The sequence below is a fragment of the Sphingomonas sp. PAMC26645 genome (assembly GCF_004795835.1).
Taxonomy (GTDB): Bacteria; Pseudomonadota; Alphaproteobacteria; order Sphingomonadales; family Sphingomonadaceae; genus Sphingomonas.
This window is the reverse complement of sequence record NZ_CP039249.1, coordinates 3585882-3642713: the sequence shown is the minus strand read 5'-3', so window position 1 is coordinate 3642713 and position 56832 is coordinate 3585882. Positions and strand designations below refer to the sequence as shown.

Genomic DNA, 56832 nt, shown 5'->3' with positions numbered 1-56832 from the left:
ATGCGGTTGTTGCTCATCGGGTAGAAGTATCGTGCGTCGACGGCGACCCCCTGCCGAGCTTCCTCGGCGACGAAGCGCGACACCACGGTTGCTGGGGCGAGCGTCGGCACGGTGTCCTGTGCGCTGCCCGCCGTCGCCAGCAGCGCGGTCGAGATGAGGGCGAACGCAGTGCGCATCAGAACTTCACCGATACGCCACCGTAGAACGTCCGGCCATAGCGTTCGTTCTGGATGATCCAGTCCTTGCGGTTACCCTGATATTGGCGGGTCGGCGCGTCGGTCAGGTTCTGCGCCTCGGCGAACAGCGTGACGTTTTGAAGCAGCGCGAAGCTCGCCTTGGCATCGAGCCGCTTGAGGTCGTCGTTCGACTGGTCCTGATAATCGAGCGCGCCGACCGCGAGCAGGGCGTGACCGGTATTGTGATAGGCGACCGATGCCTCGACCGGCCCGCGTTGGTAGAACAGTTCGGCACCGTAGAGATACTCCGACTGGCTCGGGAAGGTCGAGGTGCGTCCCGTCGGCAGCCGCAGCGTCGAATCCGTCAGCGTGCCAGTCAGTTGGATGCCGAGCCCCGACAACACACCCGGCAGGAAGGTGAACTGCTGCTGGAACTGCGCTTCGATGCCGACGATGTCGCCCTTGTCGGCGTTGAATGGCTGCGCGATCGTCAGCGTCGCGTAGTTCACGCCGTTGTAGACGGTGTTGGTCAGCGTGGTCGTCTGCGTAAAGATCGGGTTCTTGATCAGCTTGGCGAACGCACCGACGCTCAACAGCCCGCCGCGCGCGAAATACCATTCGCCCGAGACGTCGAAATTATCCGCGCGATACGGTTTCAGGTCGGGATTGCCGAGCGAGACGATGCCGTTGCCGGTGTCGATCGAGCCGCCCGGTGACAGGCTGTTGTATTCGGGGCGGCCGAGGCTGCGTGAGTAGGAGGCGCGCAGGACGGTCTCTTCGTTCGGCCTGATCCGCACGATCAGCGACGGTAGCCAGTCGTTGTAATCGGTCTTGCGGGTCAGCGGCACGACGGTCGCGGTGTTCTGCAACTGATAGCCGGTGACGGTCAGTCGGGTATGTTCGAAACGCAGCCCGGGCGTGACGGTGATCGCGCCGAACGCCAGATTGGCCATCGCATAGCCCGAGCCGACGTCTTCCTTCGGCTGGAAGTCGGCGATCGTGTCGTTGGTCAGCGAGGTCGCGCGGTTGAGCACGAACAGATTGCCGGCGAGTTGCGCGGCGGTGAACGCCTTGATCGCCGCCGGATCGATCAGCGGGCTGTTTACATAGCCCTTGTCGGTATCGGTGTTGTCGGGATGCACGGTGACCGACCCACCCTGGAGGTTGTACTGGCCGAGCGTGAAGCGGGTGGCGGCATTGGCGCCGCGATCGTAGACCGGGTTGCTCTGGTCGAAGTCGCGGTCGGAGGTTCGGTATTTCGCGCCGATCTTGAAGAAGCTCTCGCCGCCGAGGTCGTAGGTCGCGTCGAGCTTGCCCTGCCATATTTTCTCGACACCCCGCTGGGTCTGTAGGTTGTACTGACGGAACTGCAATTGGTTGGCATTGCATTCGGTGACCGGCGCGGCGGTGTAGATCGTGTCGGTGAAGTCGAACCTGACCGGGCCGGGGTTGCAGCGGAACTGCCAGGTGCTGAAGCGGTCAAGAACGGTGTTGCGACTGCGCGAGCCTGCGTATTCGAGCTTGAGCTTGTCCACCTCTGTCGAGCCGCCGACCATCGCGGTCGCGATCGTCTTCACCTTGTAATCGAGCCGCAGGTCCTGCCGCCGTTCGGTGCCGGTGCCCGCCACGCCGGTCTGCGAGCTTGGCGTGCCCGGTGCGGAGCCGGTCAGTCCGTTGGGATCGAACGTGAACGGCGTGCTGGTGAAATCGAGGCGGTAGCGGCCGCGGACCTCGTCCTCGATGAACTTCGAATATACGCCGCGGACGTAGAAGATCTGGTGGTCGCTTGGGTGCCAGTCGAGCGAGCCAGCGCCACCGATGCGGGTGCGGGTGAGGTTGTATTCGGTGTATTTGATGTTGGTTGGGACGCCGCCACGCGCCGCGCCCACCACCGGGCGCCAGTCGTCTGGGTAGAAGCCATCGCTGGTGAAATTGCGCTTCGAATAGCTGCCGCCGAGCACGATGCCGAACTGTTCGTTGGCGCCGAAGCGTTTCGCGATGCTGGCGTCGGCCTGGTACGGGACCTTGCCGTTGAGCTCCTGATACCCCGCCTTGGCGGTCGCGGCGAGCGCGAAGGGTTCCTTGAAGTCGAATGCCGTCTCGGTGACGAGGTTGATCGTGCCGCCGATGCCCTGGCCGTCCATGTCCGCGGTCTTTACCTTCGCGACCTCGACCCGGTTGACCAGCTGGCCCGAGACGATGTCGAGCGGCAAGGCGCGCGTGGTGCCGTCAGGGTTGCCGATCTCTAGCCCGTTCAGCGTGTAGCCGTTTAGCGTCGAGGGCACTCCGCGGACCGAGGCGTAGCGCCCTTCGCCCTGGTCGTAGGTGACGCCGACGCCCGGAAGATGCTCGATCACCTCGGCGACGTTGCGGTCAGGCAGGCGGCCGATATCGTCCGCTGCGGCGACGTCGATCACGCCGATCGCGTCGCGCTTGGCGGCAAGCGCACGGGCTTGGCTGGCGCGCTGGCCGGTGACGACGATCTCGGCTTCGGGGGCGTCTTCGGTCGACGGCATGGTCTGCGCCTGCAGGGTCGTGGCGATTGTGAGCGCGAGCAGCGACGTGGTCAGCGATATGGCGGTACGGAGGCGGTTCATGATGGTCCCCTTTGGAACGGCGCACACTTTCGGCTGCCGGTCAGATGTCGGTGATGCGTGAGGCGTCGCCGCCGTCGCGCGCCGGGTTCAGGCCGCCTGCATTCTCGGCCTGCGGTCTTCGACGACGTATTTGGTCAGGTCGTACGCCTCGGTCCGCGCATCGAGCGGGTTGCGGAGTGCGCGGAAGGCGACGTCACACTGCGTCGGCGTGACGTCGATGCGGCCATAACCGCGGACGTCGTTGCGCGCGAAACGGTAGGCCGGGAGGTCAGCGGTGTTCTGCACCAGCAGTTTATCGCCCGCCTGGGTGGTGATCGATCCGCCGACGAAGCAGGGCGCCAGTGCCTTTCCGCGATAGCTGATGTCGCTGGCGACGAAGGCGTGGATGTCGCCGCCGATCACCAGCGGGTTCGACACATTGGCGTCCTGCCAGCGCGCGAAAATGCGATTGCGCGAGGCTTGATAGCCTTGCCAGGTATCGACCGTCTGCATGTCCGCGGGGCCATCCGGATGCGCGGGGTCGCGACGCGGATAGGGCGTGATCTGCGTCTGCTGCGTCAGAATGTTCCAGCGTGCCTTGGTCCCTGACAGGGTATCCAGCAGCCATTTCTCCTGCGGCATGCCGAGGATCGAGGCCTTCGGATCGTGAAGATCGGGGCAATCCTTGACGACCGACACCGACATCTCGCCGCGGACGTGCGACTGGCAGCCGCGCGGCGAGCGATATTGCCTGTCGTCGAGCACCTGGAACTGCGCCAGCCGGCCCCAGTCGAGCGTCCGATACAATCGCATATCGGGCCCGTGTGGACGCGAATAGGCGCGTAGCGGCATGAACTCGTAATAGGCCTGGTAAGCCGCCGCCCGCCGCCGCGCCATCACCGCGGGATCGCTGTTGTGCTGGTCGGCCAAGTCAGCATAGTCGTTGATGACCTCGTGATCGTCCCACGTCACGATCCACGGTGCGACCGCGTGCGCCGCCTGCAACAGCGGATCGAGCCGATAGGTCGCATAGCGCACGCGGTAGCCGTCGAGATCAACCGGCGCGGGATTGAGGTGGACCCTCGGCGTGCCGACCGAGGGATCCTCCTCGTAGATGTAATCGCCAAGGAAGACGATCAGGTCGGGATCCTCGGCGACGGTGTTGGCCCAGGCGCCGAACTGCCCGTCCTCGTATTTCTGGCACGACCCGAAACAGAAGCGCAGCCGCTCGGGCAGTGCGTGGCGGGCAGGGGCGGTGCGCGTCCGCCCGATCGCGCTCGCCTCACCGCCGGCGATGAACCGGTACCAATAGGGACGTCCCGACTGCAGCCCGCTCACCTCCACGTGAACCGAATGGCCCCATGCGGGTTCGGCGACTGCATCGCCGGCACGTACGAGGTGGCGTCCGCTGTCGTCGTCATAGATTTCCCACCGCACCGGCACGCGGGCGGCTCCCATGCCGCCGTCCCCGGCGAGCGGCCGCGCGGCGAGACGGGTCCATAGCACGACGCCGTTGGGCGTCGGATCGCCCGACGCGACGCCGAAGCTGAACAGACGCTCGGATGTCAGCGCACCCGCGCGTCCGAAGCCGAGAAGGGCAGGGGCGGCGGCGGCCGCGCCGATGATCGTACGCCGGGTGAGCATCAGACTTCACTCCCTTTTGACAGGGACCGGCGCGTGTCGCTGCCGGTCTGTTGTTGCATGTCGTGGATGGGCGACACCGTGATGACGGTCGCGGTCGGCTACAGGCTGTATTGCAGACTCAGCTTGACCAGCCGCCCGAACAGCGGCCGGCCATAGATTGCCTCCGGGGTGCCCTGGCCGGTCAGCGTGTCCTGCCGCGGGTTACCCTCAGACAGGCCGAACGCGTTGGTCAGGTTGGAGACGTTGAGTTGCGCGCGGACCGGGCCACGATCGACGATCAGCCCCGCCTGCAACTCGGTATAGGCCGGCAGCAAGGTGGTGTTGGCGGCATCGACGAACCGGCGGCCGACATGCGCGGCGTTGAGGTAAAGCCGGGTCGCGCTGCCCGCGATGTCGAAATTGACCGCCGGGGTCACGTTGAAGATCAGCTCGGGGATCCGCGCCACGTTGCGCCCGACCTTGAAGGCAAAGGGCTGCGTGCTGCCCTGTTCGCGCAGGTTCACCTGCTTGGGTTCCTGGTAGGTCAGGTTGCCGGTGATGGAGAAGAATGAGGTCGGGTTCAGCGTCAGTTCGCCCTCGAACCCCGGCGTGTCGCTCTTGCCGACCAGGACGAAGTTGCGGACCAGATTGGTTTTCGGATCGACGACCGCCGTCGTGACCGAGAGATTGTCGAAGCTGTTGGTGAACGCGGTCACGCTCGCCGACATGAATTTGTTACGGTAGCGCGCGCCGATCTCCTTCTGGTCGACATAGCTGTTGGTGACGACCGTACCGCGGGTGATGTTCGACAAGGCGGGGGTCAGAAGGCCGCGGGTGTAGCGGGCGAACATCACGAAATTGTCGGCGAAATCGTACAGGCCGCCGACGGTATAGGAGTTACCGCCGAACCGTTCCCGGCGGTTGGTGCGTGTTCCCGCCGAGCCGATCACCGCATCGTCCGCCAGCGTCTCGCGCGTGCCGAGATTCTGCGTGATGGTGTTGATGCCATAGCCGGACTGCCGGGTGGACTGGTGGCGGAAGCCGCCGTCGATCTGCAGCTTGCCGAGACGCCAGGTGTCGGCGACGTAGAAGGCGAGTGCGGTACTGTCGACGCCGCCACCGACGAACGTCGATGCGCCGTAGCGGACGACCCCGTGGTCGGTGACCATGCCCACCGTATTGCCGGCGGCGTCGACCGCGACCAGGTCGAGCAGGCGCGGACGGTTGCGCACCTCGAACAGCATGTCCGCGGCGTACTGCGTCTGGTCGAAATGGTAGCGCGAGAAATACCCGCCGACCGAGACCTCGTGCGACCCGAACCCTGTCTCGAACGAACGCCTGGCGGACAAGCTGTCGAACACGTTGTTGAACTTGGTATCCGCGGTTTGATATTGCGCCTGGACGACCAAGTTGCGGGTCGTCGCCGGGTCGAAGCTCTGCTGTCCAGGCGTAATGCTGTCGGCATAGGCGTAGCGGATGCCGACGACGCTAGTGCCGAACGCGGCGCGCGCGCGGGTCAGCGCGGCGTTGCGATAGGTCGTCGCGTCCTGCACCGCGGTGGTCGAGAACAGCGAGTCCCCACTCAGCGTGCCGTCCGTGACGCGGAACAGGTTGCGGAAGGTAAAGCCGCCGAGCGTAACCGTGGCGTCGGCCCCCGCGGTGAAGACGTCGGGGTGGCGGCCGTCGGACAGGTCGCGTGTCATCGTCGTGCCGGTTGGCGTACCGTCGACCATCCGCAGCCTCGGAAACCGGACGTTGGTCGACGCCAGCGTGCCGCGCAACGGGTCGATCAGGTCCTTCAGGCTGCTGCTGGGATCCCGCGGATCGTCGAGCGGGATCGGCAGGTAGAAGATGTTCCGGTCGTTCTGGTATTTCGCATAGACCGTCAGCTCGCCACGATCGTCGCGATAGGTGACGTTGGCTCGCAGCTGACCACCCTTGTCGGCGGTGAAGCCGGTTTTGCGCAGGCCATCGCCGATCCGGTAAAACCCCCCGGTCGCAAACGTCAGTTTATCAGCGATCGGACCGCTGACATAACTGTCGATCCTCTGCGCGTCGTTATCCTGCACGGTCAGCCGGATCGCGCCCTTGAAGTGGTCGGTGCCCTTGCGGGTGATGAAGTTGATCACGCCGCCCGGCGCATTGTTGTAAAGGATCGGCGAGGTACCGAGCCGCACCGCCTCGACTCGTTCGGTCATCAGGTCGTCGCGGACGAACACGTCGGGCAGGATCGTGCCTTCCTGGTTCTCGTTGAAGATCGGCAGGCCGTCCTCGAGCAACTGGACGAAGCGGTAGCCTCCGAGCGGCAGGCCGCGGGTGTACACCGTCGCGGAAACTTCGCCCGAAGTCGCCTCGGCATAGAAGCCGGGCAGCGAACCGATCAGGTCGGCGGTGCTGAGCGGGCTCTGTTGATCGATGTCCTCGCGACGCATCGTGCTGATCGAGTAAGGCGCGCGAAATTGCTTCAACCGGGTATTCGTCCCAGTGACGACAATCTCCTCCAGCGGCTGCTTGGTGGCCGCCTCAGGGCTTCGTGTGATCGTCTTGCTGGTGGCGGCGGGCGTCCGCAGTGCGATCGTCGAGGGGCTCTCAGTCGCGATCTGCAACGGCAGGCCGTCCAGCAGCCGCAGTAGGGCGGCGCGCGGCGTGTAGCGCCCGCGTAGTGCGATGGTACGGCGACCTTGCAGTCCGGCATACGGAAACAACAGCTGGATCCCCGCCTGTTTGCTCCAGCTGTTCAGGGCTTGCGTTGCATCCTGTGCAGGAATGTCGAAACTCTTCGGCCCTGCGTCCTGCGCCGACGCAGACTGCGCGACGCACGCCACCAGGCTTACGCCCGCCATCATCAAGTTCCGCATGTCGATCCCCCGTGGCCTGTACCCTGCTGACGGGGGAGGTTCGAGAAACCGCCAGTCAGGCAGGAACTATTTTGTGCGGTTGCGAATAGAGGACCGTCAGGCCCCCTTGCTGACGCACCGTGATCCCGAACGACGCGTGCAGCGCTGTCAGGAAGTCATCAGGATTGTTCGAGGTGAAGCGGCCGCCGATCCGGATCGCCTTAAGGTGGGGGTCGCCGATCGCGAGCTTGCGGGTCAGGTAGCGATTATAGTCGGTGAGAATTGCGTCCAGTGGCTCGCCCGACAGCACGATCTCGCCACGTCGCCAGCCGGCGGTACGATCGCGCTCATTGCTTCCGACCTCGGCCGTAACCATCGCCGCGTCAGCGCCGACGATCAGTTGCTGCCCCGCACCGACCCGGCTGGATCCGGGCGTGTTCAGGGCGCCTGCCAGGACCAGCAAAATGCTATTCGTCCCCTGGACGCGCGCGTTGTATCGCCCGGGTGCCAGGTTCGCCTTCACGCTGTCTGTTGCCAGTGCCACGGCGCCGTGCGCGATATCGAGTGCGATCTCGCCGCGGTTCAGCCAGACCCGAGCATTGTCGGCATCGTCGATCCATTCCACCGTGGTGTCGGTGTTCAGATCCAGCCGCGTTCCTCCGCGCAACAGGATCGTCCGCCGTTCGCCGACCGCCGTCGTTGCTGACGATCGCGCCCAGAGTCGCGTTCCGGTCAGGCCAACGCTAACCATGCCCATCACCGACGCGGCCTGCAGGACTTGGCGACGCGACATGCGCCGTGCCGGCTGCGTCGCGGGGACTGGTTGGCTGGTCGACGCCAGCGACCGCGCATCCGACAGATTGGTCCAAACCGCCGCTACCTGCGCAAAGGTCGCGGCGTTGCGCGGGTCGCCGTCACGCCAGGCCTCGAACGCCGGTAGGTCCGCCTTGCCGCCATCCAGCGCCACGAGCCAGGCCGCGGCCTGCTCGGTCAGACTTGGCGTTTGCGTCCCTTCCATGGACTGACCTTATCTTCCTGGTACGGAGCCGCCAAGTCGGCGGTTCGCCCGGCCACGAGCATGGCAAGGCCCTTGGCGAGATGCTTCTCTACCGTAGAGACGGACAGGCCGAGCACGTCCGCTATCGTTTGCGGGGCAAGACCGTCGAATTTTCGCATTCTCACGACCTTGCGACATTGTGAGGGCAGGCGATCCACCGCCGCAACCAGAGCTTCGAGTTCCGTCTTCCCGGACAGCACGGCCAGCGGGTCCGGCCCGTCATAGCGGATTTCCATCAGGTCTGCAGCGGCGATCTGTTCGATTCGGACGATGCGCGCGCGGCGTAGCCGATCGAGCGCCAGATTGTGCACGACACGCATCGTGAACCCGATCGGGTTCACGATAGAACGCCAATCAGAAGCGCATAGCAGCTTTGCGTAAGCTTCCTGAACCAGATCCTCGGCGTCGGCGGCACCCACAAGTCGAGCTGCCAAGGCGTGGTAGCGCAGGGCACCGGGGAGCACCGCGTCAACCAACCATCGGTCTATGTCACGAAGCCAGGCCAAGTCGCCCCCCTTACGGCCTGCTTACCGACCGCGCGTGACAGTTTGAGGGCGTGACGAACGAATGCCGGTACGGGGGGGCTTAGGTGCGCGCAGACGGGCCAATCTGTCGTGCCGCTTCAGCGGGGTACAGCCTGACATGGAATGCGAACGAACGGCAGAAGTTGGTGAACAGGAAAGGAAGCGTGAACGTCCGTTTGTGGGTCTCTGACGGAGGATAGATATGCGCGGAAACATCGTCATGCGAATGCTCGCCGCACATAGATATCAGTACCAGTGAGGTATGGCCGTCAACGACGAGCCTCGACGGCAGATTTGACGGTGGCGCGTTCCGCTTGTGAGACGGACCCGTTCTTGTCTTCGTCCGCGAGGTCGAAGGCCCTTGCTGGCGCCGCGTGGAGCTCCTCGCGAGTGATCCGACCGTCGCCGTTCGCATCGGCGCCCTTCAGTGAATCCTGCAGTGACTTCGCGACGTCGGGCTTGAACCGCGCGATCCGGGTAAAGTCTGCATCGCTGATGCTGCCGTCGCCGTTCCGGTCGATACGGTTGAAGCTCGCGTCGCGCGCGGCGATGAACTCGGCGCGCGTGACGACGGCGTCGCCGTTTGTATCGGCGGTATCGAACAAGCCACCGCCGGCCTGCGCATAAGCGAGTATGGGAGTCGTCAGCCACAGCGTAACGACTGTGAACATAGCAGCTGAACCGATTTTCATGATATATCTCCAGTGTCTATCCGGCGCAAATGATCGCCGACGTCATCCTTCTACTGCATTGGGTATGGTGCATGACGACGGGCTGGAAACAGATAGTTGCAAGATGTTGCAGGTGTACAAATGCGTCGGTTACTTGCTGTTACAATTCCTAACCGGCCGAATATAATCGGCGACGGTATGAATGATAAAACGCTTTATGGCTGACCTACCGGCCGAGCGAGGTCATCAACGCAGCGACGCTAGCTCCAGTCACGTCGGAATCGCTGACGACCGCTCGCAGCATCGCGCTTATTGTCGCCTGCGATGCGTGGCGGGCGGGGGGCATCCGGCCACGGGCGGTACACAGGTGGGCTGCCGCCTTGCCGGAACGGGCTTGACCAAAGAGTGGGCCGACGGCGTGCGCGGGGCGACGTTTGGCGGAGGCTTGGCGATGTTTTCAGACGGACTATCCAGTACCGTTACCCATTCGCGCGAGCGTGGTCGGGATCTTTGTCCTTCGGTATTTGCCGGTGCAGGCGTAAGCGAAAGGCAGGCCGCAACCCATGACGTGGCGCACGGCCACATCGCGAAACCCCGCGCACTTCGACGCGACGTCGCGCGCCTCAGTATCGCACATATATATTCTCGGATCGTCATGGTCCTGCTCCAACGCGGGTCTCTGCCCACAGAGCACCCTGGCGTCCGCCGGTAAGCGGATGGTGAGGGCTTGGTGACGGACCGTAACACGCTTCGGAGACGCTTCAGATGATCGACGTTCCGGGACACAACGGTACCATCGCGCTGGTCGAGGACGACCCGGGTATCCGCGACCTCATGGCGGAACTGTTCACGCGCGAGGGGCTGCGGGTGCTTGCCTTCGGCGATGCGGAGGCGCTGTACCGCGCGGACCTCGCGACGATCGACTGCCTGATCCTCGACCTTATGCTGCCCGGCGAGGACGGACTGACCATATGCCAGAAGATGCGCGTGCAGGCGCCGCGCCTGCCGATCCTGATGGTAACCGCCAAGGGCGATGCGATCGACCGGATTATCGGGCTGGAGCTGGGCGCGGACGATTATCTGGCCAAGCCGTTCAATTCGCGCGAGCTGATGGCGCGGGTCCGGTCGATCCTGCGCCGCACTCGCGAAGTGGTCGAGGCCGTCGACGATGCCGGCAACGATATATTCCGCTTCTCCGGATGGACGCTGGCGATCGGCTCACGCGATCTCGTCGATCCGAGCGGCGCTGCGGTGGCATTGACCAGCGGCGAGTTCGACCTGCTGCACGCGTTTGTCGCGCATCCCCGCCGCGTGGTGACGCGAGACCAGTTGCTCGACTGGACCCGCGGCCGGAGGGCGACACCGTTCGACCGGGCGATCGACGTGCAACTCAGCCGCCTCCGCCGAAAACTGGGGGACGACCCGCGCGACCCCGCGATGATCCGCACCGTTCGCGGCGATGGCTATCTGTTCTCGCCGGCCGTGACGCGGTGAAGGTACGCGGGGGCGGCATGTTCGGCATGCTCGGGACGCGGATCGCGGCGATCATCCTGGTGCATGCGGCGATCCTCACCGCGCTCGTCTATTTCGTGTTCTTCGGTGTCGGCGAGGATCGTCGTCCGATGTTCCGGCTGCCGCACCCCGACGACGTTGCGGCGATGGTGGAAGCGATCGAGCGGTCCACGCCCGCCGCGCGTCCGTATCTGCTCCGGGCGTTCGCGCGCGACGGCCAGCACGTCACGCTGCTCGCGGCCTTCCCCATGACCCAGTCGAACCGGCCGGATGCCATCGGGCAGGCGGTGACGGGGCGACTGGCCGCAAAGCTGGCGGTCGTCGAGCCGGCGGTTGACGACGTCGCGCAGACGCTGACGACGGTGACTGCCTCCTATCGCGCGGTCATGGGAGCGCGGCGGTTCGCGATCCAGACGGACCAGGGGCGTGCGTTGACCGATTTCGGCGGCGGACGGATCATGTCGGATACGTCGATCCGCGTGCTCGTCGCGTTGCGAGGCGGCATGGTCCTCGCGGTCGATCATGCGGGGTTCCCGGTGGTAGGCCGCGTGGTGTCGTATATCGTGCCGCTGACGCTGTTCATCCTGCTGCTCGACATCGTCGCGATCGTCCTGCTCGCGCGGCAGACGACGCGACCGGTCGCGATGCTGCTGCGCGTCGTGCAGACCGACCGGCACGACGGCGCGCAGCCGATCTGGCCGACCAGCGGGCCGCGGGAGATTCGCGAACTCGCCTTCGCGTTTGCTGCCATGCGTGTTCGGCTGCACGGGCTGGTCGCCGAACGCACGCGGATCCTGGCAGCGGTCGCGCACGACTTTCGCACCTATTTGACGCGGCTCGAGCTGCGGTCGGACCATATCGGCGATCCGCGCCAGCGCGCGCTCGCGCTCAACGACCTCGACGAGATGGGCGCGCTGCTCGACGACACGCTGACGTTTGCGACCGATACGATGACCGGCAGCGCCTTGCCCAACGAGACCACCGACCTGACCGAGGAAATCCGGCAGACGGTGATCGATCGCGCAGACCTTGGCGAGCGGATCGGCCTGTCGTCGCTGCCCGCGGTCCTGCCCGCACGCATCTCGCATATCGCCTTCCAGCGCGTGCTGGCGAACCTGCTGGACAATGCGGTGCGCTATGGCGCCACCCCGAGCATCAGCGCGGAGCGTCGCGGCGAGCTCGTGCTGGTCTTCGTAGAGGACGATGGTCCGGGCGTGCCCGAGGCCAGCCTCGCCGGCCTGACCGAGCCTTTCCGGAGGCTTGAGACGTCGCGCGCTCGGCATACCGGCGGAGCGGGGCTGGGGCTGGCGATCGTCCTGGCGCTGGTCCAGCGTCACGGCGGATCGCTGACTTTAGAAAACCGGTCGGAGGGCGGGTTTCGCGCGGGGGTGTCGCTCCGCGCAGCCTGACGACGCGGACATCCTCATAAAATTAGGCATGACACAAACTCTTACAGACCGCTCATGCCGGCGTTGCGCAGCGGGGCGATACCCAGGTCATCGAAACCGGAGTATCCCCGATGCCTACCCACCAACCAATGCCGTCTGACACGACGCGCCGCAGTTTGACCTTGGCCTTGCTGCTGGCTCCGCTGCTGATTGCCACGCCCGCCGTCGCCCAGAATGGTCATGCCCATACCCACGACGGATCACGCTCTCATGGCGGGTCATGGCAGGGCCATTCCCAAGCCGGCGTCAACGGTCACCCGCCTGGTGGTCCGAACGCACCGCCGCCGGGTGGGCCCAACGGCCATCCCCCGAGCGGCCCGAACGGGCATCCGCCGGGCGGGCCGCATGCTCCCCCGCCTAGTCCGCCGCCGGGCGGCCCACATGGACATCCTCCGGGCGGACCGCCGCCGCCGCACCATTCGGGTGGGACGGTCTATTACCCCGGCGGTAACCCGAACTGGTGGCACGGCAACGTCGCGTTCGTCGGCTATGTCGGTCCGCGCCCGGGTTATTATTACGCGCCAAGCTACGGCTATTACGCGGTTTCCCCTGCCTACAGCACCAAGCTCTGGATCGTCGGATCGACCGTACCGGCCTCGTTCCAGAGCTATGTGGTCGTCAATCCCGCAATGTACGGATTGCCGATAGCGACGACCGGCTATCGCTGGATCTACGTCAACACCAACATGGTGCTGATCCGGCGATCGTCCGGCGTGGTCATCCGCAGCGTCCCCCGTGTGTGGTGATGCGCGCCTGAGTTGAGGCCCCCGAACTGAAGCTGGAGCTCATGCTCTGGCTTCAGACCCGCTCTTTCCCGTCTCATCGGTGCTGCCTCGTTTCCTGGGCGGCGGTGTCGACGAGCATCGGCTGTTCCCCCGAGCCGGTGTGCGGCGCGGCGCGGTCCATCCGCGCGGTTCGCCCGCCGGACCGCGTCGCTGCTTTGGCTTCTCTTTTTCAACGGTTTTCACCGTCGCACGCCGCCGTCTCGTGGTGTGCCAAAAGGATTTTTCATCATGGCCTTCAGCCGAACCGTCCCGGTCAGCGATCCCGGCCCCCTGCGGCGAACCAAGCGTCTCTCGCTGTTCGTCACCACGCTCCTGATTGCCGGAATCGCATCGCCCGTAACCGCCGCGCCGACCAAGACGCTGGCGCCGGTCCGGATCGGCATGGAGACCGCCCGGTTCGAACGCGGCGTGCCGACCGTCAACCTGGAGCGCCCGCTCGGCGCGGTCGAGATCCGTCCGATCGCCGTCGACGGCAAGACCATCAGCTTCGTGGTGGCGGTCTATAATACGGGCAGCGGCCCGGCCAATTTCGGCACCGAGAACGTCATGGTGACGATCGACGGTGTCCCCGCGACGATCCTGACCAAGGACCAGATGGTCGACGCCGCGCAGCGCAAGGCGAAGCGCAGGACGATCGGCGTGGTGATGCTGACCGGGATCGTTGCCGGTATCGCCTCGACCGCGTCGCCTGAATACGGGGTCGTCCACGGCTATGCCCACACGCCCTATGGTAGCTATTCCCGGACGATCGCCTGGGAGGACGACAGTGCCGCGGTGATGGGCACGGCGGCGGCGATCGGCGTCGGTGGTGCGGTCGTGTACGGCATCCACCACCGGCTCGACTACACGATCGACCAGCTCAACGGCGAGGCGCTGCAAACCACCACGATCGCGCCGCAGGGGAGCCTGGGCGGCATGGTCGTCGCGCTTCGCGGCAAGACCCCGTCCGCACCAAGTCCGGACGTCGGCATCACGATCCGCTGGAACGGCGAAGACTATCCGTTCGCGTTCCGCGTGGCACCGGTCGGCCAGAATCTTGCCGTCGATTTTCCTGCAACCCCGATGCCCGCCCTCCAGGTTCCCCCCGATCCGGCGGCCAAGTCCGTGCCTGTGAAGGCCCAGGGATGCGGCGCTCGATCGCCTATCTCGCCTCCGGCAGTGCGGTGCTGCTGATCGTCGGCGCCGGGATCTACCGCGTCGGTCACCGGTCGCCCGCGTTCGACATGGCCAGTGCCGCCACGCGCAAACACAATGACGCGGTTCGCGCGAGCGCCCCGTTCGCCGACCGCCGTGACTTCGATTTCGCCGCGCGCGGCTATCTTGGGACGCTCCGCGACCCGCTGATCAAGGCGGCGGACGGAAGGCTGGTTTGGGATCTGAACGCCTTCCGCTTCCTCAACGGGCAGGCGCCACCGACCGCCAATCCCAGCCTGTGGCGCCAGGCGCAACTGCTGTCCAAGACCGGTCTGTTCCGCGTTACCGACGACATTTATCAGGTGCGCGGGTTCGATCTCGCCAACATCACGTTCGTCCGCGGCAAGACCGGCTGGCTCGTGATCGATACGCTCACCTCGACCGAAACCGCGCGCGCGGCCTATGCGCTAGTGACGGAGAAGCTCGGCAAACGCCCGATCGTCGCGATCCTCTATACGCATCCGCACGTCGATCATTTCGGCGGCACGGGCGGGCTGATCACTGCGGAGGATCGCGACAGCGGCCGGGCGCCGATCATCGCGCCCGCCGGTTTCGTCGACGCCGCGGTCGGCGAGAATGTCATCGCCGGTCCGGCCATGGCGCGGCGTTCGCGGTATCAGTTCGGCACGCATCTTCGCAAGGATGCGCTGGGAACGATCGCTTCCGGCATCGGCCCGGCGCTGTCGATCGGCACGCAGACGATGATGGCGCCGACGCGCGACGTTACGCGGACCGGGCAGGGGATGACGCTCGATGGCGTCCGCCTCCGCTTCCAGATGACGCCGGGCACCGAAGCGCCCGCGGAGATGAACATCGCCTTCCCCGACTGGAAGGTGATCGACCTGGCCGAGAACGCCAATCCGACTCAGCACAACATTCTCACGCCGCGCGGTGCCGTCGTGCGCAACGCCAGCGCCTGGGCGGGCTATCTCACGCAATCCATGACAATGTTCGCGGGCGCCGAAACGCTGATCACGAGTCATGGCTGGCCGCGTTTCGGCGCGGCGCAGATCACGGACTATCTCGGCAAGCACCGCGATGCCTATGCCTATCTGCACGACCAGACCGTGCGGCTGATGAATGACGGGCTGACCGGGGAAGAGATCGCCGCGCGCCTGATACTACCCAAGGCGCTTCGGCAGGAATGGTATGATCGGCCCTATTATGGCTCGCTGAGCTTCAACGCCCGTGCAGTCTATCAATATTACATGGGCTGGTACGACGGCAATCCGGTTCATCTGGAACCGTTGCCGCCAACCGAGGCCGGACAGCGTTACGTCGCTGCGCTGGGTGGTGCGGCCAAGGTCCAGGCATTGGCCCAAACGGCCTATGACAACGGCGATTACCGGTGGTCGAGCGAACTGCTCAACAAGCTGGTCTTCGCCGTTCCCGGCAACCACGCCGCCCGCACGCTGCTCGCCCGCTCCTACGAGCAACTCGCCTATCAGAGCGAGAACGCGCTGTGGCGCAACATTTACCTTTCGGGCGCGCAGGAGCTTCGCTTCGGGATCGGCAAGGCGCATGCCGGCATATCGCAGGGCGGCCTGACCGCCGCGCTGCCGACGAGCAGCCTGTTCGACATGCTCGCTGTCCGGCTCGATGCCGACAAGGTGGGTGCTGCAAGTCTGACGCTGGGATTCGTGTTTCCCGATCGCGGCGAGAGCGTGACGGTGACCGTCCATAACGGCGTGCTGCTGCACCATCCCGGGTTGCCGCCGCCGGGTGCCGATGCAGTGCTGACGGTCGCTCGAACCGACCTCGTCGCCAGCATGACCGGCGGCGCGTCGCTGCTCCCGAAGATCGCGTCGGGACAGGCCCGGATTTCAGGTAGCCCGCGCGCGCTGAAGACCTTCACCGGCTGGTTCGACGTCGGCCAGCCTGACTTCGCGATCGTCACACCGTGAGCGCCGCACTCAACCGTCGCGTCGTGACTGACGCACTCCATCATCGCGCCCTGCTCGGCGCACTTCATAAGGATCCCAACGGCATGAAACCCCGGTTACGCATTCTATTCTGCATCACCCTCGGGGCGCTGATTGGCACGGGGATCGCGATCAGGACCATCCGCGCCGGCGCGCTGAGTACGAGCAGCGCGATCGGCCCGTGGCAAACCGGCAGCGATTTCGCCACCGCGCGGGCTGGTGCACAGACCCGTGCGATCATCGCGCTGCGTGGTCTGCTTGCGCTGCCGGCGCGTGAGGCCCGCTATTATGCGGCACAGGTCGACGACGCTGGGAACAGGCTGGACGGGCATTGCCGCTACCGCGTGACCGGCGGGCGGCTGCCCGCCAGATGGTGGAGCCTGACACTGTACGACAACACCAACGGGTTCCTCGTCGCGAACGCGTCCGGCCGCTATTCCTACAATAGCGCTGGCCTGCCCGTGTCCGAGCAGGATGGTTGGCAGATCGTGGTCGCACCCCGGCCGGTGGGGGCGCCGCCGCCCGGCGCGCAAGGAAGGCACTGGTTGCCGACCGGCGGGATCGACCGCTTCGATCTCACGCTCCGCGTCTACCTGCCGGCCGGTGGCGGCACCACCAACCTGACGCGAACGCAGCTTCCTTCGATTACTAAGGAGGATTGCGCATGATCCGGCGCTGGATCGTGCCGATCTTGATCGCCCTCGCAATCGGCGCGCTCGCCTTCCAGGTTACGCTGATGGCGACACCGGGCACGCTGATGGCGTTGGCGATGAACCGCCTGACGACGCTCGGTCCCCTCAACCATTTTGCGCATACTGCGACACCGACTCCGGCCGATCGCGAGATCGTCCGCACGAGTCCCGATCTCGCCTATTCCCCCTGTCCCTTCGACCTGTCGGGCGGCCCGCTGCTGATCAACGCGGTACCGGTCGCGGCGCCGTATTGGGCGCTCTCGATCTTCGATGCGCAGACCAATGCCGTCTTCGTCCGCAACCGGTTCGAGGCCCGGGATCGTCCGTTCCGCGTTGCGGTCATCCACGGCGGACAAGTGGCGCCTGCCGGCTACGAGCCGGTCCGGGTCGATGGTGCACGCGGCATCGCGGTGATCCGGATCCTCGTCGCAGACCCGGCAAGCTTCCCCGCGATCGATGCCGCACGGCGCGCCAGCACCTGCAGGATCGGCTGATTTCACAGATCGCCCCCTTTCTACTCTCCGAAGGACTTATCGACATGACCTATCCAGACCGAGCCGCGCTTGATCTTCTCGACCTCGACCTGCTGATCGTCGGCGCGGGGCTTTCGGGGATCGACGCCGCATACCGCCTGAAGACCGAATGCCCCGACCGTACCTATGCGATCCTCGAATCGCGCGATGCGATTGGCGGCACCTGGGACCTGTTCCGCTATCCGGGCATCCGTTCGGATTCGGACATGGCGACGCTCGGCTTTCCGTTTCGACCGTGGCGGGGTGAACTCTCGATCGCCAGCGGCGAAAGCATCCGCGACTATATCGCTGACACGGCGCGCGCGTTCAACATCGAGCGCGAGATCCGCTTCGGTCACCGGGTGACCGCGGCTGCCTGGTCGAGTGCCAGCGCAAGGTGGACGGTCGATTATATTGCTGATGGTGTCGCCGGCCGGCTGCGCTGCCGGTTCCTGTATATGTGCTCGGGCTATTACGACTTCGAGGAAGGCCATGTTCCAAGCTTTGCCGCGCGCGCGGTGTATGAAGGGCAGGTGGCGGTTCCCCAATTCTGGCCGGAGGCGCTCGACTGGACGGGCAAGCGGATTGTCGTCGTCGGCAGCGGCGCGACCGCGATCACGCTCGTCCCGGAGCTCGCCGCAAAGGCCGCGCACGTAACGATGCTCCAGCGTTCGCCGACCTATGTCGTATCTCGTCCCGCGCGTGATCGGTTCGCCGACCGCCTGCGACGCTGGCTTCCGGCGAGGTTGGCCGATCGCCTGATACGGTGGAGGAGCGTCACCGACGGCATGCTCGGCTATGCCATTGCGAGGCGCTGGCCGAATTACGTGAAGTCCAAGCTCATCGATGCCGTGCGTGCTGCGGTGGGTCCCAAGATCAACGTCGATCGCAACTTCACACCGCGTTACGCCCCCTGGGACCAGCGCATCTGTGCGGCCACCGATGGCGACCTGTTCGCGGTCCTGCGCGATGCCAGTGCGGAGATCGTCACCGATACGATCGACCGCTTCGTGAGCGATGGCGTCCGCCTCCGGTCGGGGCGCACGTTGCGCGCGGATATCATCGTCATGGCAACCGGTCTCAAGGTCCAGATGCTTGGCGGCATCGCGCTGACCGTCGATGGTGCGCCGGTCAGTGCGGCTGGGCGGCTGATCTACAAGGGGGCGATGCTGGCCGGCATCCCCAACCTGGCCTTTGCGTTTGGCTATACCAACGCGTCGTGGACGCTGAAATGCGATCTGACGGCGCGATATGTCTGTCGCCTGCTCAATGTGATGGACGCGAATGGTTTCGACACCTGCGAAGCGGTGCCCGAGCCGGGGATCGTCGAGACGCCGATGGTCGGGCTGAACTCCGGCTATGTCCAGCGCGCTGCTGCGGTAATGCCGCTCCAGGGTGATGCGCCGTCGTGGCGGGTGCATCAGAACTATCTCGCGGACTCGCTGGCGATAGGCCTGTCGCCGATCATGGACGGTACGATCTGCTTCGGTACCGCGCTCGATTTGGACATGTTCGATAGCTTTGCACTACCGCCGTGCACTGCCGATCCGATCGTCACGGACGATCAGAATGCGGACGAGGCCCACTCGTTCGAAGCTATGCCCGTTCGTGCGCGACGCAGGGCATGAGCCGCCGTATGACGATCGCTGGCACGACCGCGATCGTGACCGGCGCTGCCAGCGGGATCGGTCGGGCGGTAGCGGTGTCGCTGGCCCGCCGCGGCTGCACGTTGATTCTCGTCGATCTCGATATGGCTGGGCTCGAAGAGACGAAACTGCTGCTGCCGGGCGTCACGGTCGTGCTGCATCAGCTCGACCTTGGTAACGGCGACGCGATCACCGCGTTCGGTGCGCGCGTCGCGGCCGATCACCCGGTGATCGACATCCTCGTGAACAACGCCGGTGTCGCGCTCGGCGGGACGTTCGAGCAACTCAGCCCCAGCATGTTCGAATGGTTGTTCGCGATCAACTTCTGGGGTGTGGTGAGGATGACGCGCACGATCCTGCCTCTGCTCCACCGCAGCGCCGACGCAGGGCTGGTCAACGTCTCCAGCCTGTTCGGCCTGATCGCACCGCCGGGGCAAAGCGCCTATGCCGCCAGCAAGTTCGCGGTACGCGGTTTCTCGGAAGCTTTGCGCCACGAACTGAAGGACACCACGATCGGTGTGACGGTCGTCCATCCCGGCGGAGTCGCCACTGCGATCGCCACCTCGGCGCGCCCGGCAGCCAGCATGACCGACGCAGACCGCGGCAGCGACCTGGAAAAAGCCGCCCATCTGCTCCGCCTCCAGCCTGAACGCGCCGGCGAACTGATCGTCGAGGCGATCATTCGCCGCCAACCCCGCCTCCTGATCGGTGCTGATGCCAAAATCGCATCGGTAATCGAGCGTCTCATGCCGGTATCCTACTGGACGCTGCTCGCGCGCGGCAAAGGACCTCAACCTCACCGCGCCATGAACGACGTTGCTTTAAAAGCAGGTTAGAATCGCCAACACCGACTTGTCATCAATGCGTCGGGCAGTTTTGACAAAAAAGCGCGCTGCTATTCAAATCGAAGGCTGGAACGTCGCCGGGCGCTTGCGATCACCCGAGAACGCCGCTGCTTGAAGCGTCCATGCTGAACTGTTTGCTTTCACGGACTCCGGCGACCGACTTCATGAACAAGCGTCTCAAATTGGGGAACGGAGGGGTGGCTGAACGTCTGTTTGTGGGTCTTCCTGACTCTGTCAGCCTAAACCGAACGGCGAAAAGGGGGTGCGTCATCGTGACCTTGTACCATCGAGGCTGCACCATTTGATCGAACGAATAACCACCGTCGTCGCGCCCGATGTACCTGCGTACGGCTTGTCGTCGGTTAGCGACACGAGCGATGTTGGCCCCGTTAAGCGGAACGGGCTTTCGGTTGAACTGGATCCGCTTGGCTGTCAGGCTCAGACCAATCGATTGGGTGAGGCGCGATGGACACGATACGGCGGATTGGCTGGTTCTATCATCGGGTTCATGGCGGTCGTCGCGATCGGGTATGTTCCCGCATTCCACGATGCCGACGGCAATCTGTTCGGACTGTTCAAGCTCGACCTGTACGACGACAGCCTGCACGCATTTTCGGGACTATGGGCCGGGGTCGCGGCCCTCAACCGCCTCTACTTATCACTCTCGATGGATGCCGCACCCTAGATGCGCAAATACTTGTATGTCAATCACCCTCCGCCCGGCCCATCAGCACGGCCCGCGTCGCCGCTGTCGGCATGCGCCGGACGGCTTTCGCGACATGAACGAACGTCCAGTTCTGAGGGGCTAAAAAATGCCTGAGATTGTCCGGGTATGGGTCGGGCTGGCAAGTTCGATATGTTCTTTTCAGATTTTGCCCCGTCGCCCGTTGTCAAAAGCGCCAGGGCAGAAGTCATTTGCTATCTACTTTACCGAACTCCGTCGCTTCGTTCTCGAGAGCTGAAATTGCGTCCTGCCAAGCGGCATTGCCTGGGTTTAGGGCCGACCACAGGTATGCCCAAACCATGCGTTGCGTGACGCCGAGGCGGTCGGGATCTTCGTCGTCCGTCTCCTTCGCGTCGTAGCCGGCGATGCCGCCAAGCCCATGCTTGGCTCCCGCCAAGGTCAGCAAGCTGTCACCCCCCGGGGCATCGGAAAAGGCATCTGCATGCCAGTCAGCACCGCGGGTCGTCAGGTGCGGACTAACATCGGCGTCCCCCGATACGACCAGGGTCTTGGTGGTGAGGGTGGAAAAATCGAGCCTGAGCGCGGGGTAGCGCGAGCCCATAGGTCCGTCGAGGTCTTCGCCGCGACCTAGCCCAGCAAGCAACACGCCCACCTTTACCCGGGGGTCGCGCATGTCGACGTCGCGAGCTGCCTCGCCTCGGTCGCTGAGGCGGGCACCTAGCAGCACGCTTACGGTGTGGCTGCCAAGTGAGTGGCCGACAGCCGCGATCCGATCGTGATCAATTCGGCCGGTAAGGGCTGGAACCGATGCGTCGATAGTTTCCATCTGATCGAGGATGCAGGTCAATTCCTGGACGCGTTCCTGCCAGAAAAGGGGGCCGCCTGGTGCGTCAGGTGCCAGGCCGCCCACCTTCGAATTCGCGTGCGTGGGCTGGATGACGACGAAGCCGTGCTCCGCCAGGAAGCTTGCAAGCGGTCCGTAACCGTCCTTCGATGATATGTAGAGCGAAGGACCGTGTCCGTGCGATAGCAGGATGATCGGGAGTTCGCGACCGCTCATCGGCGCGGTAATACGGAGTTCGAGTTCTCTCTCGTGATCCGGGATCGACAGAGTTACCGGGCTGATCGAGATGGTTGTGACTGCCGCATTCACGGGAAGCCGCCGAGCTTTGTCGATAAGATTGTTCACGTCATATCTCGCTTCATCTGTTTGCAAGCCAATGCCGGTCAGCTATTCCGCGCTAGCTGGAGCATTGCTCCGCATATGCATATGCGGAGCAATGCTCCGTATGGCAAGCCGTTTATGATGGATGGTGCTTTGACGGAACGTGAGAAGGCCGCGACTAGCGCGGAAGGAACACCAAAGCGGCGCGTTCGCGCTGACGCCCAGCGCAGTGAAGACGCTGTGCTGGAGGCGGCCAAAGCTCTCTTTGCGGAGGCGGGCGTCGATGCGACGGTGAGGCAGATCGCAGATCGAGCCGGTGTCGGTATGGGCACGCTCTACCGTCGCTTTCCAAAGCGATCGGACCTTATTGCCGCGGTATTTCGCCGCGAAGTCGATGCCTGCGCTGCGGAAGCGGCAACACTAGCGACACGCTACACGCCTGGAGAGGCGCTGGAGCGTTGGCTGAAACGGTACGCGCAATTCCTTGGGACAAAGAAGGGCCTCGCAGTCGCTCTTCACTCTGGCGACCCGGCGTTCGACGAGCTGCCAGCCTATTTTCGAGCGCATTTCGAGCCTGCGCTTGCTTCCCTACTCGATGCGGCAGCAGCGACGAAGGAAGTGCGGGACGACGTCGAGCCTTACGACCTGCTGCGAGCGATTGGGAATCTTGGAGTGGCGACAGGCGAAGATGGCTCTGCGCATGCCGGGCGCATCCTGAACCTGCTGATCGATGGATTACGCCACCGGCAGTCACATTCGTGAGCGGATCAGGCAGCCCACATGCGTCCACCCCATCGGCTACTCTTTTTCCTCCCCGCTCACCAAACAGGAGTTTGGAAGCGTCGTATATTTATATTAACCGGCATCGTCGTCAGGAGCCGGCCCGCCAAGCTAATCTGACGAGCAAAAGCGGTGGCACGATCGCCAATGTCTATCGCTTCAATTATATTGCATCCAATCCGATATCCACCTGGAGATAGGTATGTTGTCCCCTACAACACTCGCGGCCGCGTTCGATAGAGTAACCGACTATTGGTCGCCGAAGGTGATCGGCCGGGAGAACAACCAGTTACTAAAGGCTGCAAAGCTGAAGGGCGAGTTGGTCTGGCACGCCCATGACGGGCAAGACGAGCTGTTCTATATTGTCAAAGGCTCCCTGCGGATCGAGTTCGAAGATTGTGCGGTTGAGCTCGAGAAAGGGGATTTTTTGACAGTGCCGAGCGGCATTCGGCATAATCCCGTGGCACTGGATGAGTGTTGGGTCTTATTGATCGAGCCGGCCGAAACCAAACACACCGGCGATGAGATGACCTCGCGTACTCGCAGCCTGAAAGAGCAGCTAAGCTGACGCTCTTCATCAGCGTCTCTTTAGGAGAACGTACGCTGCTTCAAAATGACGGCGTTCGTAAGGCGGTAGCCGAACGTCAGAGCGGTAAATTCGCCAAGATGAACGAGCGTCCGAATCCGGGAAGTAGGAGAGAGCGTCTGAGTGTCTGGAATGGGTCTTTCCATCCCGGCCAACGGCGCAAGAAGCTCAGGTTGCGCGCTGCCCCATCAGTTCGCCCAAGCGCACATTCCGTTCCGGCACCCAGTCTTCGTTGAACGCAATGGCGCCTCGCTTCCACAACATCACGATCGTTGAGCCAAGGAGAAAGCGGCCCATTTCCTCGCCTTTTTTCAGCACGATGTCCTGGTCGGTATATGCCCACTCCGACGTCCTGTTGATGCGCGTAGGATTGACTACACCGTGCCACACAGTCGCCATGCTTCCAACGATGGTGGCTCCCACCAGCACCATGACGAATACGCCGTGCTCTACCGATTCAAAGACGCAAACTACTCGCTCGTTGCGCGCAAACAGGTTCGGCACGTCGCGTGCTGTGACGGGGTTTACTGAAAAAAGCTTACCGGGGACGTAGATCATGCGTGTGAGCTTGCCATCGCAGGGCATGTGCAGGCGGTGGTAGTCTCTCGGGGACAGGTACAGGTTTGCGAAGCTGCCGTGGCGAAACTGACTGGCCAGTGCGGCGTCGCCGCCAACAAGCTGCGTCGTGGTGAACCGATGCCCCTTTGCTTGTAGAATGTGATGGTCATCAATCGAGCCGAACTGGCTGATTGCGCCATCGACTGGGCAGACAAAGTCGGCAGCCGCGATAGGGCGTGACCCCGCTTTGAGGGGACGGGTGAAGAACTCGTTGAAGCTCTTGTAGCTCCGAATGTCCGCATCCGCGGCTTCGTTCATATCGACGGAATATTTGCCAACGAACCAGCGGATGAGCCGCGTTGTCATCGCACCCCCATGCGCCCTGGCGATGTGACCTGCCAGCGTGGTGAGATGCTGCTTAGGCAATATGTATTGGAGTAAGACCGGCAGGCGATCAGACATCAGAACCTCAGAGCGTCGATACCATCCTCGTAGGGCTATGAACGGTCAGGCCGACCTACGCAATTCGCGTTCAAGCGACGAGGCATCCTGATCGCCGGAAGTAGACCGGCTTGGCGCCGAGACCATCACTCCTCAAGCTGAACGAATGGCTAAAGTCGGGCAGCGCGGAGGGAGGGCGTAAATGCCTGCTCGTAAATCCCTTACGAAGCCCCGCACTGCCGGGTAGTTTCGCCAACGCCCGGACGTCAAGAGTGCCGATCCGGGGCCTGATAGGGGCCATTCGTTGAGCGCGATCTTTCCTGTTTCTCAGGCGAAAATAGACGATTTCGGGAATGAGCGATCGACGGAAGCCGACACGCAGGGGCCCGTCCTCACCTTCGCTGATACGTCAGGCGCGGTGATCGATCTACCTTCGAGGCACTACGGCGGAGATCGTTAAGCGATTTACCGAACATGGCGAACTCGAGGCGCTAGCTACAGCGCGGCGCGAACTGGCAGGGAACTCGATCCGATCGAAAGGCCGACCAAAACTTGGCGTGGTTGCGCGCGAAGTGACGCTGCCGCCGCGTAATTGGGAATGGCTTGCAACGCAGCCGGGGGGGAGCCTCGCAGGCGTTGCGCCGCCTTGTTGACGAAGCGCGCCGTGCAGATAGCGGCCAGACCGATCGCAAAGCCGCACATGAGCGCACGTATCGCTTGCTGTCTGGTCTGGCCGGCAATTTTCCCGGCTACGAGGAAGCGATCCATGCCTTGTTTGCTGGTGCGGATAAAGCGTTTGCGGGGCGGATGGCAGTGTGGCCGCCAGACGTTCGGGACTATGCCCTCGCGTTAGCCCAACCCAATCTGAAAACCGAAGGATCGTGAGGATTGTCGCCTGCGCACGCAGCGGCCCGCTGCAAACCACCGATCGAGAGAACGTCGTCGACGCCGCAGCCGGGGAGCACCCGGTGGCGTCATGTTCCAAAGTCCGCGGTCGATCTCCAGGCGAGCCAGGAGAAGGCGTTCCGTGCCATCCAATTGACTTGCATCGCGCTGGGGGCCCTGAGAGTACGCAGCGATCATGTCGCGAGCCCGATCACGCTGTGAAGGAAGTGGTTCGCCAGTTGCCTTGATCCGAACCCGGATCTCCTCAAACTCCTGCTTCAAACCCGCGTTGGCTTAAAGGAACAGAATTTGGGCTGCGGCCGCGCTCTTCGTGTTGAGCGACACCTTCGAAAGCGCCTTACCGCCAAAAGCGGGACGCATCTTCCCGGGTATCTGCCGACGCATGTAATAAAAACCGGTAGTCGGGTGCTTCCAGGATGTCCCCATGAGGGCCATTTTCGGTGCTTGCTGTATCAGGTCGCGGTACCGGCGAAGAGCAACGAATGGCTTAACCGCACGTCTCAGCCACGAATGTGGCGGATGGTGACCCCTACGGGAATCGAACCCGTGCTTCAGCCGTGAAAGGGCCGCGTCCTAACCGCTAGACGAAGGGGCCTGCGTGGTTGGAGGCGCCTAAAAGGAAGCCGCCGATGCGTCAACCCCTCAATCGGCCCAGGCGGCATCTTCGACGTGTAATTCCGCGGACGGCCGCGAGGACCAGTCGTCGATCTTCGCGCGGCCGGCGAGCCAGAGCTTGCGGTGGGGGGCGGCGCCCAGCAGCGCTTGGCCTAGCGCGCTTTCGGCCGAGCGGAATGCCATCGCCTTGATGTTGCGGCCGTCGTCGCCGGCGACGATCGTGCGGACATGGCCGTTGCCGACCACGTCCGCCTTGATGACGCGGACCGGGCCCATCGCAACGCGCGGGGCTGGCCAACCCATCCCATAGGGGCCGCCGGCCTCCATCGAGTCGACGAGGCCGGGGTTGACGCCGCCTGCCGCCAGCACCGCGTCGAGCAGTAGCGCGCGGTCGCCATTAGAGCGTTCGACCGCGGCAGCTAGGCGCTCTTCGAGGAAGTTGGTGAAGGCGGGAATCGCGGCTTTGGCGATCGTCAGGCCGGCGGCCATCGCGTGGCCCCCGCCCGCCACCAGCAGTCCGTGTTCGCGGGCAGCCATCACCGCTGCGCCGAGGTCTACGCCGGGGATCGAGCGGCCGGAGCCCTTGCCGATGCCGTTCTCGTCGATTGCGATGACGATCGCCGGGCGACCGAGCTTTTCCTTGAGGCGACCGGCAACGATGCCGATCACGCCGGGGTGCCAGCCATGGCCGGCGACGACGGCGACCGCGCGGTCGCGGCTGGAGAGGAGGTCGGCGGCCTCCTGCACGGCTGTTTCGATCGCGCGGCGTTCTTCGTTGAGGTGGTCGAGTTCGGTGGCGATCTGGCGGGCTTCGTCGGGGTCCTGGGTGGTGAGCAGGCGGACACCGAGGTCTGCGCGACCGACTCGGCCGCCGGCGTTAATGCGCGGGCCGAGCGCGAAGCCGAGGTCGGTGCAGGTCGGGTTGCGCGTCAGGCGCGAGGCCTCGATCAGCGCGGCGACACCGATGTTCTTGCGCGCGCCCATGACCTTGAGGCCCTGCGACACGAACGCGCGGTTGAGGCCGCGAAGTTGGGCGACGTCGGCGACGGTGCCTAGCGCGACGATGTCTAGCAGGTCGATCAGCTTGGGCTCGGCGCGGTCCTTGAAGAAGCCGCGCGCGCGGAGCGTGCGGACTAGAGCGGCGGCGGCGAGGAAGCACATGCCGACGGCGGCGAGGTGGCCGTGGGCCGCGCCTTCGGTCTCGTCGAGGCGGTTGGGGTTTACCAGCGCGAGCGCGTGCGGAAGCGCGGTCGAGCATTTGTGGTGGTCGATGACGATGACGTCGACCTTCGCGTCGCGGGCGGCATCGAGCGCGTCGAACGCCTGTGCGCCGCAGTCGACCGTGACGATCAGCGTGGCGCCTTCGCCGGCGAGGCGGACGAGCGCTTCGCCCGTCGGGCCATAGCCTTCGAGCAGGCGGTCGGGGATGTACGGGCGCGCCTCTATGCCGAGATCGCGGAGGACGAGGACCATCAGCGCGGCGGAGGTGGCGCCATCGACGTCGTAATCGCCGAAGATCGCGACCTGTTCGTGCGCCTGCACGGCGTCGGCGAGGCGCTCGGCGGCGCGGTCCATGTCGCGGAAGATCGACGGATCGGGCATGAACGCGCGGATCGACGGCGTGCGGTGCGCGTCGAGCGCATCGCGGGGGCAGCCTCGGGCCAGGAGGAGCTGCGTGACGAGGTCGTCGCCCGAACCGTTGATCCCGAAACCGTCCCGGCCGTCTGCGGCAAGCGCGCGCCAGCGCCAGGGTTGGCCGAGGATGGAAGAGGTTACGCCGAGAACTGTCATGTCTCGGACGTAGTGGCTGTGAGGGGTTTGTCGAGCGGGGAGGGACGCGTGGTTAGGGCGATCTGGCAACCGCGTGCACCACTCGCGTCATGGTCTCCCGCGAAGGCGGGAGTCCAGTCTGGGTCCCCGCCTTCGCGGGGAAACAGTTTGGCGCTAGTTCGCAATTGCGGGCGGCCGAGGAAGGAAGTCCCCAAATTCTGTTCGCGCCGAGTAGGGACCGAGTAGCTTCGTAGAAGCGTATCGAGGGCGCGTATCGAAGCATGCGTTTCGTGCGCCAACCTGTCCTTCGATACGTCGTCTCGATACGCCGCCTGCGGCGCCTACTCGACGACTACTCAGGACGAACGGGGGGGGCAACATAAGGAATCCGCGCCGGGCGGATCCGCAATAGGGGAGGCGAGCGATGTTGGAGTCGGTCTACTCAAGCCCCTCACTTCATCCAGGGACGCTCGCGAAACCACTTCGTCACGATATACTTCACGCCCTCGACCACCGGCATACCCTCGTGCAGCGTCAGCCCGTTGGGCGTCCCATCCGGGTTCATGTTGTTCCACGCGAGCAGCATGCCGCGTTTCGGCGCAATCTTCACGCCCGCCTGCGGGAACCACGTCGCGCCGCCTTCGGGGACGTCGTTGAGGAACACCATCGCGGTCCAGGTGCGCTGGCCGCCTTGCTCCTGCATTCTGGCCCAATAGCTTTCGGACTCGTGGAAATAGTCATGGTGCGCGCGGAATTGCTGGCCGGGGGCATAGCGCTGGCCCTGCATCGTCTCGCCGTGGAGCAGGTCGATCCCGAGCAAGGTCGCGATCGCCTCGTCGGTCGGCTGCACCTCGAGCGACCAGCGATCCATGTCGCAGCTTTCGCTGGTGCGGAAATTGCTGTTCGGGCGATCGGACAGCAAGGTCGACGGCCGTCGCTTCGAATCGATCACCGCGATCAGCTGCTTGCAGGTCGCGGGATCGAGGAACTTGTCTTGGTAATAGAATTGCACCGTGTCCATCGCGATGCGCTGCACCGCGGGATTGGCGTCGAGACGCGCGGCGACCTGCGATCCGAAGGCCTGGCGGACTGCCGCGGCCGGATCGACCTTCTTGGCTTTTGAAAAGATACCCACGCCGCAGGATTTGGCGAAGTCCCTTCAAAACGCAAGAGCCCCGCGGTGATCTTCACCACCGCGGGGCTCTCCCCTGTTACTGCGTGACAGTAGGCCGGAGCCTACCAGAAGATGTCGTACACCGTGTCGACCACGCGGCCGCTGTCGAGGTCGACCAGCAACGCGTCGTTGTAATAGCGCACCCAGCGATACGGGCCGTACGCCTCGGGCAGGCGGTAGGTGTACGGGTCCTGGATCCAGTAATTCTGGTTGTAGAGAATGCTGTTCAGCGAAAAGCCGACGCCGAAGCGACGATAGCCCGATCCCCAGCCGCTCGGCGCATAGTAGCGCGGGAGGTGGTACGCGCCGCGGTTGGATGCGCGGTAGTTGCTCCAGGCATAGCGGTTGTCGTTACGCCAGCCACGGTTCCATGCGCCGCCCTGGTTATAGTGACCCTGGTTGTAGCCGCCGCGACCATAGCCCTGGACGTTGCCGTAGGCGCGGTTGGGCTGGCGGTTCTGATAGCGATCGCGGCCGCCGTTGCGCCAGTCGTCGCGGTTGTCGTTGCGTCCGTCGTTACGCCAATCGCCGCGTCCACCGTTGCGATCGAACTGGCCGCGATCCGCTTGCTGGTTACCGCGATCGAAACCGGGGCGTCCCTGGTCGCGGTTCCAGTCGGGGCGGTTTTGACCGGCCTGCGGGTCGGGACGGGTCTGGCCGTTCCAGCCTTGGCCGGCGCCGCGCTGACCGTTCCAAGCCTGACGGTCGCCACGCTGTCCGCCGCGCTGACCGTTCCAATCGGGACGGGCTTGACCATCGGGACGGTCGCCGCGGACTTGCGGTTGCGTGCCGAGATCGGCGCGTTGCGGGCGCTGGCCTTGGTCGGGCGCGGCGGGGCGGTCGGGGCGCTGCTGCTGAAAGGGTTGCCCATCTGGACGTGAGCCCCGATCGCCACGATCCTGACGCTGCCCCCGGTCAGGACGCTGGCCACGATCACCACGGTCCTGGTCGACCTGTTGCGCCGTCGCGGTCGATGCCATCATGGTTGCCGGCACCAACGCGGAAGCCGCCATCAAGAGTTTGAGAAACTTGCCCGTCATCGCCGTCGTCCTCGACTGCCGGCGCACGAGCCGGCTCCTATGATGGGTTGGTTCTAGACGTTGCGGTGTGTGGCGAGGCTGAATGGGTTCGTCAGCGATTAGACAGATTTAGGTGCAGGGCGGGCGGTTGATAGCTGCATCGCATAGTAGCCGCCTCCCCGGCGAAGGCCGGGGCCCAGTTGGGGCTGGCCTGTAACGACGGGCTGCGATCTATCACGCTTGACGTTCCAATTGGGCCTCGGCCTTCGCCGGGGTGGTGCAGCATTGGCGGCTGCATCTTTACGGGCGGCGATTGGGTGCGCGACCGACACATTGCACACATCTCGCTCTTCCTTGTTCTCCCGCGAAGGCGGGAGCCCAGACTGGACTCCCGCCTTCGCGGGAGAACAGGCTTGGTTCCGAGCGGACGCGCTATCGCGCTGGCGGCGGCACCAGTGCCGGCACCAGGCGCGCCGAGTCCGCGGGATCGATCCCCGGCCTTGGTCCTGCCGGAATAACCTCTTCCCCCCGCATTGCCCGCCCCGCGCGCTGCACCGCCTCGACCACCCGCGGATACACCCCGCATCGGCACAGGTTCGTGATCTGCTCGCGGATCAGCGCTTCGCTCGGGTCGGCATTGCGCTTCAGCAAAGCCGCGGCGGCCATGATCATCCCCGGGATGCAGAACCCGCATTGCGACACCGCTTCCGCGATAAACGCCAGCTGCACCGGATGGTTACGCTCGCGCGACAGCCCTTCGATCGTCGTGACGTACGCCCCCTCGATCGAACCGATCGGCACCCGGCAACTCCGCATCGCGCGCCCATCGATATCGACCGTGCACGCGCCGCACTGCCCCGTGCCGCAGCCATATTTCGTCCCCGTCAGGTTCGACGCATCGCGCAACGCCCACAGCAGCGGCGTCTCGTTGTCGAGCTTGTATTCGATCGGTTCGTTGTTGACGGTGAAGCGGCTCATGCCCGCCGTCCTAGCCCCGCAAGACGGATCGCACCACGCGGCATTGCCACGCGCCGTCGCCCCGGCTTATGTCGCGCAGATAATACCGCGAGGGGGCGCACCACGATGCACGTCGATACCAAATCCACACCAGCGGCTGGAGGCGATGCCAGCCACGGCTACGACGCGCCCGACCTGCGCGTGTTCGTGTTCGCGCTGTTCTTCATCTTCGGCGGCATCACCTCGCTGAACGACATCATCATCCCGAAGATGAAGGAGCTCTTCACGCTCGACCACGCGACCGCGATGCTGGTCCAGTCGGCGTTCTTCCTCGCCTATGCGCTGTTCTCGATCCCCGCTGCCGCGATCGTGCGGAAAGCCGGCTACATGCGCACCGCGTCGATCGGCCTCGTGACGATGACCGCGGGCTGCCTGTTGTTCATCCCCGCCGCGGGGCAGGCGAGCTTCGGCATGTTCCTGTTCGCGCTGTTCGTGCTCGGCGCCGGCATCACCGTGGTGCAGGTCGTCGCCAACCCGCTGATCTCGGCACTCGGCCATCCCAAGTCCGCCTCTAGCCGGCTGACCTTCGCGCAGGCGTTCAACTCGCTCGGCACCACGATCTTCCCGTATGTCGGCTCCGCGCTGATCCTCGGCGGGCTGGCGACGGTCGACTCTTCGACGCTCACCGGCGCCGCGCTCGACGCCTACCGGACGGAATCGTCGCGGACGGTCGTCCACACCTATATCGGCCTCGCGATCGCGCTGCTGATCGTCGCCGCGGTGGTGTGGACCCGTCGCAACCGGCTCAACGAGGAGCAGGACCAGACCGGCAGCATCTTCCATGCGTTCACGCTGCTGAAGCGCCCGCGCTTCGCGATGGGGACGGCGTGCATCTTCCTGTACGTCGGTGCCGAAGTCGCGGTCGGCTCGCTGATCGTCAATTACCTGATGCAGCCGAGCGTGATGGGCCTGAGCGACGTCGCGGCGGGCAAGCACGTGCCGTTCTACTGGGGCGGCGCGCTGGTCGGCCGGTTTATCGGTGCGTACGTGCTGAACAAGGTGTCGCCGGGCAAGGTCCTCGCGGGCGTCGCGACGGGCACGCTGGCGCTGATCCTGATCTCGGCGAATACCGAGGGCGCGCTGTCGGGCTGGGCGTTGCTGGCGATCGGCCTGATGAACGCGGTGATGTTCCCGACGATCTTTTCGCTGGCGTCGGAAGGTCTCGGCAAGCGTGCGGCGGAAGGCTCGGGCGTGATCGCCACGGCGATCGTCGGCGGCGCGATCGTTCCGTATCTGACGGGAATGCTGGCGGACAAGTCGGGCAGCCTGCACTTCGCGCTGCTTCTCCCGGCGATCTGCTACGCGCTGATCCTGGCATACGGACTGTACGCCCGGAAGCCGGTGGCGGAGGTCGCGGCCTAAGCCCCCATCCGTCATCCTGGGCTCGACCAGGATCCAGAGCCACGAACGCTAGCGCACGTGGCTCTGGATCCTGACTTACGTCAGGATGACGGTGGTTTCGGCAGCATCGGCGCCGCCCGCCCGGTCGCGAGATCGGCATCGGAAAACCGGATTGGCGTACGCAGCCCCGGGATCAAAGACCCATCCGGCCGCGCGACGTCGATCGCCATTCCCCGTGCGACAACCTGCGGATCATCGAACGCCTGCGCCACCGTATTGATCGGCCCGGCCGGCACCCCGACCGCCTCCAGACGCGCCAGCAACTCGAGCTTCGGCACGCGAGACGTCACCGCCTCGATCCCCTCGAACAGCAATTCCTTGGACGCCAACCGCCCGGCATTGCTCGCGAACCGCGGATCGTCGCGCATCTCGGGCAAGCCCATCGCGTCGCAGAACCGGCGGAACTGCCCGTCATTACCGACCGCCAGGATGAACCACCCATCGGCACACGGAAACACCGCATACGGACACACGTTCATATGCGCATTCCCGACCCGCGTCGGCGACACCCCGCTCGCAAACCAGTTCATCGCCTGGTTCGCCAGCACCCCCGTCATCGTGTCGAGCAACGCCATGTCGATCTGCTGCCCCTTGCCGGTCCGCTCGCGCATCGCCAACGCCGCCTGGATCGCGATCACGGAATACAGCCCGGTCATGATGTCGGCGAACGCGACGCCGATCTTCTGCGGCGCGCCGCCGGGCTCGCCGGTCAGGTCCATGATCCCACTCATGCCCTGCACGATGAAGTCGTAGCCCGCGCGCGGCGCGTAGGGCCCGTCCTGCCCGAACCCTGTGATCGAGCAATATACCAGCCGCGGATTGATCGCGGCGAGCGTGGCGTAGTCGAGCCCGTACTTCGCGAGCCCACCGACCTTGAAGTTCTCGATCACGACGTCGGCATCGGCGATCAGGTCGCGGACGACAGCCTGTCCTTCAGGCGTGGTAAAGTCAGCCACGACCGACCGCTTGCCCCGATTGGCGGCGTGGAAATACGCAGCGTCGCGCGTACCGTCAGGGTTGTCGATGAACGGCGGCCCCCAGGTTCGCGTGTCGTCACCGGCCGGGCTCTCGATCTTGACGACATCTGCCCCGAGATCGCCAAGGACTTGCCCCGCCCAAGGACCCGCAAGGATGCGCGCGAGTTCAACCACCTTCAACCCGGCGAGGGGGGTATCCTTCAACTGTGTTCTCCCGCGAAGGCGGGAGCCCAGACTGGGTCCCCGCCTTCGCGGGGAAACAAGCTGCCTAGCTCGATCAAAACGCAGCGATACCCGTGATCGCCCGCCCGAGGATCAGCGCGTGCACGTCATGTGCGCCCTCATACGTGTTCACCGTCTCCAGGTTCATCAGGTGACGCATCACCTGATACTCCCCCGAAATCCCGTTGCCGCCGTGCATGTCGCGAGACATCCGCGCGATATCGAGCGCCTTGCCGACGTTGTTGCGCTTCACGATCGAAACCATTTCCGGCGCGAACCGGCCCTCGTCCATCAGCCGCCCGACGCGCAACGACGCCTGCAACCCCAGTGCGATCTCGGTCTCCATATCCGCCAGCTTCTTCTGGAAAAGCTGCCGCCCGGCGAGCGGCGTCCCGAACTGGTTGCGATCCAACCCGTACTGCCGCGCCGCATGGAAACAGAACTCCGCCGCGCCGAGCGCACCCCAGGAAATCCCGTACCGCGCGCGATTGAGGCACCCGAACGGCCCCTTCAATCCTTGCACGTCGGGCAGCAGCGCGTCGTCGCCGACCTCGACCTCGTCCATCATCACCATGCCCGTGATCGACGCACGCAACGACAGCTTGCCCTCGATCTTGGGCGTCTCCAGCCCTTTCATCCCGCGCTCCAGGATGAAGCCGCGGATGCCGCCGCCATGCTCGTCGGACTTTGCCCAGATTACGAACACGTCGGCGATCGGCGAATTGGAAATCCACGTCTTCGCACCCGAGATGACATAGCCGTTGGCCGTCTTCTTCGCGCGCGTCGTCATCCCGCCGGGATCGGACCCCGCATCGGGCTCGGTCAGCCCGAAGCAGCCGATCCACTCGCCGGTCGCAAGCTTGGGCAGGTATTTGCGCTTCTGTTCTTCGGAACCGAACGCATTGATCGGGTACATCACGAGGCTCGACTGCACCGACATCATCGAGCGATACCCCGAGTCGATCCGCTCCACCTCGCGCGCGACCAGCCCGTACGCGACATAGGACGCACCGACGCCGCCATATTCCTCGGGGATCGTCGGCCCAAGCAGCCCAAGCGCACCCATCTCGCGGAAAATCGCGGGATCGGTATGCTCGTGCTGGAATGCGTCGATGATCCTGGGCGCGAGCTTGTCGTCGGCATAGGCCTTCGCGCTGTCGCGGATCATCCGCTCGTCCTCGCTCAACTGATCGTCGAGCAGGAACGGATCCGCCCAGTCGAACTTGCCCATCCCGGCCATATGAATCTCCTTCGTTGACCGTCGACTTCGTGGTTCGGCCAGCGAAAGTCCACCCCTGATGAGACGTTTACGCGTCGATCAGCGTCAGCACCGCGATCGTCACATGCTCGCGGTCGCCGATCGACCAGGTGCGGTCGACCACGAGATCGGCGACGATATGCCCGCGCATCGCGAACTCCGCGTCGGGCAGTCCGTCGATCCAGTCTCGAAGACCGGGTACGGGCACTGCCGCGATCGTCAACCGGTGCAGCGTGCCGACGAACGTCGCGCTGGCCCAGGGCGTGCACGCGATCGACTCGACGTGCATCGTCAGGCCTGCCGCCGCCGCATGGCCGCGAAGCGCGCGGATCAACAGCGTGCCCGCATCGGGGCCACGGATCGCGTCCATCCTCATGACCCGTGCCGTTCTATGAACGTTTCGATCCGCGCCACCATCGGCGCGCGCGGCTGGCGACCGAGTCGGAGATCGTGGACCAGCCGCGGATCGCCGACCGCCAGCCGGCCGAACTTCGATGTCGGCATGCCGGTCTGTCGCAGATATCGGTCGATCTTGATGAGAACGGACATGGTCGCTCCTTCCTGTTCCTGGCCCAAGACCCTGCCCGAGTCTTTGCCTGTGTTCTTGATCTGTTCCGGCAAATCCTACTTGTCTAGGAAAATTCCTACGCTACGGTTCGCGCGTGGCTAGAACCGTGTCCGATCCCGATCCAAGAACCGCGCTGGCAACGCTGGCCGCTGCGCGTGGCGACAGTCTGGCGGCGTTGTCGGCGATGCTGGGGCGCAACGCGGCGTACCTTCAGCAATATGTCCGGCGTGGATCGCCGCGGGTGCTCGGCGAACGCGACCGTCGATTGCTGTCGGAATATCTGGGGGTGAGCGAGACAACGCTGGGCGCACCCGCCGACCGGGCGGCAGGGTTCCGCATCCGCAAGCTCGACGTCGCGGCGTCGGCGGGGCCGGGCGCGCTGGTCGATCGCGAGATCGTGCTCGGCACCGACACGCTGGACCCCGGCCTCGCGCGGAAACTCGGGCTAAGGGACGGGCAGGCGGCGATCATCCGCGTGCGCGGGAGTTCGATGGAGCCGGGACTGTTCGACGGCGATCACATCGTGGTCGACACCGCCGACAATACGCCGCGCGCAAAGGGCGGGGTGTACGTCATCCGGATCGACGACGCGGTTATGGTGAAGCGCGTTGCCGTTCTACGCGGTGCGCTAGTGGCAACGAGCGATAACCCGGACGCGGCGGCTGTGCCGGACGGAGCGATCGCCGTCATCGGCCGCGTAGTCTGGCAAATGCGCGAGCCGCGATAGCAGGCTGGCGTTTAATTTTTGAATCCTCCCCCGCCAGGGGGAGGTGGCGCCGAAGGTTACGGAGGGGGAGGACACGATACAATGGTCATCGCCGCCGCCCCCTCCGTCAGGCTGACGCCTGCCACCTCCCCCTGGCGGGGGAGGATCGACGTGCCATCGATCCGCCGTTTACCGCTCCTGCAACTTGCTCAGGATAGTCATCGACTGTTCCGAGCCAGACTGCGGGACGATCTCACCCGCGCGGTCGATGATCGCGTCCCAATGCGCTGCGACGCCTTCGACGGACAGGTCGTCGCCGGTCAGCAGCTTGCCCTGCGTCAGCGTCACATATGCCGCCTGGAACACGCCGGCGCCCGCGCCGACGATCATGTTGGTCGGCGCATCTTCCGACACGAGGAACACCGCGGCAGGCGCGACCTTGTCGGGGGAAAAGGCCTTGAACGCTTCCTCGGGGAAGATGTCCTGCGTCATCCGGGTGCCCGCGGTCGGCGCGATCGTGTTGACCTTGATATTGTTCTTCGCGCCCTCGATCGCGAGCGTCTTGGTCAAGCCGGCGAGGCCCAGCTTGGCGGCGCCGTAGTTCGCCTGCCCGAAATTGCCGTAGAGACCGGTCGAGGATGCGGTCATCAGGATGCGGCCGTAATTCTGGCTGCGCATCGTGTCCCAGACCGCCTTGGTAGCATTGGCCGAGCCGTTCAGGTGGACGTCGACGACGAACTTGAAGTCGGCGGGCTCCATCTTGGCGAAGCTCTTGTCGCGTAGCACGCCGGCATTGTTGATGAGAATGTGGACGCCGCCCCATTTTTCGGAGGCGCGGGCAACCATCTCGACCATCTGGTCGTAGTCGGTGACGCTGCCGCCGTTCGACATCGCTTCGCCGCCGGCAGCCTCGATTTCCTCGACGACTTTCAGCGCGGCGTCGGAATGTCCGGTGCCGTCGCGCGACGCACCCAGATCGTTGACCACGACCTTCGCACCGCGGCGGGCGAGTTCGAGCGCATATTCGCGCCCCAAGCCGCCACCCGCACCGGTCACGATGGCAACCCGGCCGTCAAAGCGAATAGACATGGAAAAGGCGCTCCTCTCTTATCGTTGGAGCGCCTTTCCTAGAACGTAAAGCTAGCCGTGCAAGCGGCGGATAAATCCGCCACCTACGCAGACGTCAGTTACTTGCCGCCGCGGTTGCGGCAGCCGTCCTTGACCGTCTTCGAGCACACCGGATACGTCGCCGGTGCTGGCGTCGGCGGCGTTACCGTCGGCTGGCCGAACGTCACGCGACCTGCGCCAGGCGCCATCGGTGCGCCTGCCATCGGTGCGGCTGGTGCCGCTGCCTGATCGGCAGGAGCGGCCATTGCCTGATCCGCCGGTGCAGCAGGCGCTGCGGGGTCGGCAGGGGCAGCCTGATCGGCCGGTGCCGTCTGCATCGCGGGATCGGCCGGTGCGGTCTGCGCGGCGGGGTCTGCCGGCGGCGTCGTCTGGGCGATCACGGGCGACGCGAGAAGAGCGGCAGCGGCGAGAAGGATGGACTTCATGTGAATCTCCTAAATGGGTGCACCATTTTGGTAGCGCGACGTCTGAACGCACTAAGTCGCGCTTGGGTCCTTCGTTTCGCATCCGATTCCATTCGCCCCATCGCGGGACAGAGTCCTTATCCGCCCGTATCGAGCGAATACCCCGCCGAACGGACGGTGCGGATGATGTCCGGACGCTCGCCGACATTGATCGCTTTCCGCAGCCGCCGGATGTGCACGTCGACCGTCCGGCTCTCGATATCGCTGTCATGCCCCCACACCGCATCGAGCAGCCGCTCGCGCGAAAACACCCAGCCGGGATGCTCGAGGAAATGCTTGAGCAGCCGGAACTCGGTCGGTCCGAGCGACACGACCTCGCCCGAGCGACGCACCTTGTGCCCGACGGTATCCATCTCGATGTCAGCATAGCTGAGCGCTTCGCCGGCGAGGGCAGGGCGGACCCGGCGCAGCACGGCACCCACGCGCGCGACGAGTTCGCGCGGCGAGAACGGCTTGGTCACGTAATCGTCGGCACCGGTTTCGAGCCCGCGCACGCGATCCTCCTCCTCACCACGCGCGGTGAGCATGATGATCGGCACGTTCTGCGTCTCGGGTGCGCGGCGCAGGCGACGACAGACCTCGATCCCCGACAGCCCCTCGACCATCCAGTCGAGCAGGACGATGTCGGGCACCTTCTCCTTGGCGAGCAGCAAGGCTTCCTCGCCATCGGGGGTATGCGCGATCTCGAAATCCTCGCGCTTGAAATGCCAGACCAGCAATTCGGCCAGCGCAGCATCGTCCTCGACCAACAGCATTTTCGCGCGTGCCATTATGCCTGCTCCTTCTTTATGCCGCGTTCGCGATCGACCATCTGCGTGCCGGTCGCGGCGAAATAGACCATCTCGGCGACGTTGGTGGCGTGGTCGCCGATCCGCTCGAGGTTCTTGGCGACGAACAGCAGATGCGCGACCTGGCTGATCGTCTTTGGATTTTCGACCATGTAGGTGACGAGCGTGCGGAAGATGCTGTCGTAGAAATCGTCGAGCGCATTGTCGCATTCGACGACGCGGACAGCTTCCTCGGGGTCGCGCGCGGCGAACGCGTCGAGCACGTCGTGGACCATCTCGCTCGCCATCCGGCCCATCGCCGGCAGGATCGAGATCGGCTCGATCCGGTGCTCGCTCTCGATCATCGGCACGCGCTTGGCGATGTTCTTGGCGTAATCGCCGATCCGCTCGACGACGCCCGCGATCTTCAGCGCGGCGACCACCTCGCGGAGATCGACCGCCATCGGCGCGCGCAGGGCGATGATCCGCACCGCGAGCCGCTCGACCTCAGCCTCGATGACGTCGATCTGCTTGTCGGCGACGCGCACCTGTTCCGCGAGCGCGAGGTCGTTGCGTTGCAGCGCCCGCATCGCCTTGTCGATCGCGTCCTCGGCGAGCCCGCCCATCTGCGAGATCAACCCGCGGAGCTCGCCGATGTCGTTGTCGAAGGCCTTGACCGTATGCGTGTTCATGGTCGTTTCCCGACTCAGCCGTAACGGCCGGTGATGTAATCCTTGGTCCGCTCTTCGCGGGGATTGGTGAAGATGTCCGAGGTGTTGCCGTATTCGACCAGCGTGCCGAGGTGGAAGAACGCGGTCTTCTGGCTGACGCGCGCCGCCTGCTGCATGTTGTGCGTGACGATCACCATGGCATAGCGGCCGCGCAATTCGTGGATCAGCTCCTCGATCTTGGCGGTCGCGATCGGATCGAGTGCCGAACACGGCTCGTCCATCAAAATGACCTCGGGATCGACCGCGATCGCCCGCGCGATGCACAGCCGCTGCTGCTGGCCGCCCGATAGCGCCGTACCGCTGTCGCTCAGCCGATCCTTGACCTCGTCCCACAGGCCCGCCCGCCGCAGCGACTTCTCGACGATCCGGTCGAGATCCGCCTTGGCGCCCGCGAGACCGTGGATGCGCGGGCCATAGGCGACGTTCTCGTAGATCGATTTCGGGAACGGGTTGGGCTTCTGGAACACCATGCCGACGCGGGCGCGGAGCTGCACCACGTCCATGTCGGGCGAATAGATGTCCTGGCCGTCGAGCTTGATCTCGCCGGTCACGCGCGCGCTCGCGACGGTGTCGTTCATGCGGTTGAGCGTGCGCAGGAAGGTCGACTTGCCGCAGCCCGACGGGCCGATGAACGCGACCACCTCGTCCTGGTCGACGTCGATCGAGACGTCGTTGATCGCGATCTTGCTGCCATAGGCGACAGAGACGTTGCGCGCCGTCATCTTGAGGACGGGAGGCTTGAAAGGTTTTGGCATCACCAGCGGGTCTCGAATCGGTTGCGGAGGTAGATCGCGACGCCGTTCATCGCGAGCAGGAACACGAGCAGGACGATGATCGCGGCGGAGGTCTTCTCGACGAAGCCGCGGCTGACCTGATCGGACCAGAGGAAGATCTGGACGGGCAGCACGGTCGCGGGATCGCTGAGCCCGGACGGAGGCGCGGCGATGAAGGCACGCATGCCGATCATCAACAACGGCGCGGTCTCGCCCAGCGCACGCGCCATGCCGATGATCGTGCCCGTGAGGATGCCGGGCAGCGCGAGCGGCAGGACGTGGTGGAACACGACCTGGACCGGCGACGCGCCGATGCCGAGCGCGGCGTCGCGGATCGACGGCGGCACCGCCTTGATCGCGTTGCGCCCGGCGATGACGATGACGGGCATGGTCATCAGCGCGAGCGTGAGGCCACCGACGATCGGTGCCGACCGCGGCATCCCGAACGTGCCTAGGAATACGGCCAACCCGAGCAGGCCGAAGATGATCGACGGCACCGCCGCGAGGTTGTTGATCGACACCTCGATCAGGTCGGTCCAGCGGTTCTTCGGCGCATATTCCTCGAGATACAGCGCGGACAGCACGCCGATCGGGAACGCCAGCAACAGCGTGACGATCATCGTCAGCAACGACCCCTTGAACGCCCCCCAGATCCCGACTCGGGTCGCATCGGTCGAGTCCGCCGAGGTGAGGAAGCCCGCGTTGAACCCGCGGGTCAGCGCCCCGCTCGCCTTCAGCCGCGCGACGACCGCTTCGGCGTCGCGCGTGCCGTTGCCCTTGGCGGCGACGTCGATCGGGCTGGAGACGGGAACCTCGAACACGGTCTTGCGCTGGAGTAGCGACGGGTCGGCCTTGATCGCATCGCGGACCACCGCCCAGGCGCCGTCGGAAAGCAGGTCGGTGCCGTCCTTGCCGAACGCCTTGGTCGCGGCGAGGTCGACCGTGCCTTCCAGCCCTGCACCGGCAAGCGCGAGATCGGCGCCGCGACCGACGAGGCGGGCGGGCTCGATCGGCAGCTTGGCGGCGGCGAGGTCGACCGGGAGCGACACGCGCGTCTCGACGAACCCGCTCGCGCCCTGCATCACCATCGTGATCAGCAAATAGGCGAGGAACGCCGCCGACAGCCATACCGCGGCGAGCCCGGCGAAGCGGAAGCGGCGCTCGGACGCGTAGCGGCGGCGGATGCGCGATTGCATCGCCTGCGTCGTCCAGTCGGTCGGCACGCGGCGCACCGGCTCGGCATTGGTCACAGGAATCTGGGGCACGAGCGTGTCACTCATAGGCTTCGCGGTACCGTTTGACGACGCGCAGCGCGACGATGTTGAGAAGGAGCGTGACCACGAACAGCGTCAGGCCCAGCGCGAACGCGGCAAGCGTCTTGGGGCTGTCGAACTCGGCCTCGCCGGTCAGCAGGTCGACGATCTGCTTGGTTACGGTGGTGGTGCTTGCGAACGGGTTGAGCGTCAGCGTCGCGACACCGGAGGCGGCCATGACGACGATCATCGTCTCGCCGATCGCGCGCGACACGGCGAGCAACACGCCGCCGACGACGCCGGGCAGGGCGGCCGGGAGTAGCACGCGGCGGATCGTCTCGGACGAGGTCGCGCCCATCGCGAGGCTCCCGTCACGCATCGACGAGGGGACCGCCGCGATCGAATCGTCGGCCATCGACGACACGAACGGGATGATCATGATCCCCATGACGAGGCCGGCGGCGAGCGCGCTCTCGGACGACGCCCAGCTGATCCCGACGGATACGGCGAGGTCACGCACCGCGGGCGCGACGGTCAGCGCGGCAAAATAGCCGTAGACGACGGTCGGCACGCCCGCGAGCACCTCGAGAATCGGCTTCATCCATTTGCGCGTGTTCGGCGCGGCATATTGCGTGAGGTAGATCGCGCTCATCAGCCCGAACGGGATCGCGACGATCATCGCGATCACCGCGCCGATGAAGAACGTCCCCCAGAACAGCGGCACCGCGCCGAGCGACGCGCCCGGATCGCGGCCGTCGATAACCTGCGGGCTCCAATGCGTGCCGAACAGGAAATCGGTGATCGGCACGACCGAGAAGAACCGCGCGGACTCGTACAGTAGCGAGGCGACGATCCCGACCGTGGTCAGGATCGCGATCAGCGATGCGCCAAGCAGCATCAGCATCACCACCCGCTCGACCTGCGTCCGCGCGCCGAACCCGGGCTTCACGCGCGTGAAGGCGAACGCACCGCCGGCAAAGGCGAGCAGCAGCGCGGCGGCGGTGGCGATCCAGTCGTAGCGCGATTGCGCCGCGGCGTAGGACGGGGCGAGCGTGCGGGCGAGTCCGTGGAACGCACCGAAGCTGCGGCCTTCCGCGAGGCTGCGCGCTTCGGACAGGATCGATGCGCGGTCGAAGCCGGGCGGGGGGAGCTGGATCGCGGCTGGCGTGGCGAGCACAGCATCGGTGACGAGCGCGGGCGCGGTCATCGACCAGACCACGAGGAAGACGAGCGGCGGGATCGCGGTCCACAGCGCGACGTACCAGCCGTGATGCGACGGCAGCGAACTGAACCGCACGGTGCTGCCGGCGCGGAAGCGCGTGGCGCGGACTCGGGCGGTGAGCCAGCCGATCAAGCCTAAGCCTAGGACGAGGAAGAGGAGGGCGATCGGGGACATTATACTTCTCGCCCGCAATGATTGGTTGCGCGCATGCGCACCAAGTCACTAGCCGCCACCCCGGCGAAGGCCGGGGCCCAGTTGGAAAGGTCGCAGTAACGGCGGGCTGTGCTCACCAATGCAACGGTGCCCCGTTGGGCCCCGGCCTTCGCCGGGGTGGTTGCCCTGTTAAGTGGGGCTATCGCGCCAAAACCCCCGTTCCCCCGCGGACGCGGGGGCCCAGCTAAGTTCCGATCGCGCGCTTGGCCCCTGGGCCCCCGCGTTCGCGAGGGAACTAGGAGGGGTGTGCGGTTGGACGAAACACCCATCACGACAAAACCGCCGGATCCAGCACAGTCTCATTCGCGATGATCGCCGCCGACCGCGCCTGGATCGCCGCCGGAGACGCAATCAACCCCCGCTTCACCAACGGCCCCGTCGCCCCCCAGTTCGCCGCATACAGCTTCAACAAGTTCCGCAGTCCCGGGATCGCCGTCAGGTGCGCCTTCTTCACGTAGATATAGAGCGGCCGGGACCCCGGATACGCGTTGTCCGCGATCGTCGCATAGGTCGGCGCCACGCCCGAGATCGACACCCCGTTCACGTCGTCCTTATTCTCTTCGAGATAACTGTAGCCGAACACGCCGATCGCATTGGGGTTCGACTGCAATTTCTGGACGATCAGATTGTCGTTCTCGCCCGCATCGACATACACGCCGTCCTCGCGCACCCGCGTACACAGCGCCTTGTGCGCCTCGGCATCCGACTTCGCGAGCGCCTTGGCTGAAGGATCGCTCGCCTCGCACCCCTTGGTCAGGATCAGCTCGGCCAGCGCATCGCGCGTGCCACTGGTGGCCGGGGGACCGTAAACCTGGATCGGCACCGCCGGCAGCGCGGGATTAACGTCGCGCCAGACGCGAGCCGTGTTCACCTTGCCGCCCGGATTGGCGGCGAGCGCCTTGTAGAGGTCGGTCGGCGTCAGCTGCATCTTCGGGCCGTTCTTCGCCTCGGCAAAGGCGATGCCGTCGATCCCGACCTGGATCTCGATCACGTCGCGCACGCCGTTCTTCGCGCACGTCGCATACTCGCTCGCCTTCATCCGGCGCGAGGCGTCCTCGATATCGGGATGCGCCGCGCCGACGCCGGCACAGAACAGCTTCATGCCAGCCCCGGTCCCGGTCGATTCGATCACCGGCGCCTTTGCGTCTGGATCGTTCGCGACGAGCTGCTCGGCGATCATCGTCGTGAACGGATAGACGGTGGAGGACCCGACAGCGGTGATCTGGTCGCGTGAGCCCGCGCCGCCGCCGTTCGCCTGATCGACGCACGCGGCAAGAGCCCCAACCACCCCAAGAAGAACGAACCGCTGCACCAGAATTCCCGTCATGCACCGGCCTTAGCGGTACTTAAGACGATCCTGTGTGACAGTTGGGTTACCCTTTTATGACAGCGCCTTTGGTCGCGCCGCCGCTCGGGGGCAGGATGACGGAAACCACCGTCCCGACGCCGACCTGACTCGCGATATCGAGACGCCCACGGTGTCGCTCGACGATATGCTTGACGATCGCCAGCCCGAGACCCGTACCGCCCAGCGACCGGCTGCGCCCCGCGTCCGCGCGATAGAAGCGCTCGGTCAACCGCGGGATGTGCACCGCCGCGATGCCGTCGCCCTCGTCGCGGATCGACAGGCGGATCATCCCGGCATCGTCGCGCTTCAGTTCGATCGTCACCGGCGTCCCCGCACGCCCGTACTTCATCGCATTGCCTATGAGGTTGTGGAGCATCTGCGACAGCTGCACCCGATCCCCCGACACCGAGGAGAGGTTCGGATCGATCGTCGCGACCAGATCGTGCCCGCGATCGCCCGCGGCATCGGCCAGTTCCTCGCGCGTGTCCTCGACCAGCTGCGCGAAATCGACCGCTTGGTCCGGGAGGCGGAATTTTTCCGCCTCGATGCGCGACAGCGAGATCAGATCCTCGACCAGCCGCTGCATCCGTCGCGCCTCGTCGTCCATCACCTTCAGGAACCGCGCGCGCACCTCGGCATCCTCGCCCGCCTCGTCGCGCAAGGTCTCGATAAACCCGAGAATCGAAGCCAACGGCGTGCGCAATTCATGACTCGCATTGGCGACGAAATCGATCCGCATCCGCTCGGCGGCATAGTTGCCGGTCTGGTCGACAAGGTGGACGATTCGCTGGCCTTCCGACGTCTCGCTGAGTAGCATTTCCCAGCGCTGATCCCGCGTGCCGAGCCCGACCAGCTCGATCGGTCGCTCGCCGTCGATCGGCCCCGGCGTCCCGAGGCGCTCTGCCGCCGCAGGATGGCGAATCGCAACGCGCGCGTCCTCGCCAAGGATATGCGCGCCGAGCAACGTCCGCGCGGCACGATTGGCGACCACTACGCGGCCGTCCTCGACCAGCATCACCGGCGCGACGATCGCATCGAGAACGTCGTCGAGCACCGACGGCGACACGCTCGTCGCGTCATCCATGGCAGGCGTCTCGTCCCCGGTGCCGGCCGCCACCAGCGCGGCTGCGATTCCCCCGACAAGCGCGACGATCGCGCCCTGCACGTCGCGGGTGAGCGCGAACACCGCCACGGCAGCGATGACGACCACGACGATCGCCCAAAACGTACGCAGGCCAAATCCGGAAAGCATTGCGGTCTCCTGGGACGGAATCGACGTCCACGCACCGCGCCATACAGCGGCACGGTGCAAACCGGTATCGTCTGTTGGCGCCATCGACTTGCTGACCGCGGAATCGAATCGCGTGCGAAGTCGTCCTACTCCGGCACGCTCTCCCCAGCGTCGATACGGCGATGTTGTCAGCGCTTCAGGATTATGAAAGGGCTGTGGTCTAGCAGGGGCATCATGGACGACATCGAACTCAACCAAGACCCAGTCGCAGCCGCGGAGACCGACACCGGCGTTCCATCGCGTCGCCGCGTGCTGGCGCTCGGCGCCGCGACCGCAGGCATGGTGGTGTCGATTCGCCCGGCGCTCGCGCAGACCGCCGGCTCGGTGCTGAATTGCGAGATTCCGGTGCCCGATCCGGGCCGCGCCGGCAGCTATATTGATGCGAACGGCGGCGTCGTGCCGGCGCGCACCAAGGGCGCCTTCCCGCCGTCGACGCGCGCGTTCAAGGGCGAAGAGGTCAAGCGCGCGATGGCCAGCGGCAGCACGCTGCCCGGCACCGATTCGGACCGCAGCCGCGCGTACGTCAAATATATCCGCCGGTTGCAGCGCGGCCAAGGCGGCTTCACCTGCTTTGCATCGTTGCAGATGCCGCGCGGCTGAGGCCGTGTCGGGGACGATCTTTCGGGGACCGCCCGACGGAGGCCTGCTGATCGCGCCGCTCGATGAATTCACCGCGGTCTATCATCGCGCGTCGGGGATCACGCACTTACTGACCGAACCCGCGCCGCAGATTCTGGCGGTGTTAGGCGAGGGAGCATCGTCGTTGGACGTCCTCCTAGAGCGGCTTGGACGTGACTATGATCTCGATGACGGTACGCGTGAGGCTTTGGCGGCACGGCTCGAAGAACTGGTCGAAGCCGGACTGATCGAGCGGGCATGAGGCACGATTTTTCCGTCCGTATCGGGCCGGTTGGTTTCCGCATCGGCTCCGACTGGCGCGCGCCGATCGCCGAACTTCGAAGCCTGTACCGCGGTTACCCGAAGCCGCACGACGGCATCCCCGACTTCACCGTGCGCCTGTTTGCGCGGCGTCCGTGGCGACGGTTCATCCGCCCGTCCGTCGAGATCGGTGGCGACTACATGCTCCCCGAAGCTGCACCCTTGCCGCTTCGCCAGGGATTGCTCGCAGCCGAGATGGCGATGAATCTTCAGATGGCGCTGGGCGCCCGCCGCTATCTGCTGCTCCACGCGTCCGCAGTCGAGCGCGATGGTCGCGCCCTGTTGATGACCGGCATCTCGGGCGCTGGGAAGTCGACGCTCGCGACCTTGCTCGCGGCGAAGGGCTGGCGGTTCATGGGGGACGAGTTCGCGTTGCTCGATCCCGCGACCGGGCTGGTCCACGCGTTCCCACGATTGATCAGTCTTAAGAACGAAGCGATCGCTGCGGCCGAGTTGGCGTGGCCTGATGCGCGGATGGGGCCGTTGATGCCGGCGACGCCGAAAGGCGACATCCGCCACATGGTCCCCGACGCGCGCGCGATCGCGGCGATGGATGTGCCCGTAACGCCCGCGCTATTGGTGTTTCCGCGCTATGGTTTCGAGGCGGAGACGCGATCGGTGCCGCCGGCCGAGGCGTTCGTGCGGATGACGCAGGCCTCGACCAATTACATCGCGCTGGGCGAGGCCGGCTTTCGGTCGCTGACGGGCTTGATCGCCGACGTTCCTTCGGTCGCGATCGATTATCCGGACGGGGCAAGCGCGATCGAGCAGGTCGAGGCGCTATGGTCCGCGCTGTGAGCGACGCCCGCATCCTCGCTCGCGCGCTCGCCGATCCGGGCAGCGTCGCCGAGTTCGATGCGGACGGCTGGACCGCACTGCTGACGATGGCGCGGGCGGAGCAGTTGATCGGTACGCTGGCGATGCGTCTCGACGGCCTGCAGATGCCTGATGGCGTGAAGGCCATCCTGGCCGACGCCCGCGCCGCCGCCGAGCACGGCCGCCGCGCCGCGCTATGGGAGGCTGAGATGGCCCGGCGGGCGCTATCTGCGGTCGATTGCCCAGTCATCCTGCTGAAGGGCACCGCGTTCGTCGCGGCGGGTTTGTCGGCGGGGCAGGGGCGATCGATCGGCGATCTCGATATTCTTGTGCCGCGTGCATCGCTCGATGCGGTCGAGGCGGCGCTGCTCGCGGCTGGATGGGAATGGGTGAAGCCCGACCCGTATGACGACGTCTATTATCGCCGCTGGATGCACGAGCTCCCGCCGCTGATCCACCGCGACCGCGACCGGATGATCGACGTCCACCACACCATATTGCCGCTGACCGCACGGATCACGCCCGATGCGGCGGCGCTGATCGACGGAAGCATGGCGCTGGAGAACGGCCTGCGAACGCTTTCCCACAACGGCATGCTGGTTCACGCCGCGGCGCATCTGTTCGCCGATGGCGATCTCGCCGGTGGCTTGCGCAACCTGTGGGATATTCGCTGTCTCGTCGACGAGTTCGGCACCGACGGGCAGGACGCGGAGGCGCAGAGGCACGGCCTGTCCCGCGAAGTGGCCCGATCGTTGCGCCTCGTCGATGCGCTCTTCGCCGAAGGAACCGCGCGCGGGGCCGATCGTCTCTACATTCGCCGCATCACCGCGCGAGACGGTTGGGGCAGGCCAACCCGACCGATCACCCGGCTAGCCTTCTACGTCCGCTCGCACTGGTTACGCATGCCGCCAGCGATGCTTGCCCGCCACCTCTGGACCAAGTGGCGCAAGGGTTAGTTGAGCCGAGCGCCGCGCCTGCGCCGGACGGCCCAGACGATCAGCAACACCGCGGTGATCGCCAGCGTATCGGCGATCCAGTCGTGAATATCGCAATCGCGGTGGAGCGACGGGATCGCCTGCAGGACCTCGATCATCGCGCCGAGGAACGACAGCCGCTCGCCGATCCGGAACAGCCGCGCGGTCGGAAACGACAGCGCAGCCAGCAGCGCCATCGTCGCGAAGGCGAGCATATGCCCGAACTTGTCGCCGAACTGGTCGATCGGCATGTGCGGCGGCTTCGGCAGCAGCGCCATCGTCACCGCGAACACGATCGCCACGACCAGGGCGATACGCGTGAGCGTTGTCCGGTTCATGCGCCAAGCCTTTCGAGCGTCGGGATGAGTTCGTCGAAACCGTCGATCACCGCGTCGGCGCCAAGCTCTGCTACGGGCTGCATCAGAAAACCGAAGCTGCACGCGATCGTCGGCAGGCCTGCTGCTTGCCCGGCCTGGATGTCGAAGATCGAATCGCCGACGAACGCAGCGCGGTCTCCGCCGCCCCCGCTTTCACGACAAAGCTTCACCATCTCGTGGATCGGCATCGGAGAGGGCTTCGACTCCGCCATCGTATCGCCGCCCAGGATGCAGGCAAATCGATCGGCCAGCCCAAGTTCGCCCAGCACGGTCCGCGCGAACCGTTCGACCTTGTTGGTGACGATCCCCAGCGTCACGCCCTTCGCAGCCAAGGCGTCCAGCGCATCGATCGCCCCCGGATAAGGCTTTGTCAGCACACAGATATTCGCCTCGTAATAGGCGAGCAGCGCGGCGTGCAGCGTATCGAGCATCGGCTCGTCATAACCGCCGGTCGCGGTCAGGCCCTGCTTGAGCATGTGCCGGGCGCCGCCGCCGATCATCGGCTTGACCTGCGCGACGGTAAGCGGTGGGCGATCGACCGAAGCAAGCGCGTGGTTGACCGCGGCGGCTAGGTCGCCGCTCGTGTCCAGCAACGTGCCGTCGAGGTCGAACCCGACGATATCGAATAAAAAATGCGTCATTGGGTGCGGGCCTGCCAGCGAGACTATGGAATTGGCAAGGCTTTCGTGGCAGCGATCCTTCCATGACGACGCATTCCATCGACCAACCGATTCCAGCCCACCCCATCGCAGTCGTGATCCTCGCTGCCGGCAAGGGTACGCGGATGAAATCTGATCTTCACAAGGTGCTTCACCCGATCGCCGGCCGACCGATGCTGCTGCATCTCGTCGCAAGCGCGGCGGCGTTGCAGCCGGCGAAGACCGTCGTCGTGACGGGGGCGGGGCGTGAACAGGTCGAGGCGGCGGTGGCGCCGCTTGGGATCGCCACTGCGCTCCAGGCGGAGCAACTCGGCACCGGCCACGCGGTCGCGCAGGCCCGCGACGCGCTGGCCGGGTTCGAGGGCGACGTCCTGATCCTCTACGGCGACGTTCCGCTCGTCACCGCCACGACGATGCAGCGGATGATCGACCGGTTGCACGCCGACGACACGCCCGCCGTCGTCGTGCTCGGCTTTCGCCCTGAAAATCCCGGGGCCTATGGTCGCGTGATCGCTAATGCCGCGGGCCGGATGGACCGGATCGTCGAGTATAAGGACGCGTCGGAGGCGGAACGCGCCGTGACGCTGTGCAATTCCGGGCTGATGGCGGTACGATCGACCGATCTGTTCGCGTTGCTCAACCGGCTCGGCAACGACAATGCGGCGGGCGAATATTACTTTACCGACATCGTCGAGCTTGCCGCAGCCGCCGGCCGATCGTCCGCGGTCATCGAAACCGGCGCGGACGAAGTCGCCGGCGTCAACAGTCGCGGTGAACTCGCCAGCGTTGAAGGGGCATGGCAGGCAACGCGACGCGCGCAGGTGATGGCCGACGGCGTCACGTTGATCGCGCCCGACACGGTCTGGTTCTCGCACGACACGGTCCTCGGCCGCGACGTCGTGATCGAGCCCAACGTCGTGTTCGGCCCCGGCGCGCGCATCGCTGATGGCGCGACGATCCACGCGTTCAGCCACGTCGAGGGCGCCTCGGTCGGCAAGGGAGCGAACGTCGGTCCGTTCGCCCGCCTCCGTCCCGGCGCGGATCTGCATGCGGATGCCAAGGTCGGCAATTTCGTCGAGATAAAAAAGGCGATCATCGGCGAAGGGGCGAAAGTCAGCCACCTCACCTATATCGGCGACGCGGACATCGGCGCGGGCGCGAATATTGGCGCGGGGACGATCACCTGCAACTACGACGGTTACTTCAAATACCGCACCGTGATCGGCGAGGGCGCGTTCATCGGTTCGAACTCCGCACTGGTCGCGCCTGTCACGATCGGCGCAGGTGCCATCGTCGCCGCGGGATCGGTCGTGACTCAGGACGTCGAGGCCGATGCGCTGGCACTGGTCCGCCCGCCGCAAATCGCGAGGCCCGGCTGGGCCAGGCGCTTTCGCGACGGCATGATCGCGCGTAAGGCCGCCCAAGCAAGCGGCAAGTAAGACCCGTTCCACGGAGTATGATGTAAATGTGTGGTATCGTTGGAATCCTGAGCGGCGAAGATGTTGCCGGTCGTCTCCTGGATGGCCTGAAGCGGCTCGAATATCGCGGCTATGATTCGGCCGGCATCGCGACCGACAATGACGGCGCGATCGAGCGGCGGCGGGCGTCGGGCAAGCTGGTCAATCTGGCGAACGAACTCGCCGCGCATCCGCTGCCCGGCAAGACCGGTATCGCGCATACGCGTTGGGCGACGCATGGCGGCCCGACCACCAACAACGCGCATCCCCATGCCACCGGCGAAGTCGCGGTGGTCCACAACGGCATCATCGAGAACTTCAAGCCGCTTCGCGACGAACTGATCGCGCGCGGCCGCACGTTCACCAGCGAGACCGACACCGAAGTCGTCGCGCACCTGATCAGCGAGAAGGTCGAGGCAGGCATGGACCCGGTTTCGGCCGTCCGCGAGATCCTGCCGCGCCTGCACGGAGCGTTCGCGCTCGCGATCCTGTTCCGCCAGCATCCCGATTTGCTGATCGGCGCGCGGCTCGGTTCGCCGTTGGTGGTTGGTCACGGTGAGGGCGAGATGTATCTCGGCTCGGACGCGCTGGCGCTCGCTCCGCTGACGCAGCGGATCGCGTATCTCGACGAGGGCGACTGGGTCGTGCTGACCCGCGACGGCGCACAGGTCTATGACCGCGACAACGCGCCCGTCGAGCGCGCGATCACGCTGTCCGGAATCACCGGCGAGGTGATCTCGAAGGGCAACCACAAGCATTACATGCTCAAGGAGATCTACGAGCAGCCGATCGTCGTCGCGCAGACGCTCCGCTCGTATCTGAAGCGGATGGAAGGCGAGGTCTCGCTGCCAATCCCCGAGTTCGACCTGTCCACGATCAAGCGCGTGACGATCGTCGCGTGCGGCACGAGCTTCTACGCCGGCATGGTCGCCAAATACTGGTTCGAGCAGTTCGCGCGCGTGCCCGTCGATCTCGATGTCGCCTCCGAATTCCGCTACCGCGCGCCGGTGATGGAAGACGGCGGCCTCGCGCTCTTCATCTCGCAGTCGGGCGAGACCGCGGACACGCTCGCCGCGCTGCGTCATGCGAAGGCCGAGGGTCAGAAGATCGCGGTCGTCGTCAACGTGCCGACCAGCTCGATGGCGCGCGAGGCGGATCTGTTGCTCCCGACGCATGCTGGTCCCGAGATCGGCGTCGCCTCGACGAAGGCGTTCACCTGCCAGCTCGCCGTGCTCGCTGCACTTGCTGCAAACCTGGCACGCGCGAAGGGGTTGCTGACGAGGGACCAGGAGCGCGAGATCGTCCGCCACCTCGCCGAGGCACCCGCCGCGCTCAACGGCGCGCTGGCGTATGACGAGGCGATCGAGGCGATGGCGCACAACATCGCCGGCGCGCGCGACGTGCTGTATCTCGGCCGCGGGACCGATTACCCGCTGGCACTAGAAGGCGCGTTGAAGCTGAAGGAAATCAGCTACATCCACGCCGAGGGCTATGCCGCGGGCGAGATGAAGCACGGCCCTATCGCACTGATCGACGAGCATGTGCCAGTCATCGTCATCGCGCCGTCGGGGCCGCTGTTCGACAAGACCGTCAGCAACATGCAGGAAGTCATGGCACGCGGCGGGAAGGTCGTGCTGATCTCGGATTCCGACGGCATCCAGGCGGCCGGCGAAGGCTGCATGGCGACGATCACCATGCCCAATGTCCACCCGCTGATCGCGCCTTTGGTGTACGCTGTGCCGGTGCAGCTGCTCGCGTATCATGTCGCAGTGCTCAAGGGCACGGACGTCGACCAGCCGCGAAACCTGGCGAAGAGCGTGACCGTCGAATAGCTTTCGCGAAAGGGAGCTCTTCCTTTGTGGGCGAACAATGAAGTCCTCCCGGTGACAATGAAAATTTCCAGTAGCGGGACAACCGGACAATAGAAATTTCCGGACGTCCGTGTCTCAGCGAGATGGCGCGCTGATCGGTTGCTTGATCGTCTTCTAGCGCAACAAGCCGCCGCTGAGGCGTTCTCGTCGGTCGGCCGCAAGGGCGGTCAAGCGGCAAGGCGGAGCTTCTCCGCAATGTGTGTGCGCACGACCAGGCTGGTCGGTTCAGCGCCCCAGCGGGCGTCGACGGTGCCGACATCGACACCTGTCTTCTCTGTCGCGGCCTTCAGGCAGGCGTTGCCGAATGCAACGGCCTGAGCACGGGGCAGGGCGAAGGTCACCGCATGGCGGACGACGGTCGCGGGCATAGTCACGACGACTTGGCCGTCGACCGGACGGACCGTGTAGCCGCGCCCGTTGTCCCAGCTGCGGCCGTTATGGGCCTCGACGATCCCGTTGGCGAAGTCCCAAGAGATCGAGCGGTCGCCGAACAGCCCGTTGGCGCCGTCGACGTGGAGTTCGAGGCCATCGTCGTCGTAGTGGCTGACGTGGATCTTGGTGGTGATGGCCTTGCCTTCGCCGAGTGTGGCGTCAAGCGCGGAGGTGCCTTTGTCACCGCCTAAGTGCTGGCGCACGTAGTCGCGCGGGTCGATGCGGCCGATGTCAATGCCGTAGTCGAGCAGGCCGTTGGCGAGGTCGCGAGCGGTGGCGTTGGCCTGGCGCCCGTTACTGCCCTGGATCTGGATGATCTCGTATGCCGCCTTGCCGATCCAGGATGCCTCGGTGATCGCCTTGCCCATGTTAGTCTCCGTCGCGACGGCGACCTTTTCCTCAAGGCCACCTTCATTCAACTGACACGGCTTTGATCTGCTGCACCTTCTTCACTATGTAAGTCGCGTGAACATCGGTCAGGCAGCCAAGGCAAGTGGCCTCTCGGAACGGATGATCCGTTATTTCGAGAAGCAGGGCCTCATTCCCGCGCCAGAGCGGCGCGACAGCGGCTATCGCTCGTACGGCAATGCCGATGTTCGTCGTATGCGCACGATCGCGTTGGCCCAGGATGTCGGATTTCCGACGCCGGTGATCGCGCAGCTCGTGTGCATGATGGACAAAGCGCAGCGGGAGAATCCCGAAGCAGAGGCTGAGGCGATGGCGGAACTCGATCGCAAGACCGAGGCGCTGCAGGAATTGCGTGGACGGATACGGACCATGGTCGGCCGGGCAAGGTCAAGGCTCGACAGCGACGAGCCAGACATGGACCGGGAAGCGCCATCGGCGGATCTCGGCGTCGTGCGACCAGGAGGGCCCACTATTGTGACCGTCGGACCGAAGCGGGATGCCCGGCACTCGAGTGCGAAGGCCGTTGGGCAGCTGGTGCGTGAGCAGGACTTGACCCCCGCCGATTAGACCCAACATTAAACCTTGACACAATGTCAAGGTTTATGCAATGCGATCCGGATGTTCTTCGAAGCGAGATCGATGTGCGAGCCACCAAGGTGGCCTCGCTTGGCGGCGGCGATCCGCCGCTAAGCGCTCGTGCGGTGCGGTTGCGAACCGGACCTTAACGCCGTTTGGCGATGATGGTCTCCGAATCGCGCACCGGTCGCTACTGAATCGAAAGCACTGACATGCAGAAGAGGAACCGCACGCAGACGCGTGCCGTGATGGAGAACCGCGCCCGGCAGGGCCGTGGCCGTGGCGAAGGTGTCGACTACACTCCCTGGCTGTTCGTCCATGATGTCGCATCGCACGGCCGCTCAAGCCGAATTGCAAGTGGAGGCAGGGTCATCCACACGCTTTCAGACTGGGAGACGGCGGCGTACCGCGACTTCCAGTGGGATCCCGCGGTCCAGGACATCCAGGAACAATATCCGCTTCCCATCGAGGACACGTTGCGGATCGCCGCGGAGATGCGGATCAGCCATCCTGCCGACGGCAGGCCGCGCGAGCCGATCGTCGTGACCACCGATCTGGTCGTTACCAGGCGTGAGGACGGCAAGGCCGTCAGGCTTGCGCGTGCCATCAAGGAGAAGTCGGCGATCGACTTGGGCGCCGCGCGCAATCGCCGGGAGCGGGTGAAGATCGGTCGCACGCTGCAGAAGCTGGAGCTGGAGCGTCGCTACTGGGCCGAGCAGGGCGTCGACTGGTTCCTCCTGACCGACCAGCATCTGTCGAAGGTGCGCAAGGTGAACATCGAGTTCATGCTCGGCGTGCGGCCCGACCCCGATCGATCGATGGGCCACTGGCGCACGTTGTGTGGGATCGTGCACGAGGCGATCGCCGGCGGCGGCGGCCGCACGCTCGACGTCATCGCCCGCAAGCTGGATTCCGACGGCACGCTCGCCCGCCGCGACTTCACCACCTGCGTGCGGCTGCTGTGCGCCCGTCGCGCGTTGGCGTTCGACATGGATCGCAAGTTCGAGCTGTCACGACCGGCCTCGGATTTCGTAGTTGCCGCTGCGCGTTCGGAGGCAGCGTAATGTTGGTTGGTCGCGACGTGATCCGATACAGTAGTGAGGAGCCCCGCCATTTTCGGGTGGTCTGGACCGAGGGCGATGACGTCGTGCTGTTCGACCTGGACGCGCCCGACACTCGGCTCGTCCGCAGGCCGCGCGCCGAGGTGGTGGATGAGATCAGGGCGGGTGCCGAGCTGCTTCTCGACCATGCCTTCGACCGCCACCCGAATCCCGCCAAGCTGACGGATGCTCAGATCAAGCGCCGCCGCAAGCTGTTCGGCTTGCTGCAGCCGTTACTGGAACGGGTGCCCGACATCTTCGACAACCGGGTCCGCGGCCGTGCCGTCGCGGATCTGGAACGTGAAGGCGTGGCGTCGGCTAAGACGGTGCACAGCGCCTTCGACCGTTATTGGCGGTTCGGTATGAGCGAGAACGCGCTGACGCCCTCCTTTTCCAGGTGCGGTCGCGGCGACCGAACGCCCGGCGACACGAAGCTCGGGCGGCGTCCCGCCGAGGGCAAGCCCCTGGGCGTGAACGTGACCAAACAGATGGAGAAGATTTTCCAGAAGGGCCTCGACCGTTTCTACGTCGGCAACCGGAAGAACAGCCTGAAGGGCGCATACGAACTAACCATGACCGACTTCTTCGTCGATGAGGTGGTCGATCCGGCCACGGGCAAGAAGCAGTGGTTCCCCAAGATCGAGTTCGCCCAGTCGGGCTATCCGTCGTTTCGCCAGTTCCGCTACTGGTATGACAAGCATCCCGACATCCTGGGCATCCGGCGGAAGCGCGCGGGCGGATCGAAATACGATAAGGACATGCGCGGGATAGTCGGCACCGCCGTTGCGGGCCTGATGGGCGTCGGCAGCAGGTTCGAGATCGACTCGACGCCGCTCGACATCGGCTGTGTGTCGGAGATCAACCGAACGGTGCCGGTCAGCCGGCCGACTTTCTACCAAGTCACCGACGTCCTATCGAAGATGATCTGCGGGATCTACGTCGGCTTCGAGAACGCCTCGTGGCTGGCAGCCGGACTGGCGGTTCGCAACGTCGTTGAGGACAAGGTCGACTTCTGTGTCCGCTACGGCGTTGATATCGAGGCGGATCAGTGGCCGGTGCAGGGCCTGAACCCCGCGCGGTACATGGCTGACCGTGGCGAATTCGAGGGCTTCGACGCCACCGAGTTCGTGTCGAAGTCGACCGTCACCGTCGAGGTCGCGGCCCCCTACCGCGGTGACCAGAAGGGTTCGACCGAGAAGAAGTTCGACCAGTTCCACCGGCTCCTTCGCACGAAGCTCGACGGCATGATCGAGAAGCAGGTGCGGGAGCGGGGTGACGCCGACTACCGTCGCGACGCCATCCTCAACCTCAATGAGGTGACGGCCTGCGTGATCGAGGTCGCGATCTTCCTCAATAACCACAACAAGCTGGTGGACTATCCGCGCACGCGCGAGATGATCGCCGAGAGCGTTCCTGCCATCCCGGTCATGCTGTGGGACTGGTGCATTGACCGGGGCATGGACGAACTGACCCGCGCGTCGGTGTCGATGGTGGAGTTCGCGCTGCTGCCCGTCGCGAACGCAACCGTTACGCCGATGGGCTACCGGTATCGCAACCTCTACTACAAGCCGGCCGGCCGCGAGCAGTGGAAGGTCTTCGACCGGGCGCGCCAGGATGGCGTGAAGGCGGCCCGCGTGTCCTACCATCCTCTGCGCACCACCAACATCTACCTGCACGAGCCCGGTGACGACGGAGCCGACTTCGTCGTGCTCGAACTGACCGACAGGTCCGTCGCCTATGCCGACGTGTCGTTCGACGATGCCACGGCGCTCAAGAAGGCGGATGACGTCGACACCGCGAATCGGCAGCAGGACCGGTTCGTTGGGCTGGCACGACTGTCGAGCAACCTTGGCGGAACCAATGCCTCCGCGACGAGCGAGCGCAAGAGCCCTCTGACGGCGAGCCAGGCTCAGGGCCACAAGTCCAACAAGGTGATCGAGCGCGATCGCGAGCGGAGCCGCCGTGGCACTGGCCTCCCGACGACCTCTGTGGCCGCGAACGACGTCGAGCCCTTGGGCAAGGCGTTGGACGGCGGCGCGGCGCCCTCCTCCAATGACCGCGACAACCGCATGAACGACTATCTGCCGTGAGGATCAGCCGATGACCGACGACTATGCCGGCAACCGATATATCGACGCACTGCCTCGCCCGTTGTCGCTGCACGA

Annotated in this window: 55 protein-coding genes and 1 tRNA gene (2 of these 56 running past the window's edge); 25 read left to right on the top strand and 31 right to left on the bottom strand. The window is 65.0% G+C overall.

Annotated features, from left to right (window positions below):
• The 7 genes from E5673_RS16750 to E5673_RS16720 all read right to left on the bottom strand — a co-directional run.
• On the bottom strand, positions 1-176 hold the beginning of the coding sequence (locus tag E5673_RS16750; RefSeq protein ID WP_136190881.1) for a hypothetical protein. 643 nt of this gene lie to the left of the window's left edge; 176 of the gene's 819 nt are visible here — the first part of the coding sequence; its start codon is at positions 174-176; the stop codon falls past the left edge of the window.
• Entirely contained in the window at positions 176-2773 is a 2598-nt protein-coding gene (locus tag E5673_RS16745; protein ID WP_136190880.1) for a TonB-dependent receptor, read from the bottom strand. Before E5673_RS16745 ends, E5673_RS16750 begins: the two co-directional genes overlap by 1 nt.
• An 87-nt stretch (positions 2774-2860) precedes the next feature.
• Positions 2861-4396, bottom strand: coding sequence for an alkaline phosphatase D family protein (locus tag E5673_RS16740; RefSeq protein WP_136190879.1), 1536 nt, complete (start codon positions 4394-4396; stop codon positions 2861-2863).
• 98 nt (positions 4397-4494) lie between these two features.
• Positions 4495-7233, bottom strand: a complete 2739-nt coding sequence (locus E5673_RS16735; RefSeq protein WP_136190878.1) for a TonB-dependent receptor — start codon at positions 7231-7233, stop codon at positions 4495-4497.
• A gap of 55 nt (positions 7234-7288) precedes the next feature.
• On the bottom strand, positions 7289-8230 hold the full coding sequence (locus tag E5673_RS16730) for a FecR domain-containing protein (protein WP_136190877.1): 942 nt from the start codon (positions 8228-8230) through the stop codon (positions 7289-7291).
• A complete protein-coding gene (locus tag E5673_RS16725) occupies positions 8203-8775 on the bottom strand; it encodes a sigma-70 family RNA polymerase sigma factor (RefSeq protein ID WP_136190876.1) in 573 nt (190 codons plus the stop codon). Before E5673_RS16725 ends, E5673_RS16730 begins: the two co-directional genes overlap by 28 nt.
• Positions 8776-9062: 287 nt before the next feature.
• A complete protein-coding gene (locus E5673_RS16720; RefSeq protein WP_136190875.1) occupies positions 9063-9485 on the bottom strand; it encodes an EF-hand domain-containing protein in 423 nt (140 codons plus the stop codon).
• Between the two features lie 744 nt (positions 9486-10229).
• Here E5673_RS16720 and E5673_RS16715 point away from each other — a divergent pair.
• The 10 genes from E5673_RS16715 (at position 10230) to E5673_RS16670 (ending at position 20705) form a co-directional block, all read left to right on the top strand.
• Positions 10230-10958: a response regulator gene (locus tag E5673_RS16715; protein WP_136190874.1), complete on the top strand. Its 729-nt coding sequence runs from the start codon at positions 10230-10232 to the stop codon at positions 10956-10958.
• A complete protein-coding gene (locus E5673_RS16710; protein ID WP_136190873.1) occupies positions 10955-12385 on the top strand; it encodes an ATP-binding protein in 1431 nt (476 codons plus the stop codon). The genes E5673_RS16715 and E5673_RS16710 overlap by 4 nt, the downstream gene beginning before the upstream one ends.
• 128 nt (positions 12386-12513) lie before the next feature.
• Complete coding sequence (locus E5673_RS16705) at positions 12514-13170, top strand: RcnB family protein (RefSeq protein WP_136190872.1); 657 nt, start codon at positions 12514-12516, stop codon at positions 13168-13170.
• Between the two features lie 267 nt (positions 13171-13437).
• On the top strand, positions 13438-14382 hold the full coding sequence (locus E5673_RS16700; protein ID WP_136190871.1) for a hypothetical protein: 945 nt from the start codon (positions 13438-13440) through the stop codon (positions 14380-14382).
• On the top strand, positions 14334-16307 hold the full coding sequence (locus tag E5673_RS16695; RefSeq protein WP_136190870.1) for an alkyl sulfatase dimerization domain-containing protein: 1974 nt from the start codon (positions 14334-14336) through the stop codon (positions 16305-16307). The genes E5673_RS16700 and E5673_RS16695 overlap by 49 nt, the downstream gene beginning before the upstream one ends.
• Before the next feature lie 83 nt (positions 16308-16390).
• On the top strand, positions 16391-16993 hold the full coding sequence (locus E5673_RS16690; RefSeq protein ID WP_136190869.1) for a DUF1214 domain-containing protein: 603 nt from the start codon (positions 16391-16393) through the stop codon (positions 16991-16993).
• Positions 16990-17511 carry a DUF1254 domain-containing protein gene (locus E5673_RS16685; protein ID WP_136190868.1) on the top strand — a complete coding sequence of 174 codons (522 nt, stop codon included), beginning with the start codon at positions 16990-16992 and terminating at the stop codon, positions 17509-17511. Before E5673_RS16690 ends, E5673_RS16685 begins: the two co-directional genes overlap by 4 nt.
• 44 nt (positions 17512-17555) lie before the next feature.
• Positions 17556-19157, top strand: coding sequence for an NAD(P)/FAD-dependent oxidoreductase (locus E5673_RS16680; protein WP_136190867.1), 1602 nt, complete (start codon positions 17556-17558; stop codon positions 19155-19157).
• Positions 19154-20011 (top strand): SDR family NAD(P)-dependent oxidoreductase, encoded by an 858-nt coding sequence (locus tag E5673_RS16675; protein WP_136190866.1) that lies wholly within the window; start codon positions 19154-19156, stop codon positions 20009-20011. Before E5673_RS16680 ends, E5673_RS16675 begins: the two co-directional genes overlap by 4 nt.
• A 493-nt stretch (positions 20012-20504) precedes the next feature.
• Positions 20505-20705 carry a hypothetical protein gene (locus E5673_RS16670; RefSeq protein WP_136190865.1) on the top strand — a complete coding sequence of 67 codons (201 nt, stop codon included), beginning with the start codon at positions 20505-20507 and terminating at the stop codon, positions 20703-20705.
• A 226-nt stretch (positions 20706-20931) separates the two neighbouring features.
• On the opposite strand, the gene E5673_RS16665 is transcribed toward E5673_RS16670, so the two are convergent.
• Positions 20932-21894 (bottom strand): chlorophyllase, encoded by a 963-nt coding sequence (locus tag E5673_RS16665; RefSeq protein ID WP_136190864.1) that lies wholly within the window; start codon positions 21892-21894, stop codon positions 20932-20934.
• Between the two features lie 81 nt (positions 21895-21975).
• Here E5673_RS16665 and E5673_RS16660 point away from each other — a divergent pair, with 81 nt between their 5' ends.
• Both E5673_RS16660 and E5673_RS16655 read left to right on the top strand, forming a co-directional pair.
• Positions 21976-22632 carry a TetR/AcrR family transcriptional regulator gene (locus E5673_RS16660; protein WP_210731762.1) on the top strand — a complete coding sequence of 219 codons (657 nt, stop codon included), beginning with the start codon at positions 21976-21978 and terminating at the stop codon, positions 22630-22632.
• Between the two features lie 220 nt (positions 22633-22852).
• A complete protein-coding gene (locus E5673_RS16655) occupies positions 22853-23218 on the top strand; it encodes a cupin domain-containing protein (RefSeq protein ID WP_136190863.1) in 366 nt (121 codons plus the stop codon).
• Positions 23219-23404: 186 nt separating this feature from the next.
• Here the strand turns inward: E5673_RS16655 and asd are convergent, their stop codons facing one another.
• Entirely contained in the window at positions 23405-24256 is an 852-nt protein-coding gene (gene asd, locus E5673_RS16650; protein ID WP_136190862.1) for an archaetidylserine decarboxylase, read from the bottom strand.
• Positions 24257-24871: 615 nt separating this feature from the next.
• On the opposite strand from asd, the gene E5673_RS19865 reads away from it, so the two are divergent.
• Complete coding sequence (locus E5673_RS19865; RefSeq protein WP_210731761.1) at positions 24872-25120, top strand: DUF2239 family protein; 249 nt, start codon at positions 24872-24874, stop codon at positions 25118-25120.
• A gap of 294 nt (positions 25121-25414) precedes the next feature.
• Here E5673_RS19865 and E5673_RS20245 read toward each other — a convergent pair whose 3' ends face one another.
• The 6 genes from E5673_RS20245 to E5673_RS16620 all read right to left on the bottom strand — a co-directional run bounded on the left by E5673_RS20245 (position 25415) and on the right by E5673_RS16620 (position 30697).
• A complete protein-coding gene (locus tag E5673_RS20245; RefSeq protein WP_348769869.1) occupies positions 25415-25567 on the bottom strand; it encodes a DUF6538 domain-containing protein in 153 nt (50 codons plus the stop codon).
• 94 nt (positions 25568-25661) lie between these two features.
• Positions 25662-25736 (bottom strand) — tRNA-Glu (locus E5673_RS16640).
• Between the two features lie 47 nt (positions 25737-25783).
• Positions 25784-27547 (bottom strand): single-stranded-DNA-specific exonuclease RecJ, encoded by a 1764-nt coding sequence (gene recJ, locus E5673_RS16635; RefSeq protein ID WP_136190861.1) that lies wholly within the window; start codon positions 27545-27547, stop codon positions 25784-25786.
• A 430-nt stretch (positions 27548-27977) separates the two neighbouring features.
• Positions 27978-28661, bottom strand: coding sequence for a 2OG-Fe(II) oxygenase (locus tag E5673_RS16630; RefSeq protein WP_136190860.1), 684 nt, complete (start codon positions 28659-28661; stop codon positions 27978-27980).
• Positions 28662-28762: 101 nt separating this feature from the next.
• The gene (locus tag E5673_RS16625) at positions 28763-29740 is read right to left on the bottom strand and encodes an RcnB family protein (protein WP_136190859.1); all 978 of its coding nucleotides are present in this window, start codon (positions 29738-29740) and stop codon (positions 28763-28765) included.
• A 411-nt stretch (positions 29741-30151) separates the two neighbouring features.
• The gene (locus E5673_RS16620) at positions 30152-30697 is read right to left on the bottom strand and encodes a (2Fe-2S)-binding protein (protein ID WP_136190858.1); all 546 of its coding nucleotides are present in this window, start codon (positions 30695-30697) and stop codon (positions 30152-30154) included.
• Between the two features lie 105 nt (positions 30698-30802).
• Here E5673_RS16620 and E5673_RS16615 point away from each other — a divergent pair, with 105 nt between their 5' ends.
• Positions 30803-32098 carry a sugar MFS transporter gene (locus tag E5673_RS16615; RefSeq protein ID WP_136190857.1) on the top strand — a complete coding sequence of 432 codons (1296 nt, stop codon included), beginning with the start codon at positions 30803-30805 and terminating at the stop codon, positions 32096-32098.
• A gap of 80 nt (positions 32099-32178) precedes the next feature.
• On the opposite strand, the gene E5673_RS16610 is transcribed toward E5673_RS16615, so the two are convergent.
• From E5673_RS16610 to E5673_RS19780, 4 genes are all read right to left on the bottom strand, one after another.
• A complete protein-coding gene (locus E5673_RS16610) occupies positions 32179-33318 on the bottom strand; it encodes a CaiB/BaiF CoA-transferase family protein (protein WP_136190856.1) in 1140 nt (379 codons plus the stop codon).
• Between the two features lie 73 nt (positions 33319-33391).
• Entirely contained in the window at positions 33392-34576 is a 1185-nt protein-coding gene (locus E5673_RS16605) for an acyl-CoA dehydrogenase (protein ID WP_056055772.1), read from the bottom strand.
• Between the two features lie 67 nt (positions 34577-34643).
• Entirely contained in the window at positions 34644-34970 is a 327-nt protein-coding gene (locus tag E5673_RS16600) for a hypothetical protein (RefSeq protein WP_136190855.1), read from the bottom strand.
• A complete protein-coding gene (locus E5673_RS19780) occupies positions 34967-35143 on the bottom strand; it encodes a hypothetical protein (RefSeq protein WP_165895153.1) in 177 nt (58 codons plus the stop codon). The genes E5673_RS16600 and E5673_RS19780 overlap by 4 nt, the downstream gene beginning before the upstream one ends.
• 113 nt (positions 35144-35256) lie before the next feature.
• Between E5673_RS19780 and E5673_RS16595 the strand changes: the two genes are divergently transcribed.
• Complete coding sequence (locus E5673_RS16595) at positions 35257-35889, top strand: S24 family peptidase (RefSeq protein ID WP_247599434.1); 633 nt, start codon at positions 35257-35259, stop codon at positions 35887-35889.
• A 168-nt stretch (positions 35890-36057) separates the two neighbouring features.
• Here E5673_RS16595 and E5673_RS16590 read toward each other — a convergent pair whose 3' ends face one another.
• The 9 genes from E5673_RS16590 to E5673_RS16550 all read right to left on the bottom strand — a co-directional run bounded on the left by E5673_RS16590 (position 36058) and on the right by E5673_RS16550 (position 45019).
• Positions 36058-36957, bottom strand: coding sequence for an SDR family NAD(P)-dependent oxidoreductase (locus E5673_RS16590; RefSeq protein WP_136190854.1), 900 nt, complete (start codon positions 36955-36957; stop codon positions 36058-36060).
• A gap of 98 nt (positions 36958-37055) precedes the next feature.
• Complete coding sequence (locus E5673_RS16585; protein ID WP_136190853.1) at positions 37056-37421, bottom strand: hypothetical protein; 366 nt, start codon at positions 37419-37421, stop codon at positions 37056-37058.
• Between the two features lie 116 nt (positions 37422-37537).
• Positions 37538-38230 carry a phosphate regulon transcriptional regulator PhoB gene (gene phoB, locus E5673_RS16580; RefSeq protein WP_055873047.1) on the bottom strand — a complete coding sequence of 231 codons (693 nt, stop codon included), beginning with the start codon at positions 38228-38230 and terminating at the stop codon, positions 37538-37540.
• Positions 38230-38919: a phosphate signaling complex protein PhoU gene (gene phoU / locus E5673_RS16575; protein WP_136190852.1), complete on the bottom strand. Its 690-nt coding sequence runs from the start codon at positions 38917-38919 to the stop codon at positions 38230-38232. Before phoU ends, phoB begins: the two co-directional genes overlap by 1 nt.
• A 14-nt stretch (positions 38920-38933) precedes the next feature.
• Positions 38934-39713 carry a phosphate ABC transporter ATP-binding protein PstB gene (pstB, locus tag E5673_RS16570; protein WP_056051462.1) on the bottom strand — a complete coding sequence of 260 codons (780 nt, stop codon included), beginning with the start codon at positions 39711-39713 and terminating at the stop codon, positions 38934-38936.
• Entirely contained in the window at positions 39713-41011 is a 1299-nt protein-coding gene (pstA, locus tag E5673_RS16565; protein ID WP_136190851.1) for a phosphate ABC transporter permease PstA, read from the bottom strand. Before pstA ends, pstB begins: the two co-directional genes overlap by 1 nt.
• On the bottom strand, positions 41004-42380 hold the full coding sequence (gene pstC, locus E5673_RS16560; protein WP_056051458.1) for a phosphate ABC transporter permease subunit PstC: 1377 nt from the start codon (positions 42378-42380) through the stop codon (positions 41004-41006). Before pstC ends, pstA begins: the two co-directional genes overlap by 8 nt.
• A gap of 307 nt (positions 42381-42687) precedes the next feature.
• Complete coding sequence (locus E5673_RS16555) at positions 42688-43746, bottom strand: substrate-binding domain-containing protein (protein ID WP_056489026.1); 1059 nt, start codon at positions 43744-43746, stop codon at positions 42688-42690.
• A 46-nt stretch (positions 43747-43792) separates the two neighbouring features.
• The gene (locus E5673_RS16550; RefSeq protein WP_136190850.1) at positions 43793-45019 is read right to left on the bottom strand and encodes an ATP-binding protein; all 1227 of its coding nucleotides are present in this window, start codon (positions 45017-45019) and stop codon (positions 43793-43795) included.
• Between the two features lie 213 nt (positions 45020-45232).
• On the opposite strand from E5673_RS16550, the gene E5673_RS16545 reads away from it, so the two are divergent.
• Genes E5673_RS16545 through E5673_RS16530 form a run of 4 tightly spaced genes read left to right on the top strand, consistent with a single transcriptional unit; the run spans position 45233 to position 47769 of the window.
• Positions 45233-45658 (top strand): hypothetical protein, encoded by a 426-nt coding sequence (locus E5673_RS16545; protein WP_136190849.1) that lies wholly within the window; start codon positions 45233-45235, stop codon positions 45656-45658.
• Between the two features lie 4 nt (positions 45659-45662).
• Complete coding sequence (locus tag E5673_RS16540) at positions 45663-45938, top strand: HPr-rel-A system PqqD family peptide chaperone (RefSeq protein WP_235524304.1); 276 nt, start codon at positions 45663-45665, stop codon at positions 45936-45938.
• A complete protein-coding gene (locus E5673_RS16535; protein WP_136190848.1) occupies positions 45935-46795 on the top strand; it encodes an HprK-related kinase A in 861 nt (286 codons plus the stop codon). Before E5673_RS16540 ends, E5673_RS16535 begins: the two co-directional genes overlap by 4 nt.
• Positions 46780-47769 carry a nucleotidyltransferase family protein gene (locus tag E5673_RS16530; RefSeq protein ID WP_136190847.1) on the top strand — a complete coding sequence of 330 codons (990 nt, stop codon included), beginning with the start codon at positions 46780-46782 and terminating at the stop codon, positions 47767-47769. The genes E5673_RS16535 and E5673_RS16530 overlap by 16 nt, the downstream gene beginning before the upstream one ends.
• Here E5673_RS16530 and E5673_RS16525 read toward each other — a convergent pair.
• Together E5673_RS16525 and E5673_RS16520 are read right to left on the bottom strand one after the other, a co-directional pair.
• On the bottom strand, positions 47766-48125 hold the full coding sequence (locus E5673_RS16525; RefSeq protein ID WP_136190846.1) for a hypothetical protein: 360 nt from the start codon (positions 48123-48125) through the stop codon (positions 47766-47768). The genes E5673_RS16530 and E5673_RS16525 overlap by 4 nt on opposite strands.
• The gene (locus tag E5673_RS16520) at positions 48122-48805 is read right to left on the bottom strand and encodes an HAD-IA family hydrolase (RefSeq protein ID WP_136190845.1); all 684 of its coding nucleotides are present in this window, start codon (positions 48803-48805) and stop codon (positions 48122-48124) included. Before E5673_RS16520 ends, E5673_RS16525 begins: the two co-directional genes overlap by 4 nt.
• A 62-nt stretch (positions 48806-48867) precedes the next feature.
• Between E5673_RS16520 and glmU the strand changes: the two genes are divergently transcribed.
• Together glmU and glmS are read left to right on the top strand one after the other, a co-directional pair.
• Positions 48868-50262, top strand: a complete 1395-nt coding sequence (glmU, locus tag E5673_RS16515) for a bifunctional UDP-N-acetylglucosamine diphosphorylase/glucosamine-1-phosphate N-acetyltransferase GlmU (protein ID WP_136190844.1) — start codon at positions 48868-48870, stop codon at positions 50260-50262.
• Positions 50263-50288: 26 nt separating this feature from the next.
• Positions 50289-52112 (top strand): glutamine--fructose-6-phosphate transaminase (isomerizing), encoded by a 1824-nt coding sequence (gene glmS / locus E5673_RS16510; protein WP_136190843.1) that lies wholly within the window; start codon positions 50289-50291, stop codon positions 52110-52112.
• Between the two features lie 206 nt (positions 52113-52318).
• On the opposite strand, the gene E5673_RS16505 is transcribed toward glmS, so the two are convergent.
• Positions 52319-52951, bottom strand: coding sequence for a hypothetical protein (locus tag E5673_RS16505; protein ID WP_136190842.1), 633 nt, complete (start codon positions 52949-52951; stop codon positions 52319-52321).
• Positions 52952-53048: 97 nt separating this feature from the next.
• Between E5673_RS16505 and E5673_RS16500 the strand changes: the two genes are divergently transcribed.
• From E5673_RS16500 to E5673_RS16485, 4 genes are all read left to right on the top strand, one after another.
• Positions 53049-53558 carry a MerR family DNA-binding transcriptional regulator gene (locus tag E5673_RS16500; RefSeq protein ID WP_136190841.1) on the top strand — a complete coding sequence of 170 codons (510 nt, stop codon included), beginning with the start codon at positions 53049-53051 and terminating at the stop codon, positions 53556-53558.
• Between the two features lie 221 nt (positions 53559-53779).
• Complete coding sequence (locus E5673_RS16495) at positions 53780-54631, top strand: TnsA endonuclease N-terminal domain-containing protein (protein WP_136190840.1); 852 nt, start codon at positions 53780-53782, stop codon at positions 54629-54631.
• The gene (locus tag E5673_RS16490; RefSeq protein ID WP_136190839.1) at positions 54529-56757 is read left to right on the top strand and encodes a hypothetical protein; all 2229 of its coding nucleotides are present in this window, start codon (positions 54529-54531) and stop codon (positions 56755-56757) included. The genes E5673_RS16495 and E5673_RS16490 overlap by 103 nt, the downstream gene beginning before the upstream one ends.
• 10 nt (positions 56758-56767) lie before the next feature.
• Positions 56768-56832, top strand: partial view of an ATP-binding protein gene (locus E5673_RS16485; protein ID WP_136190838.1) — the start only. It continues 1540 nt past the right edge of the window; the window shows 65 of its 1605 coding nt (coding positions 1-65); it begins with the start codon at positions 56768-56770; its stop codon lies beyond the right edge, outside the window.

Excerpts from the sequence above, each read along its gene's own strand:
- glmS (WP_136190843.1), top strand. The coding sequence starts at position 50,289 with ATGTGTGGTATCGTTGGAATCCTGAGCGGCGAAGATGTTGCCGGTCGT.
- E5673_RS16685 (WP_136190868.1), top strand. The coding sequence starts at position 16,990 with ATGATCCGGCGCTGGATCGTGCCGATCTTGATCGCCCTCGCAATCGGC.
- E5673_RS20245 (WP_348769869.1), bottom strand. The coding sequence starts at position 25,567 with ATGGGGACATCCTGGAAGCACCCGACTACCGGTTTTTATTACATGCGT.
- E5673_RS16740 (WP_136190879.1), bottom strand. The coding sequence starts at position 4,396 with ATGCTCACCCGGCGTACGATCATCGGCGCGGCCGCCGCCGCCCCTGCC.
- phoB (WP_055873047.1), bottom strand. The coding sequence starts at position 38,230 with ATGGCACGCGCGAAAATGCTGTTGGTCGAGGACGATGCTGCGCTGGCC.
- pstC (WP_056051458.1), bottom strand. The coding sequence starts at position 42,380 with ATGTCCCCGATCGCCCTCCTCTTCCTCGTCCTAGGCTTAGGCTTGATC.
- E5673_RS16660 (WP_210731762.1), top strand. The coding sequence starts at position 21,976 with ATGCGGAGCAATGCTCCGTATGGCAAGCCGTTTATGATGGATGGTGCT.
- E5673_RS16550 (WP_136190850.1), bottom strand. The coding sequence starts at position 45,019 with ATGCTTTCCGGATTTGGCCTGCGTACGTTTTGGGCGATCGTCGTGGTC.
- glmU (WP_136190844.1), top strand. The coding sequence starts at position 48,868 with ATGACGACGCATTCCATCGACCAACCGATTCCAGCCCACCCCATCGCA.
- E5673_RS16495 (WP_136190840.1), top strand. The coding sequence starts at position 53,780 with ATGCAGAAGAGGAACCGCACGCAGACGCGTGCCGTGATGGAGAACCGC.
- E5673_RS16530 (WP_136190847.1), top strand. The coding sequence starts at position 46,780 with ATGGTCCGCGCTGTGAGCGACGCCCGCATCCTCGCTCGCGCGCTCGCC.
- E5673_RS16605 (WP_056055772.1), bottom strand. The coding sequence starts at position 34,576 with ATGGCCGGGATGGGCAAGTTCGACTGGGCGGATCCGTTCCTGCTCGAC.
- E5673_RS16520 (WP_136190845.1), bottom strand. The coding sequence starts at position 48,805 with ATGACGCATTTTTTATTCGATATCGTCGGGTTCGACCTCGACGGCACG.
- E5673_RS16705 (WP_136190872.1), top strand. The coding sequence starts at position 12,514 with ATGCCGTCTGACACGACGCGCCGCAGTTTGACCTTGGCCTTGCTGCTG.
- E5673_RS16735 (WP_136190878.1), bottom strand. The coding sequence starts at position 7,233 with ATGCGGAACTTGATGATGGCGGGCGTAAGCCTGGTGGCGTGCGTCGCG.
- E5673_RS16715 (WP_136190874.1), top strand. The coding sequence starts at position 10,230 with ATGATCGACGTTCCGGGACACAACGGTACCATCGCGCTGGTCGAGGAC.
- E5673_RS16545 (WP_136190849.1), top strand. The coding sequence starts at position 45,233 with ATGGACGACATCGAACTCAACCAAGACCCAGTCGCAGCCGCGGAGACC.
- E5673_RS16600 (WP_136190855.1), bottom strand. The coding sequence starts at position 34,970 with ATGAGGATGGACGCGATCCGTGGCCCCGATGCGGGCACGCTGTTGATC.
- E5673_RS16675 (WP_136190866.1), top strand. The coding sequence starts at position 19,154 with ATGAGCCGCCGTATGACGATCGCTGGCACGACCGCGATCGTGACCGGC.
- E5673_RS16680 (WP_136190867.1), top strand. The coding sequence starts at position 17,556 with ATGACCTATCCAGACCGAGCCGCGCTTGATCTTCTCGACCTCGACCTG.
- pstB (WP_056051462.1), bottom strand. The coding sequence starts at position 39,713 with ATGCCAAAACCTTTCAAGCCTCCCGTCCTCAAGATGACGGCGCGCAAC.
- E5673_RS16700 (WP_136190871.1), top strand. The coding sequence starts at position 13,438 with ATGGCCTTCAGCCGAACCGTCCCGGTCAGCGATCCCGGCCCCCTGCGG.
- asd (WP_136190862.1), bottom strand. The coding sequence starts at position 24,256 with ATGTCTGATCGCCTGCCGGTCTTACTCCAATACATATTGCCTAAGCAG.
- E5673_RS16730 (WP_136190877.1), bottom strand. The coding sequence starts at position 8,230 with ATGGAAGGGACGCAAACGCCAAGTCTGACCGAGCAGGCCGCGGCCTGG.
- E5673_RS16535 (WP_136190848.1), top strand. The coding sequence starts at position 45,935 with ATGAGGCACGATTTTTCCGTCCGTATCGGGCCGGTTGGTTTCCGCATC.
- E5673_RS16525 (WP_136190846.1), bottom strand. The coding sequence starts at position 48,125 with ATGAACCGGACAACGCTCACGCGTATCGCCCTGGTCGTGGCGATCGTG.
- phoU (WP_136190852.1), bottom strand. The coding sequence starts at position 38,919 with ATGAACACGCATACGGTCAAGGCCTTCGACAACGACATCGGCGAGCTC.
- E5673_RS16590 (WP_136190854.1), bottom strand. The coding sequence starts at position 36,957 with ATGTCTATTCGCTTTGACGGCCGGGTTGCCATCGTGACCGGTGCGGGT.
- E5673_RS16690 (WP_136190869.1), top strand. The coding sequence starts at position 16,391 with ATGAAACCCCGGTTACGCATTCTATTCTGCATCACCCTCGGGGCGCTG.
- E5673_RS16555 (WP_056489026.1), bottom strand. The coding sequence starts at position 43,746 with ATGACGGGAATTCTGGTGCAGCGGTTCGTTCTTCTTGGGGTGGTTGGG.
- E5673_RS16720 (WP_136190875.1), bottom strand. The coding sequence starts at position 9,485 with ATGAAAATCGGTTCAGCTGCTATGTTCACAGTCGTTACGCTGTGGCTG.
- E5673_RS16615 (WP_136190857.1), top strand. The coding sequence starts at position 30,803 with ATGCACGTCGATACCAAATCCACACCAGCGGCTGGAGGCGATGCCAGC.
- recJ (WP_136190861.1), bottom strand. The coding sequence starts at position 27,547 with ATGACAGTTCTCGGCGTAACCTCTTCCATCCTCGGCCAACCCTGGCGC.
- E5673_RS16620 (WP_136190858.1), bottom strand. The coding sequence starts at position 30,697 with ATGAGCCGCTTCACCGTCAACAACGAACCGATCGAATACAAGCTCGAC.
- E5673_RS16655 (WP_136190863.1), top strand. The coding sequence starts at position 22,853 with ATGTTGTCCCCTACAACACTCGCGGCCGCGTTCGATAGAGTAACCGAC.
- E5673_RS16505 (WP_136190842.1), bottom strand. The coding sequence starts at position 52,951 with ATGGGCAAGGCGATCACCGAGGCATCCTGGATCGGCAAGGCGGCATAC.
- pstA (WP_136190851.1), bottom strand. The coding sequence starts at position 41,011 with ATGAGTGACACGCTCGTGCCCCAGATTCCTGTGACCAATGCCGAGCCG.
- E5673_RS16585 (WP_136190853.1), bottom strand. The coding sequence starts at position 37,421 with ATGAAGTCCATCCTTCTCGCCGCTGCCGCTCTTCTCGCGTCGCCCGTG.
- E5673_RS16625 (WP_136190859.1), bottom strand. The coding sequence starts at position 29,740 with ATGACGGGCAAGTTTCTCAAACTCTTGATGGCGGCTTCCGCGTTGGTG.
- E5673_RS16695 (WP_136190870.1), top strand. The coding sequence starts at position 14,334 with ATGCGGCGCTCGATCGCCTATCTCGCCTCCGGCAGTGCGGTGCTGCTG.
- E5673_RS16745 (WP_136190880.1), bottom strand. The coding sequence starts at position 2,773 with ATGAACCGCCTCCGTACCGCCATATCGCTGACCACGTCGCTGCTCGCG.
- E5673_RS19780 (WP_165895153.1), bottom strand. The coding sequence starts at position 35,143 with ATGTCCGTTCTCATCAAGATCGACCGATATCTGCGACAGACCGGCATG.